The sequence below is a fragment of the Providencia sp. PROV201 genome (assembly GCF_028479545.1).
GTDB classification, from domain to species: Bacteria; Pseudomonadota; Gammaproteobacteria; order Enterobacterales; family Enterobacteriaceae; genus Providencia; species Providencia huaxiensis.
Genome location: NZ_JAMPNW010000016.1, coordinates 1 through 57,671, shown reverse-complemented (window position 1 = coordinate 57,671; position 57,671 = coordinate 1). Strand labels below are relative to the sequence as shown.

The window sequence follows — 57,671 nt, the reverse complement described above, 5'->3', positions numbered from 1 at the left end:
TGTGGTTTGCTGGAAGTCTGCAAATTTAAATTTCACACCTTGGCGAGCAATGCGTAGGTCAGGTTTTACCTTCGCCAAACGCCGTTGGAGTTCATCATATAATTTATCAAGCAGCAGCAAACAATCCCCCCACTGGTCAATATCCACAGCAAACGTACGCTCAACCCCCACCGACTTTCTCAGCCTATCAGGGTTAATAGCTCGCTCATCGATACCATGGCAACGCTCCCAAAGTACCTGTCCAAATTTACCCATGCTTTTAATCAATTCAACAACATCATATTTTTGGACATCCGCACAAGTCATCAACCCCATATCCGCTAATTTTTGGGCTGTTACCTTACCCACCCCAGGAATTTTTTTTAGAGGCAAGTTAAGAACAAATTGATCGATATTTTGCGGTGTGATTACGAATTGACCATTGGGTTTATTCATATCTGAAGCGATTTTCGCCAAAAACTTTATTGGCGCTATCCCCGCTGAAGCGGTTAATTGCAGTTCATCAAAGATTTGCTGGCGAATAGCCTCTGCGATTAACGTTGCAGAGCCGTGCAATTGTGTGCAATCCGTAACATCCAAATAAGCTTCATCAAGAGAAAGGGGCTCTATGAGGTCCGTATAGCGTGCAAATATCTTTTGAATATGCAAAGAGGTTTCTTTATAAAGTGCCATATGCCCAGGAACAACTTTCAAATGCGGGCAAAGCTTAAGTGCAATTGCTGTGGACATAGCACTGTGAACACCGTAGCGACGGGCTTCATAATTTGCAGTACTAATAACGCCTCGACGATTTGCGCTTCCACCCACCGCAATAGGCACATTGCGAAGGCTTGGATCGTCCCGCATTTCTATCGCTGCATAAAAGCAGTCCATATCAATATGAATAATTTTACGCACGAGTTAACCCTGCCAATCAAACACCTGATTAAATATACAGTGTATTTGCTAGCCATGCAATCATTGTTACATCACCATAAAACTGATGAACAGGGTGCTAACTTAATGATAACTAGGTAATTCATCATATTGCAATAATCATCTGCCAAGCTATCCAATTAAAGACTCTACTTAAAGTTAGTCTTAAAAATAAGTGTTAATACTTACTTTTAAACAAAAAAGTAATAGAAAGAGTTGTTTTACCAACGACAATACCTTGAAAACTATCTATGGATTATATCTATGGCAATTATATCAACATCAAAATATGTTAATTTTATGGCAACTCTCATAATACTGTTTGCTAGCCAGACAGCTTTTGCACTATCCCCTAAAATTGTTGCGCATCGAGCAGGAACTGCGGATGCCCCTGAAAATACGCTTTACGCTATTGATTTAGCGATTAAAAATAAGTCAGATGCGATTTGGATAACCGTACAATTAAGTAAAGACAATCAATTAGTTTTATATCGACCAAGCAAACTGAATGAACTAACCGATAAAAAAGGTAAAGTATCCGCATACAACGCTGAGCAACTAAACCAAATCAATGCGGCTTATCAATTTAGCCAAAAACATAATCAACAGTTTCCTTTGCAGAAAACCACGATTAGTACGTTAAAAACTATTTTGCAAGAATATCCGAATACAACTTTCTATGTTGACCTGAAATCACCTGATGCAGACCCTAACATTCAAGCAGAAGCTATTCTTAATCTATTGAAAGAGACAAATAGTGTTAATCGAGTACGTTTTTATTCAACTAATGACGCATTTTTAAATGCACTGAAAACTCTTGAGCCTAAATTACAGTTATTCGAAAGCCGAGATGAAACTCGCACTATACTGGCAAATAGTGTGATAAGTCATCAATGTCCTATGGAAAATCATGAATCTGAAACCCGTTGGTTCGGTTTTGAATTACATCGAAAAATTGAAGTTGTTGAAAAATACACTTTAGGTGAAGCCCGTTCACCTGCGGTTATTTCATGGGACAAAGAAGCTATTGATTGTTTTAGAAAAAATGGTAATGCTTATATCATTGTTTTTGGTGTTAATAATGAAAGTGACTACCAACTCGCAAAAGAAATTGGTGTTGATGCTGTAATGGTTGATTCACCTAAAGCATTTAAAAAATAATATACTTCAATATAAAAACTAAGTTATTTCAATAATAGCTTAGTTTTTAACTTACATAATTTAAAATAATCATTTTATTTTATTACATAATAACAAGTTATATTAAGCCACGTCCGTAAGATTAAATAGTATAATGCTTTTCATAGCGACCTTAGCCAACAATACTGTTAGCTAAGGTATATAAATTAAGAGTTGAATTATATAATTCGGTTTTTATTGAGCAGTTTTTTACGTGCTTCTTCGCGTGCCATGCGTTTCTTACGCGCATCACAAGGTTCGGGACAATCACACACTTTTTCAACACCAATACTGCTTAACCCACCGCAGCTACCTTGAATACTCTTACGTTTAATAATATACCCAAGTGACATGCCTAAAAAGGCCAACAAAAACAGTGCAAAGGCTGCAATGAAAATATTAAGCATTTTTTTGTCCTCCCACAACTACTGTTTTTTGGTTAAAAACGGTTCGAATGCCTTAGTATAACGCTCTTCAAAACCTTTATCTGTCTTAACAATCATGAAAACAGGAATATTCATTTTTTCAGCTAAAGCAAAGCCAGCTTCAGGCCCCAAAACATTTAGCCCTGTAGATAAGCCATCAGCACTCATGCAATTTTCTGCAATCACCGTAATAGAAACTAAATTATGAGTGATTGGTTTTCCTGTTTTCGGGTCAATCGTATGAGAAAAACGAACGCCATCTTGCTCGAAATAATTACGGTAATCTCCTGATGTAGCGATAGAACGGTCACCCGGTTCAATGACCTCTTGTGCTGTTTGGCTTGCCCCATCCGCTGCAGGTTTTTCTATTGCAATACGCCATGGCACTTCTTTACCATTTGTTCCTTTCGTACGCACTTCACCACCGATATCAACCATATAATTATTGATACCCAATGATTCTAAATATTCAGCAACAACGTCGACACCATAACCTTTAGCAATTGAGGAGAGGTCAACGTACAGCTCAGGGATTGTTTTAATTAGGTTATTATCTTGAACAGCAAGTTTTTCGATACCAACCCAAGCGCTACGCTTAGCTAATTCCTCATCCGAAGGTGCTTTAGTCACTCTTCCTTCAGGACCGAAACCCCATAAATTAACTAAAGGGCCAACCGTTACATCTAATGAACCACTTGTCAGCTTATTAATTTCAATCGCTTTTTTAACCACTGTTGCCGTTGCAGCAGATACAGGGAATGGTGTATTCACTTCTTTAAATTGGTTAAAACGACTTAATTCTGAATCTGGGCGATATGTTGACATTTGGTCGTTAACTTCTTCCAGACGTTTATCTATTTCAGCTTGAATAGCTTCAGGCTTTGGCTCCGAAGAGTCTGTAACATATTTAACCGAATAGTACGTGCCCATCGTTTGCCCCTGAAGATTCTGCTGTTCAGGTCCACCACAGGCAGTAAGAAACAGAGCCGCAACAAATAGCAGTATTGGGGTATAGATTCTTTTACTTAGCATAATTTTCTCCGCGTCAATCATGAGCGCATTTTGTTAAGGTCGCCCAGACTATTAACACACTTTACATCGTCACCCATGCAGAGAATGTTCCAGTCAAAATAATTATAAATCTATCGATTAAGCGCTAGCTAATTAGCACTTAATCGATTTACTAAAATCACAAAGAGGGAAAATATTTTCCCTCTTTAAAGTATTACTGTCTACTGACTTTAATAAATCTAATAAAATCAGCTAAGTTGCTTAACCACCGAAGTCATCCAATAAGATATTTTCATCTTCAACACCGAGGTCTTTCAACATTTTAATCACAGCAGCATTCATCATTGGAGGCCCACACATATAGAACTCACAATCTTCTGGCGCCGGATGGTCTTTTAAGTAGTTTTCATATAAAACATTATGAATGAAACCTGTATAACCATTCCAATTATCTTCAGGCATAGGATCAGAAAGCGCTACATTCCATGTAAAGTTTTCATGTTCGGCTGCAAGTTGGTCAAAATCTTCTGTGTAGAACATCTCGCGGACTGAACGCGCACCATACCAGAAACTGATCTTACGTTTAGAATCTAAGCGACGCAGTTGGTCAAATATGTGAGAACGCATTGGTGCCATTCCCGCACCACCACCGATAAACACCATTTCTGCTTCCGTTTCTTTAGCAAAGAATTCACCAAACGGCCCAGAAATCGTCACTTTATCCCCTGGCTTTAATGACCAAATATAAGAGGACATAATTCCTGGTGGAACATCAGGGTTACGAGGTGGAGGTGTAGCAATACGCACGTTTAGCATGATGATGCCATGCTCTTCCGGGTAGTTTGCCATTGAGTAAGCACGAACCGTTGGCTCTTTAACCTCAGACACATAACGGAACAGGTTAAATTTATCCCAATCTTCACGATACTCTTCCGGCACATCAAAATCTTCATATTTGACGACATGTTCCGGGCATTCAATTTGAATAAAGCCACCCGCACGGAAAGGAACAACCTCGCCCTCTGGGATTTTCAATTTTAGCTCTTTAATGAAAGTGGCTTTGTTATCATTAGAAATAACTTCACACTCCCATTTCTTCACACCAAAAATTTCTTCTGGAAGCTCAATTTTTAAATCTTGTTTAACGTTGACCTGACACGCTAATCGGCAACCTTCTTTTGCTTCACGTTTGTTGATGTGTGAAAGCTCAGTTGGCAGAATATCACCACCGCCTTCTTTGATTGTCACACGGCACTGACCACAAGAGCCACCACCACCGCACGCTGATGAAACAAAAATACCTTGGTTTGATAACATGCCTAACAGCTTGTCACCTGCTGGAGCTTCAAAGCTTTTGTCTGGATCGCCATTAACTTCAACTTTGATGTTCCCTGTGTTGACTAGCTTGGATTTTGCAAACAGGATTAAACCTGTCAGCACCAAGACAATCAGGGTAAACATCACGACACCTAAAATAATAATTTCCATGAATTCTTCTCGCCTTTATAGCTGCACACCGGAGAAGGACATAAAGCCCAATGCCATTAAACCGGTTGTCACAAAGGTGATACCTAACCCTTTTAGACCCGATGGAATATCTGAGTACTTCATCTTCTCACGGATAGCCGCCAGCAATACGATTGCGAGCATCCAACCGATCCCCGAACCGAACCCATACACGACCGATTCGCTAAAGTTATAATCACGCTGAGCCATGAAAGAAACACCACCGAAAATGGCACAGTTAACGGTAATCAATGGCAAAAAGATACCTAACGCGTTATACAGTGATGGGAAGTAGCGATCTAAAATCATTTCAAGGATCTGAACTAACGCGGCAATAACCCCGATAAAAGTGATGAAGTTCAAGAAGGATAAGTCGATACCTTCCGCAATCGCACCATCACGTAATATCAAGTTGTATACCAAGTTATTGGCTGGAACAGAGATCCCAAGAACTACCGTTACAGCAATACCCAGTCCAAAAGCGGTTTTTACATTCTTCGACACCGCAAGGAAAGTACACATTCCCAAGAAAAACGCTAATGCCATATTTTCAATAAAAATGGCTTTAACAAACAGGCTAATATAATGTTCCATGTTATTAGTCCTTCTCTATCTGAGCTGGTTTTAGAGTACGTAATCCCCAAATCAGCATACCAATGATAAAGAATGCACTTGGCGCGAGGAGGAACAAGCCATTTGGCATGTACCAACCACCGGTTTGTAGTGATTCAAAAACTGTGATGCCAAACAATTTGCCGGAACCAAATAACTCACGGAAAAAGCCGACTAAAATAAGGATCACACCATAACCTAGACCATTACCAATACCGTCCATGAAGCTTTCAATTGGTGGCGCTTTCATTGCATAAGCTTCAGCACGCCCCATTACGATACAGTTAGTAATAATCAAGCCAACAAATACAGAAAGTTGTTTTGATATTTCATAGGCATATGCACGTAAAATTTGGTCAACCACAATAACTAAAGATGCAATGATCGCCATTTGAACGATAATACGTACACTGCTCGGAATATAGTTCCTGATAAGTGAAATAAAGAAGTTAGAAAATGCCGTCACTAAGGTTACAGCAATCGTCATAACGAGTGCGGTTTCTAACTTCGTTGTCACTGCAAGTGCAGAACAAACCCCTAATACCTGTAAGGCAATCGGGTTGTTATCAAATAGCGGCCCAAGTAGGACGCGTTTTACTTCTTTTGAATCAGCCATTATTCAGCGCTCCTTCACGTACTTTTTTCAGGAACGGACCAAAACCGTTATCCCCTAACCAGAAATCAAACATATGTTGGATCCCGTTTGATGTTAGAGTCGCACCTGAAAGGCCGTCGATACCGAATGGGTTATCTGTAGCACCACCGCGCACGATTTTAATTGCCGGAACCCCCTGTTCATTGAACAGTTTTTTACCAGGCCATTGCGCTTTCCACTGAGGATTATCAACCTCACCACCCAGACCTGGGGTTTCACCATGTGCGTAGTAAGTAATACCACGAGAGGTGACACCATCTACATCAACCGCAATAAAGGCATACATCACAGACCACAAGCCAGAGCCGTAAACAGGTAAAATAATTTGTGATACTTTCCCTGTTTCATCTTTAACCAAATAGATTTCAGCGCTATTGGCACGACGGCGGATTTTTGCAATATCCTCTGCTGGAGATAATGCAATACTCGTTTCTTCACTACGTAGCTCGTTATTTAAGTCATAACGGCTAGTGCTATCAGACAATTCATTAGTTTTAAAATTCAAAAGCTTAGGCTCGATACGTTCCTTATATACACTTTGAATTTCCTCAGCGGTCATTTTAGGTTGTAGCAAACCTGCCACACTTAAAATATTACGTTGAGTATCTAACTGAATCTGCTCTTGCTGCTGTGGTTTTAAACCAACGGCAGCCCCTGCGACGACAATTGAGCACACTAGGCAAAGAATAAAAACGACTAGAAATGTTCTGCCGACGCTATCGTTATTAATTGGTTTTTCATTAGCCACGAGCTTTTCTCCGCTTAATATTTGCTTGAACGACCAGATAGTCAAACAGAGGAGCAAACAGGTTGGCGAATAGGATAGCCAGCATCATCCCTTCGGGATAAGCTGGGTTAACAACCCTGATAAGGACACACATTACGCCGATCAGAATACCGTACGCCCATTTACCTTTGTCTGTGAATGACGCTGATACTGGGTCTGTCGCCATAAAAATCATACCAAATGCGAAGCCGCCGAGTACCATGTGCCACCACCATGGCATGGCAAATAATGGGTTGGTATCAGAGCCAATAGCATTGAATAGGTAAGACATTGCAATCATGCCGACCATCACACCAGCAACAATACGCCATGATGCGATGCGGAAGAACATGATAAGAGCACCACCAATAAACAGCATCAGTGTTGACACTTCACCAATTGAACCTGGCATGTTACCTAAAAAAGCTTGCATCCAAGTAATCGGTTCATGAGTCACCGTGTTCATTAGCGCATGCTCACCACCTGTTGCCCATTGTGATAATGGTGTTGCACCAGAGAAGCCATCTGCAGCTGTCCAAACTAAGTCACCTGATATTTGAGCAGGGTAAGCAAAGAATAAGAAAGCACGACCCGCTAATGCCGGGTTTAAGAAATTACGCCCAGTACCGCCAAAAATTTCTTTCGCGACAACAACCCCGAAAGTAATACCTAATGCAGCCTGCCACAAAGGAATAGTTGGCGGCACAATCAAGGCAAATAGAATCGAGGTAATAAAGAAGCCTTCGTTTATTTCATGGCCGCGGATCATGGCGAATAACACTTCCCAGAAACCACCGACTAAGAAAACGACTGCATAAATAGGCAGGAAATACACTGCACCCAGCAGCATTTTACTTCCCCACCCTGCATCCATCGAAAGTGATGCGCCTAAAAACTGTGCTAAGCTATAATGCCAATCACTTGCGAGAACTTGCTGTAACTCAGCTCCGCTATATAATTGGTGCAAAGCTGGGATAGCTTGGTTACCAACGTTATACATTCCCCAGAACATCGCTGGGAAAACCGCTAGCCATACCAATATCATCATACGTTTCAGGTCGATGGTATCCCTGACATGAGAACGCCCTTTTGTTACCGTACCCGGCGTGTAAAAAACAGTCGAAACTGCTTCAAATAACGCATAGTATTTTTCTAGCTTTCCACCGGGCTCAAAATGGTGCTCATACTTTTCAAATAAATTTTTCAGACCCATGGAATCACCCTTCTAGCTCAATCTTGGTCAGAACATCACGTAGCACCGGACCATATTCATATTTCGCTGGGCAAACATAGGTACATAAACCTAAATCTTCTTCGTCCAACTCTAAACAGCCCAATTCTTGTGATGTGTCAGTGTCTCCAGCAAGGAGATCGCGCAATAAATGAGTGACCATGATGTCGAGAGGCATGACTCGCTCGTAGTTACCAATTGGTACCATCGAACGTTCGCCACCGTTCATTGTCGTTGTAAAATTAAAGCGTTTATTTTTCAGGAAGTGCCCGATTGTGGTACGAGTAATCGTAAATTTATTAACACCTGGCATAATCCAGCCAAATAATTCTTTATCGCGACCCTCGGCTAACACTGAGACTTGATTATGAAAACGACCAAGATAGTGATGGGTATCATCGCATGTCACGCCCCAAAGGACTGAACCCGAAATAATACGGTTTTCACCTGCTTTAAGCTGACCTTGTGTTAGTTCATATAAATCAGCACCTAGGCGAGTACGCAGAAGACGAGGCTTTTCAACTTGTGGCCCTGCTAATGAAATCACGCGGTCTGTGTAAAGGTGACCCGTAACAAATAGCTTACCAATAGCGATTACATCTTGGTAATTAAGGCTCCAAACTTTTTTCTTAATACTGACCGGTTCCAAGAAATGGATATGAGTTCCCGCTAAACCAGCAGGATGCGGCCCTGTAAATTGGGTATAAGAAATTTGGTTATGAGCCGCATTCTTCGGTAAGTCTCCCTCTCCATGACACACATGGATTTTACCTTCCGTTAAGCGACTTAAAACCAAAAGCCCATCGTTAAATGCTTGTTCTTGCTCTTGAATAACTAAAACAGGATCCGCTGCAAGTGGGTTAGTGTCCATTGCAGTGACAAAAATAGCGATAGGTGAAGAACCAGGCTGTGGTGAACGGCTAAATGGACGCGTTCTTAAAGATGTCCACATACCCGATTTTATCAAATTATCTTCAACTTGCTGTTGAGTTAACGTTGATAGCTCATCACGAGTATAAGCTGCAAAAGTTTCTTGTTCGTCACCATCAATTTCGATGACAACGGATTGAAGCACACGACGCTCACCACGATTAATAGCAATAATTTGACCGCAGGCTGGGCTTGTAAACAAAACCCCTGGGTTCTTTTTATCTTCAAAAAGAACCTGTCCTTTAACTACACGCTCACCTTCTTTAACCAGCATCGAAGGACGCATTCCGACATATTCTTCACCTAGCACAGCTACGTGTTGAATTTTCGGGCCGTCTTCTATCACTTGGGCTGGCTCACCTGCGATAGGAAGGTTGAGGCCTTTTTTAATTTTAATCATAAGATCTGCACAAGTTTATCAGTTAAACCCTAAGCTAACGATTCAGCAATGAATGATAGCGACTCATTAAATAAAAAATAGCTCAAGTAATAGTCATCACTTAAGCAGGTATTCTCACATAATTGTTACTAAATTTTATCTTCTGCCAACCATAATTTTATCAGTTCCCACTCTCTATGTCCGGCTATAGAAGTGACATAGTTCAAGCAAATTGCATTAATATTTAAATTTTTCTGTTAACAATTCGTTATTATCGATGCTTAAGCTCATATTTATCGACCAATGTTTAATTTTTAAGCAATAAAGGTTCATTTAAAAACTATTAACAAACTATATTAATTTTCGATTTACTCGTCTAAAATGCATAAAATATGTACTCTTTTTGTTCAATAACATTTTCGTGATATGGCTTAGATATGAAATTAAGTAAATTTTTTAGTGCAATTTTTTTATTTATACTCATATATTCCCCTGCTATTCAGGCGAGTAACTATTCATTTCTACTTAATAATAACGTATCTGATAACCCAAATTCATCTATTTTTATTCAAATATTTAAGCAAGAAGGTTTATTAGAACTCTATCAAAAAACGCCATCAGGAAAATATAAACTGTCGAAAACTTACCCAATTTGTAAATTCTCTGGCGGGCTAGGTCCCAAAAAGATTGAAGGTGACCTAAAAAGCCCAGAAGGATTTTATCAAATTACAACAGAACAGCTCAATCCTAACAGTCGGTATTACCGATCTATCAATATCGGTTTCCCTAATGAGTTTGATAAGGCACAAGGCTATAACGGTAGCTACCTTATGATCCATGGCAGTTGTGTTTCAGTTGGGTGTTATGCCATGACGGATGAATATATGGGTGAAATTTACCAAAGGGTAGAGACAGCCTTACTTAGCGGACAGCCCGTCATTAATGTCAGCATTTACCCATTTAGAATGACAAATGAAAATATGCTGCGCTACCGCAATTCCAGCCACTATGCCTTTTGGAAACAACTCCAACCTGCTTACGAGTATTTCAACCGTACAGGAAGACCCGCTGAGGTGTCCGTCGCGTTAGGTAAATATGCAGTTATTGACCAACCTGAAACCCCAACAAAATTGTTAGGGTCTAAATCACAATATGCGCTCACCAAGATAGAATAAGACGAAATTACCGGGGTCAATTCGCTGCCAATTTTCGTTACCCGTTAATGGTTGCGTTGCGATGACAGAAACAACATCAGTGGGTGTCGTGCACTGCTCAAAATCGATTTCAATATCTTGGTCGAGTAATTTAGCTTTACCAAATGGTGCCTTGCGCGTTAGCCAATGCAAATTCGTTGAACTAAAGGCCATCATATATTGCCCATCAGACAGCAACATATTAAACACGCCTTTATGACGCAATTGGTCAGCTAAGGTCGCAATAAAACGGAACACACTTTTCCAATTCGATGGCCTGCGTGGGTACTTTTCACTGAGTTGATGAAGTATCCAGCAAAATGCCCATTCGCTATCGGTTTCACCTATCGGCCAATAGCGCCCAGTTTTCAGTGTACGATATCCCTTTAACTGCCCATTATGCGCATAAGTCCAATTACGCCCCCATAGCTCGCGAGTAAAGGGGTGAGTGTTTACTAACGACACATCCCCTCGGTTTGCTTGGCGAATATGAGCAACAATACTTTCTGACTTAATCGGGTATTCCTGCACAAAGCGGGCGACAGGTGACAAAAAACTAGGTTGAGGATCTTTAAATGTGCGACACCCGAGCCCCTCATAAAAGGTAATTCCCCAGCCATCTTTATGTGGGCCAGTTTGCCCACCTCGGGAAATTAACCCACTTAAGCTAAACGAAATATCGGTTGGAACATTGGCACTCATGCCAAGTAACTCGCACATTTAAAAACTCCTGAAACAGTAATAACTGTTATTTCACCATCTCTTTTTCGATTAACTGAATTAAGATATGAATAACTTTAATATGAATTTCTTGGATACGGTCGGCATACCCAAAGTGTGGGACTCGAATTTCGATATCCGCGGTGCCAGCCATTTTCCCGCCATCTTTGCCTGTTAGCGTGATGACTTTCATGCCTTTTTCACGTGCTGCCGCAATCGCTTTAATAATGTTCCCTGAATTACCAGAGGTAGAAATTCCGAGTAAAACATCCCCTTTCATACCAACAGCTTCGATGAAACGTGAAAAAACGTATTCATATCCAAAGTCATTACTCACGCAAGATATATGACTCACATCTGAAATTGCAATTGCAGGATAACCCGGGCGGTTTTCACGGTAACGTCCTGTTAATTCTTCAGCAAAATGCATTGCATCACAGTGAGACCCCCCATTACCACAAGATAATACTTTGCCACCCGCTTTAAAAGAGTCAGCGAGCAGTACAGCGGCCTGTTGGATAGCAGCAATATTGGCATCATCGCTAAGAAAATTCGATAACGTCTCGGCCGCTTCTGTCAGCTCACCACGGATTAAGTCTTGATACATGAGATTTCCTCTTAATTAAGAATACGTTATAGAGAGTACGATTAATTCATATCCAAATTATCCTAAAAGAAAAATGGCGCTCCATGGCAAAACTCAGATAGATATCAGTAATTAATCTTTAATAGTCAGATTGTTGCACAGGGATAATTTTGTTTCTACTTTTGATTGTGCTGTCTTGGCCCTATCGACAAAATTCATCGAAACTCATAACCAATAAGACAAATTACTGCAATAACTTCCTTTACATGACGTTTTTGTGAGCTAAGTTGTAATTAAGATGTAAATACATTGCTAATTCTTTATTAATGGGTATAGATTAAAGCAACAAACAGGTCAGACCTCTTACAAGTAGACGGGAGCTTAACTATGATCCTTCTCAGCATTGTGTTATTTCTCGCCTTAATCGGCGTACTTTGTTATCACAAAACCTCTTTAATTTTTAGCTCGATATTGTTATTAGCCTATACCGCGGTGATGGGCGCAATGAACCTTTGGAGCTACTGGATGTTACTACCAGTCGCCTTGGTACTATTTCCTTTTGTATTCAGCCCAGTACGCCAATCTCTTTTTTCCGCTCGTGCGATGAAAATGTTCCAAAAAGTCATGCCACCGATGTCGCGTACAGAAAAAGAGGCGATTGATGCAGGAACAACGTGGTGGGAGGGTGACCTTTTCCGTGGAGCTCCTGATTGGAACAAGCTGCACAACTACCCGAAACCTCAATTAACGGCAGAAGAACAAGCGTTTATTGATGGGCCTGTTGAAACGGTTTGTGGCATGGTCAACGACTTCGAAGTTAGCCATGAACTTGCAGACTTAACACCTGAAGTATGGCAGTACCTACGTGATCACCGCTTCTTCGCTATGATCATCAAAAAAGAATACGGTGGCCTTGAGTTCTCTGCATATGCACAGTCACAGGTTCTACAGAAGCTCGCAGGCGTGTCTGGTATTCTTGCTATCACGGTAGGTGTGCCAAATTCATTAGGCCCGGGCGAATTACTGCAACATTATGGTACTGACGAACAAAAACAACGTTATTTACCTGGCTTAGCTACGGGTGAAGAAATTCCATGCTTTGCGCTAACCAGCCCTGAAGCAGGTTCCGATGCTGGTGCTATCCCAGACTCAGGTGTTGTTTGTATGGGTGAATGGCAAGGCGAGCAAGTATTAGGGATGCGTTTAACATGGAACAAACGCTATATTACCTTAGCGCCGATTGCCACTGTATTAGGCCTCGCATTCAAACTTTCCGACCCTGATAAGTTATTAGGCGGTGAGAAAAATCTTGGTATCACCTGTGCATTAATTCCAACCAACACCCCAGGAGTTGAAATTGGTCATCGCCACTTCCCACTAAATATTCCATTTATGAATGGCCCTACCCGCGGACAAGATATTTTTGTACCTATCGATTACATTATCGGTGGTCCAAAAATGGCAGGCCAAGGCTGGAGAATGTTGGTTGAGTGCCTTTCTGTGGGCCGTGGCATAACATTGCCATCGAACTCAACGGGTAGTTTGAAGAGTATTGCCATCGCAACAGGGGCTTACTCTTATATTCGTCGCCAATTCAAGTTACCCATTGGGAAAATGGAAGGGATTGAAGAGCCATTAGCACGCATTGCTGGTAATACTTATCTTATGGATGCGGCGGCAACTCTCATTACCTCTGGGATTATGTTAGGTGAAAAACCTGCTGTTCTATCTGCTATTGTTAAATACCATTGTACGCACCGGGGCCAGCGCGCCATTATTGATGCCATGGATATTACTGGCGGTAAAGGCATTTGCCTTGGGGATTCAAACTTTGTTGCTAGAGCCTATCAAGGCGCACCGATCGCCATTACGGTTGAAGGGGCAAATATCCTCACCCGCAGTATGATTATCTTTGGCCAAGGGGCTATCCGTTGCCATCCTTTTGTATTAGAAGAAATGGCCGCTGCGCAGGATAACAACTTACATAAATTCGACAAAGCCGTATTTGGCCATATTGGTCATGTAATTAGTAATCAATTCCGTAGCTTCTGGCTTGGTTTGACCAATGGCCGTGGAAGTCATGCTCCGACCAAAGATGAAACTCGTCGTTACTATCAAATGCTAAACCGCCAAAGTGCCAACTTAGCATTGCTATCCGATGTTGCCATGGGCGTGTTAGGTGGCAGTTTAAAACGTCGCGAACGTATCTCAGCACGTTTAGGGGATATTTTAAGTAACTTATATCTCGCATCTGCAACTTTAAAACGCTATGAAGATGAAGGCCGTCAAAAAGCTGATTTGCCACTAGTAAAATGGGCAGTTGAAGATTGTTTATATCAATCAGAAAAAGCGATGGATGACCTTCTGAAAAACTTCCCTAACAAGTTGGTTGCTGGGGTCATGCGCATCACGCTGTTCCCTACTGGCCGTGCGATGTCAACACCATCAGACCGATTAGACCATAAGCTTGCTCAAATCCTGATGGAACCATCAGAAACGCGCGACAGATTGGGCCGTGGTCAGTATTTAACACCTACGGAAAACAACCCTCATGGCTTAGTTAACCAAGCATTACTGGATATCATTGCCGCTGAACCTATTTTCGAACGTATTTGCCGTTTAAAAGAGCGCAAACTCAGCTTTACTCGCTTAGATAAGCTTGCTGACCAATTACTTCCTGAAAATGTGATTACGCAAGAGGAAGCCGATATCTTGCGTAGAGCAGAAGCAAGTCGGTTACGGACGATCAACGTCGATGAGTTTGAATTTGATGATTTGGGTGTACTTCCTACAAAAAAGTCGCCAAATGAGCCATCAAATGAAGAAGCTAGTAAGAAAAAGAAAGCGGCTTGATTGATTTTTACTTGTAAATCAAAGGGAACTCAAGAGTTCCCTTTGACATTCATATTTAAAGTAAATAATCATTGAAATATTCAACCACTTTGTCTTCATCAATACCTAAGTGTCCTTTCCAGCCAGCCCATGGCATCTCCATATCAGAGCGACCTTTAGTATTGTTTAACTGGGACTCAGCACTCACAAGGTCACCAAAATTAACCATCGATGCTAATGATAAAGGGATAAACTGATTTGGTATCACACCGATTAATGCTAAAGATTGTAAAACCCCTCTATGTGTGTATTTATTACCCGGGATTATTTTGGCTTCTGCCAAACGCTTTTCAAAATGACCGGGGGTTTCATCATCCTTAGCAGAACGGAATAAATCCAATAACTGGTTAAATTTAATTTTATCGTCCCCAAATGGCTGTACTGGCTCAACATTAAGTAAATGTTTTAAATTTAAATAAGCATAAGAGGTATTACCTGTATAGGAATTTCCGTAATATAAGCAGTACTGAAAATAACTATCATTAATATAGATTTTTCGGTTGTAGTCACTGCATACCCAGCAACAGGCTAGTTGTGTTTTTTCTATATAGTCATGAGTCTGTATGTTTTGGAGTTTATGGAAAGCACCTAGTACTGAACGTCCTCGTAAATAACTTCCCCCAACACCTGCAATGAAAGCATCAAAACAGCGCTCTTGGCTGAGTTTTTCCTCTTTTTTTAAACTGTTGAACTTGCGCATAATATCAGCATGGTCATTGAAAGACTCAATGTGATTCACTTGCCAATTAATTCGTGTTAGTTCCAATTGTTCTTTGTCTGAAAGTGTACTTTGACTATAAACAGAAACCTCACGCTCAACGTCATACTGGCTATTTTCATACTTATACAGTTTACGAAGAACCCTCATCGCTTTTTGCACCGATTTTTACCTTCTGATTTTTATTGTATTGCGTAGAATTTACATAAGGTAGGTAAAATACATGGAAATATAGATGTGGTGAATCAGAATAACCGCATCTTACAATAATAGCCTATGAGTAAGATGCCGTTATCTATTTATCTATAATGAAAGGAAGGCTTACAACTCCAAAGCCAATAGCTCTTCTATCGTTTGGCGACGGCGAATCAATTGTGGTTTGCCATTCACAAACATCACTTCGGGTAATAATGGGCGGCTATTGTAGTTTGATGACATGGATGCACCATAAGCCCCCGTATCATGAAAAACGAGGAAATCGCCAACTTTTACCTCGGGTAAAGCGCGAGTCACCACTAAACCGCCCTCTAACTGGGTAAATACATCTCCTGATTCACACAGAGGGCCAGCGACAATAGTGTCTTTTAGTTGAGCCCCATCAACGTTACGTCCATCCGTGGGTAACAGTGAAATATGGTGATAGCTGCCATACATCGCTGGGCGCATGAGATCATTAAAACCGCTGTCCACTAACACATAGTGGCGGCTCCCCATATCTTTAACAGCTCGCACTTCAGCTAACAATACGCCTGATTCAGCAACCAAATAACGGCCAGGCTCTATTTCAAGTTCAATTTTGTGCCCTAAGTGTTGTTCGATACGTTGGCGAGCGTTATCCCATAGGCTGTAATAATGTTGCACATCGATTACTTCATCACCTTCACGATAAGGTGTGGATAACCCACCACCCGCTGATATTGCATGAAGATCAACCCCTGCGGTGGTGACAAACGCCACCATCGAATCACACACATCAGCAAGGTGCTGGTAATCAACCCCAGAACCAATATGCATATGAATGCCAACCAACGACAAATTGTAATGGCGAATTTTCTCTAACGCTAAAGGTAAGTCTTCGTGCCAAATACCGTGCTTACTATTTTCACCACCAGTATTAGTTTTTTGACTATGGCCGTGGCCAAAACCCGGATTGATGCGTAACCAAACCGGATGACCTGCTTTTTGTTCGCCAATTTGTTCAAGCATATCAATCGAGCCTGCATTTACAGGGATATCTAGCTCAGTGACTTTCGCTAATGTCGCTCTATCGAGCACATCTGCAGTAAATACGATTTCTGAGTTTTCACGCCCAGGCTGGAACCCTGCCACCAGCGCACGTTCAATCTCCCCTAATGAAACGGAATCGACTTTAACGCCTTGCTGTTTCATTAAGCGCAGGATATGAATATTCGAGCACGCTTTTTGTGCAAAGCGGACGGTATCAAAAACTTGTAATTGCTTGATACGCTCAATGATCACCGCGCTATCATAAACCCAAACAGGGCTACCATACTGCTCAGGTAATACACGTAAATACTCAGGAGTTAAATATTGGCTTGTTGTCGTTGCGAATGAAGTCATTGTCTTTCTCGTTTGCAAGTTTTTATTATATTAAAAGCTATTATTCAAAGAATAATACGGGAAAAAAAATATCTATTTTGCTAAAGTCTATTCATATTTGATATAGACTTTATTTAAGGACTTTCTATGCAAGCCATTTCATGGCGGCACATCGAAATATTCCGTGCAGTGATGACTACCCCCAACCTGACGGAAGCCGCTGCGCTGCTGAACACTTCACAACCCACTATTAGCCGTGAACTTGCACGCTTAGAATACCTTTTGCAGTTTAAGTTATTCGATAGAGTCAAAGGGCGGTTACAACCTACTGCACAAGGATTACGGTTTCTTGAAGAGGTTGAACGCTCTTATTATGGCTTGGAGCGTATTAAAAATTCAGCAGAAACCATCCGCCGCTTCGAACATGCACAAATATCGATAACCTGTCTACCGGCTTTCGCCCAATCTTTATTACCCCAAGTTTGCCAGTCATTTATGGAAAACTACCCAGAGGTCAGCATCACAGTGATCCCGCAAGAATCCCCGGTTCTTGAAGAATGGTTGTCGGCTCAACGTTACGATTTTGGCCTCACTGAACATCTGCAAATGCCACCGGGAACTGAACAACAAACACTGGGAAGTTTAAATGAAGTGTGTGTTTTACCCACAAGCCACCCTTTAACCCAAAAAGACGTGTTAACCCCCAACGATTTCCAAGACCAACGTTTTATTAGCCTGTCATTAACTGACAGCTACCGTCAGTTGATTGACTCAACCTTTGCGGAACACCACGTCGAACGAAAAATGGTCATGGAAACACATTCGGCTTCATCTATTTGCGCTATGGCACTAAAAGGAATTGGAATTTCTATTGTTAACCCTTTAACCGCATTAGATTTTCACCAACAATCCGCTGGCAAGCTAGCGCTGCGCCCACTCAGTTTTTCTATTCCTTTTACTGTTAGCTTGATAAGGCCTATTCACCGCCCCTCATCACAATTGACCAATATTTTTACTCAACATTTAGAGGATAACTTTAATCAAATAAAAACCCAGCTAACTTCCGCGCTGTTGCACCAATAACTGCCAGTGAGGTGAAGTTTTAAACCAGTTAGCGAGATAATCAATCACCACTCTCAGGGCGGTTGGCATTTTTTGCCGACTAGTATACACAGCGTAAATACCTAGTGGCATTGGCGTATATTCAGGTAATAACTGAACTAACTCCCCCGAAGCCAAATGATTAGCGACTGAATAATAAGGTTGCATAGAGATACCCGCGCCTTGCAATGTTGCTTCAGCGAGAAATACGGATTCGTTAGCACTTAAGCGCCCATCAACTAACACACTATGCTGCATGCCTGCTTTTTCAAATACCCATAAGCTACGACCAAAAAAATTATAGGTTAAGCAATCGAGTAAAACTAAATCCTCTGGTTTTTCAGGATGTTTTTTTCCTTTTAAAAAATCAGGTGAAGCGCAAATAACAGAATGGCAAGTTGACAAGGGTTTAGCGATTAAACTCGGTTCCAGCTGATTGGTGATGCGGATCGCTAAATCAATTCGCTCCTCTATTAAATTAACCGATTTATTCGATATTTGCATATCAATAGCCATATTCGGATAGAGTGTCATAAACTCAGCAATAGCCACAGAGAGCGCACTTTGGGCAATAGATTGTGAGCAACTAATGCGCACTAAACCGGATAATGCTTTTGCATCATGCTCTTGTTGCACAGGCACCATTTGGGAAATCGCATTAAGTTGCAAAGATTGTTGATATACACCTTCCCCTGCGGAAGTTAAACTTAATTTCCGCGTGGTGCGATTTAGTAAACGGACCCCCGCCCACTGTTCCATTTCCGACAAATAGCGTGTCACCATCGCTCTCGACATATCCAGTTTTTCAGCTGCGCCACTTAGGCTGCCCTGTTCAACAATAGTAATAAATACTTCTGCCGCTTTTAATCTATCCATGCCACTCTCATTTGACCGAATTATGCAACAAACAACACCTAATTATGGGGTTTTTCATCTTATCATTGCAATTTAGTATACACGACATGCAAAACAAACTTTTCTGTATAACTTCATTTTAGGATACAACATGAAATTGACCTTATTAGCAGCAACCACATTATTCGCCACAACTATGAATCTAGCACAAGCTGAAAAACTGGCATTGGATGTTTATAACCCCGGAAATAACAGCGTGTTCCCTGTTTCCTCTGAAATTATTAGCGGCTCAAGTGAAGTGGTACTGATTGATGCGCAATTTCAAAAAAATGATGCACAACAATTGGTTGATAAAATCAAAAAACTCAATAAGAAATTAACCACGATTTATATTAGCCATTCAGATCCAGATTACTATTTTGGGCTCGATACCCTAACAAACGCTTTCCCAGAGGCAAAGGTGGTCGCGACAGCAAACACAGTTGAAGCCATTAAAGCCACTAAAGATGGCAAACTTGCTTACTGGGGCGGTGTATTAAAAGATGAAGCCCCTACTCATGTTATCGTCCCTGAAGTGATTAAAGGAGATAGCTTTACGGTTGATGGCGAACGACTTGAAATTAAAGGCCTTGATGGCGCTTCGCCAGATAGAACCTATGTCTGGGTTCCATCATTGAAAGCCGTTGTGGGTGGTGTCATTGTTTCTGACAATATTCATGTTTGGGTTGCTGATACACAAACAGAAGAGTCGCGTAAAAATTGGCTACAAACATTAGAAGACATCAAAGCTCTGAACCCAGCAACCGTTGTTCCCGGCCACTTTACGGGGGCGTCTAAACTAGATGTAACGACGGTTTCTTTCACTCAAAAATATTTACAGGACTTTGAAAGTGCATATAAAACAAGTAAAAACTCAGATGAGCTCATCCAAAAAGTTGCAGCGAAGTACCCACAATTAGATGATAAATCAAGCTTAGAACTTAGTGCAAAAGTCATTAAAGGCGAAATGAAATGGCCTCAGTAATTAAGTAATTTTCACTATTTCAGCCAGTTGCGTGGTATGTCTCGTATCTACACACTAAATGACTTACCTAAAACAATTTGGCTGATTTAACTAGATGATAGTGGTATTAATCTTTTGATGGTAATGATACAACTTAATTCAAATTACTTAAAAATAGCAAATAAAGAGAACGATTATGAGCAACATCACCCTACACTATATTTATGACCCTTATTGCGGCTGGTGCTACGCTGCAGCACCTTTAGTCGAAATTGCCAAGCAACACCCAAGTATCAACATTGAAATGCATGGTGGTGGCATGCTAGCAGGTGACGCTCGTCTACATTTAGATGATAATTTTCGCCAATATATTCTGCAATCAGATAAGCGCATTGCATCAATGACAGGGCAAGTGTTTGGCGATGACTATATAAAAATGCTACACGAACCTAATTTGGTTATGGACTCAACACCACCGCAAACCGCTATATTAGCGGCAACCAAGCAAGGCAAAGGCTTTGAAATGCTTAAAGCCATCCAAAAAGCGCACTATATTTCAGGGCGCCATATTAAAGATGTTGACGTGCTTCTCGACCTTGCAAAAGATATTGGCCTTGATGTACCTCAGTATCTGTCCGACTACAGCGAATGTGAACAACATGAAACCCCAGCCCACATCGAAAGCAGTAAGGCTCTGTTAGCGCAGTCAGGGGCTTCTGGTTTTCCAACTCTGTTGATACAACAGCAAGATAAATGGTTACGTGTTCCATTACAAAATTACCTTGGTGAACCGAGTAAATGGCAGCAGTTTTTAGATTCTTTAGTCACTGTCGCATCTTAATAAATCCCCTTCCCTGAATGCGCGTATGGTTGTCATTTTATTCAATTATTGATAGATACAACCATACGCTAGCACTAATAATTAACGCGGGTCCAAATGGGATTTTCTTCGTTTTCTTAGCTATTTTCGCCCGAGGTGATCTCTCCAAATAAGCTAGACTTGTTTGCTGCTTTTTTGGATATATTTTAGGCAATACCCCATAGGTTACCCAGTACTGTAATAACCCCACGCCTGCGGCGGCTCCCAAAAAGTAAGGTAACTGCCAAAGCCCAAGCCAGGCCGAACAAGCAGCAACGAGTTTAAAATCCCCTCTTCCCATTTGCGGTTGATGCGTTTTTTTCTCAACCAATGTCACCACCATTAGCATCACTAAGTAACCGAGCAACACCGCATAAATAGCGGAAACAACATTCCCATTAGGCAAATGGATTTGATATAACAGCCCCAACCATAATAATGGGTATGTAAGGATATCAGGGAGATAACCTATTTTATTATCAATGATAAATAATGGAATTATTAAATTAATATATAACACTAAAAATAAAACCATACGAAAACTGTTAGATGAGCAATATATTATAAAAATTAATGCACTATATATTAGAAGCAGAATAGTATTTTTTATAATAATTTTCGATTCACCGAAACAGATAACAGGCAAATAGATTAGCAGTTTTTTAGTTGAGAAAACCGATATTAACAGTATAGAAAAATAAATAAAAACAACAGTAAAATCAATCAAATAAATGTTAGTTTCATTTTGACACGATAATGTAAGTTGATCCGACGGCGAAATAATAGATATGACCGATGACATTAAAATACAGATTAACTCTTTCATATTAACTCCTTATTCCTTTATGGAGATAAAAATAAATATACTGTGAATTTTCTCTACTCCAAACACTTTAATTCCGTAGGGTATAATCGGTTTATTCGAATATCATTATCACCTAGCTCACTTTCATTGCGGTTTAAGATGTCGCTTATGGCACAGACATACTATAAAAGGCCAGTATTTCGTTATAAACTAGGTAGCAGTGCTTGAGTTTAACAATTCAACCCCCATATTCATCAAAGCTATATTATTTATTAACCCTGTCTGTACTAAGGAAAAACTATGCGCGTTCCACGCATTTATCACCCAGAGCCTCTTCAAATAAATACAACGATTTCTCTTGGTGATGATGCTGCAAACCATGTAGGTCGGGTACTACGCATGACTGCGGGCCAAAAACTCGAACTTTTTGATGGCAGCAATCAAATCTTTAGCGCTGAAATTACTGAAGCTACTAAAAAAAATGTATTCGTGCACATTGAAAATAGCCAGATTGACGATAGAGAATCTCCTCTCGATTTACACCTAGGACAGGTCATGTCTCGTGGGGAAAAAATGGAATTTACCATACAGAAATCTGTTGAACTCGGGGTTAACACCATAACACCTTTATTATCAGAGCGTTGTGGTGTTCGTTTAGACGGTGAACGACTGGAAAAAAAATTACTGCAATGGCAAAAAATTGCGATTGCAGCCTGCGAACAATGTGGCCGTAACCGAATTCCAGAAATTCGCCCAGTGCAGACACTGGAAGCCTGGTGCGCGGAAAATGACGATGCGTTTAAAGTTAATTTGCACCCACGAGCAACAGAAAGTATTAATACGTTACCCACTGAACTGAAGAAAGTACGATTGTTGATTGGCCCAGAAGGTGGCTTATCAGCAGACGAAATTGCCATGACAGCAAATTATCAATTTACCGATATACTGTTAGGGCCTCGAGTATTACGAACAGAAACGACTGCGCTAACCGCTATCACAGCACTGCAAGTGCGCTTAGGTGATCTGGGGTAAGGAGAAAAAATGATCAAGCTCGGTATAGTGATGGACCCTATTTCGTCCATCAAAATCAAGAAAGACACCAGTTTTGCAATGATGTTGGAAGCTCAGCGTCGTGGTTACGAAATCCATTATATGGAAATGAATGACCTGTATTTACACCAAGGTGAAGCTCGCGCACAAACTAAAATCGTGACGGTCGAAGAAAACCCAGAAAAATGGTATGAATTTCAGGGAGAACAAGATATTGCCCTGAGCTCTCTTGATGCCATTTTAATGCGTAAAGACCCACCTTTTGATACTGAATTTATCTATGCGACTTATATTCTAGAAAGAGCGGAACAAGCTGGCACCTTAATTGTGAATAAACCGCAAAGCCTACGTGACTGTAATGAAAAACTCTTCACGGCTTGGTTTGCTGAATTAACACCAGACACATTAGTCACTCGCAGCCCACAAAAGTTGAGAGAATTCCACCAAAAACATGGCGATGTTATTTTTAAACCACTAGATGGTATGGGTGGCGCTTCGATTTTCCGCCTCAAGCAAGATGACCCAAATGTGGGTGTGATTATTGAAACGCTAACAGAACATAGCTCCCGCTACTGCATGGCACAAAACTTCCTGCCAGCAATTAAAGATGGTGATAAGCGTGTCTTAGTTGTTGATGGTGAACCCGTTCCGTATTGTTTAGCACGAATTCCAGCTCAAGGCGAAACCCGAGGTAACCTTGCTGCGGGTGGCCGTGGTGAAGCGCGTCCATTAACTGAAAGTGACTGGGCCATCGCACGTGCTGTTGCGCCAACATTGAAAGAAAAAGGCTTAATATTTGTTGGCCTTGATATCATCGGTGACCGTTTAACTGAAATTAACGTGACCAGCCCAACGTGTGCACGGGAAATTGAAGCCGCATTTGATATCTCCATTACCGGTATGTTAATGGATGCCATTGAACGCCGTCTCAATAAATAATTTATAGCGGTGATTTATCTTTACTGATGATTTTTATTGTTTTTACACGGTAAACGTCATCAGTTTGTTCTACCACCGATTATTTAGCCTTTTATTGTATTCTATTAATTGTGATTAAATTTGCTGGAGTCTAAGTTTGAATCTGCAAAACCATTTTCTTATCGCCATGCCATCCTTAACAGACCCTTATTTTGAACAATCGGTCGTTTATGTGTGTGAGCACAACGAAAAAGGGGCGATGGGGATTGTGATTAACAAACCTATTGATGACTTTTCCGTCGATACGATGCTCAAAAAACTCGAAATCACGATTTCAGATAAAATTGATGATCGTAATTTAAAAAAGCCTGTTATCGCAGGTGGCCCTGTTGCAGAAGAGCATGGGTTTATCTTACACACTCCAGTTAAAGGCTTTTTATCTAGCCTGCATTTAAATGATGAAGTGATGGTGACGACATCAAAAGATATCTTAGAGATGTTAGGAAGTGAACATTCCCCCGCAAACTCATTAGTTGCACTAGGTTATGCAAGTTGGGAACCTGGCCAACTTGAACGGGAAATTATGGAAAATAGCTGGCTAACTGTCGAAGCGTCTCCTCAGCTTATTTTTGACACACCAATTCATGAACGCTGGACCGCAGCAGCTAAATTAATTGGTATTGATATTCATACAATTTCAATGCAAGCGGGGCATGCTTAATGTCTGGAAGAACATTGTTAGCCTTTGATTTTGGAACCAAAAGTATCGGTGTAGCGGTTGGGCAAGAAATTACAGGTACTGCACGGCCATTAACCTCACTAAAAGCCAGTGACGGCCGTCCTGATTGGCAACAAATCGAAAAGTTACTTAAAGAATGGCAACCTCAGTTGGTTATTGTCGGCCTTCCCCTTAATATGGATGGTACCGAGCAACTTGTTACAAGCCAAGCCCGTAATTTTGCAAATCGGATTCATGGCCGTTTTGGTGTTAAAGTCGAATTACACGATGAACGTCTTTCCACTGTTGAAGCAAAAGCTGGCCTTTTTGAACAAGGTGGTTATCGAGCACTAAGTAAAGGCAAAGTGGATTCAGCCTCTGCTGTGGTGATCCTTGAAAGCTGGTTTGAGCAACAGATATAAGTATTGCGCCTTTTGCGTGGTTATTTTTAGCTTAACCTCATGCAATGGTGCCGTTCTGATGTAATTTGCTTTACACTATGGTCAACAGTCGCTATTCATGTATGACATGAATAAAATAGTATTGAATAAACCATATTGAATAAAATAATGACCATTCAAAATAATATCTCTGATGTCACCGCGCGTATTGAGCATGCTGCCGCAGAGTGTCAGCGCTCACCACAAGACATTACGCTACTCGCGGTAAGTAAAACAAAACCTTGTGAAGCTATTTTAGAAGCCATTGAGGCAGGTCAGCGCCAATTTGGTGAAAATTATGTTCAAGAAGGTGTTGAAAAAATTCAATATTTTTCGAACAAAAATGACCTTATTTGGCATTTTATTGGCCCGTTACAGTCAAATAAAAGCCGCCTTGTCGCTGAACATTTTGATTGGTTCCATACCTTAGACAGAGCGAAAATTGCCCAGCGCTTAAATGACCAACGCCCTAGTGAAAAAGCTCCTCTCAATGTGCTAATTCAAATTAATATCAGCGATGAAAACAGTAAATCGGGTATAACGCTAGAAGAAGTGGCAGAGCTCGCTGCACAAGTCGCGACTATGCCCAACCTTGTGTTACGTGGGCTAATGACAATTCCTGCACCTGAAACGGATTATGAGCGCCAATGTGCTGTGTTTCATCAAATGAATGACGCATTTAAGCAATTACAAGCCACTTATCCCACGGTTGACACGCTTTCAATGGGGATGACTGACGACATGCGCGCAGCAATCCATTGCGGTTCAACACTTGTTCGCATAGGAACCGCTATTTTTGGCGCGCGCCAATATCACCAATAAATAGGAGAACAGAATGCAACATCGTAAAATTGCCTTCATCGGCGCCGGAAATATGGCTCACGCCATCATTGCTGGGCTGGTTAACCATGGCTACCCTGCATCGATGATCACAGTGTGTTCTCCTACGCCTGTACGTCGAGAAAAACTGGCTGAACAATATGGCATCATTAGCAGTGATGATAACTTAGCTGCTGTAAAAGCTGCGGATGTGATTGTCCTCGCCGTTAAGCCGCAAATGATGAAAGACGTGTGTGAACCACTGCAAAATGCGGCTAATTTTGATCAAAAATTAATCCTCACCATTGCTGCTGGGATCCCCGCTGAACGCTATAACGATTATTTCGCTCATCCGTTGAATTTAGTACGCATCATGCCAAATACGCCATCATTGGTGGGGAAAGGCGTTAGTGGGCTATTTGCTCAAGGGAAGGTTTCAGAGCAAGACAAACAATTTGCACAAGAACTGATGCAGAGTGTCGGCTCCACGATTTGGTGCCAACAAGAGCAAGAAATCAATAGCATTATTGCCATTACTGGTAGCTCCCCTGCTTATTTCTTTCTATTTATGGAAGCGATGCAACAAAAAGCAGAACAACTCGGTTATGATAAACAGCAAGCTCGAGAGCTCGTTCTTCATGCGATTGAAGGGGCTGTAGAGCTTGCTAAGTCGCAAAACGACACGGCTTTTTCGACTCTACGTGAACAAGTCACCTCTAAAGGCGGTACCACCGCGATGGCTTTAGAGCAATTTTATAATGGAAATCTTCCGCAGATTGTTGCCGATGCAATGCAAAGCGCAATAAATAGAGCTGAAGAAATGGAAAAACTTTTTTAAATTAATCGCGGAATTCACCATGCAGACCTTAGTATTTGTCGTTACGACCCTGATCCAACTGTATATTTTTGTATTACTACTGCGCGTATGGATGCAGTGGGTACGTGCAGATTTTTATAACCCTTTTTCGAAATTTGTCGTTAAAGCAACACAACCTATCGTCGCACCATTGCGCCGAGTCATTCCTTCTTTTGGCGCGATAGATACCGCATCTGTCGTTGTTGCGTTCATTTTAGCTATTGCAGCCATTATCTTTGGTATGTGGGCGACTAACTTGCTCCCAATTTTAGGTGTAAGCATTCTACCTATGGGGCTGATTTTATTATTAACCTATACTGGTAAATTAATTTTTTGGATGATTTTAATCCGTGCAATTTTAAGCTGGGTCAGCCAAGGCCGTAACCCTGTAGACTATTTATTGTACCAATTAACAGAGCCTTTAATGGCGCCAATTCGCCGTATCATCCCTGCGATGGGCGGGTTAGATTTCTCCGCAATGATTGTTATGTTTATTTTAATTGCTCTGAATTATTTGCGTGTTGATATCTCACTGATGATTGACCCATCATTAACTGCAATGATGTATTCCATTGGTATTATGTAAAAACGAGTTTTAAATAATGCAAAAAGTTGTTTTAGCCACCGGTAACCCCGGAAAAGTGAATGAGTTAGCTGACCTACTACGTGATTTTGGGATGGATATCGTCGCACAAACCTCATTAGGTGTTGAATCTGCAGAAGAAACGGGCTTAACCTTTATTGAGAATGCGATCCTAAAAGCGCGCCATGCAGCAGCGCAAACCGGGTTACCCGCAATTGCTGATGATTCAGGAATTTCCGTTGATGCACTTGGTGGCGCGCCGGGGATTTACTCCGCACGTTATGCGGGGGCAGATGCGACCGATGAGCAAAACCTGATAAAATTACTCGAAGCTATGAAAAATGTGCCTGACGACCAACGCCAGGCTCAATTCAACTGCGTTCTAGTCTATTTACGCCATGCAGAAGACCCGACACCATTGGTTTTTCATGGTCGTTGGCACGGTGTCATCACTCATGAACGCAAAGGCCAAGGCGGCTTCGGTTATGACCCAATATTTTATGTTCCTGAATTAGGTTGCACCTCAGCAGAGTTAACTAAAGCAGAAAAACAAGCCGTTTCACATCGTGGAAGAGCACTCACAATGATGTTGGATGCGCTAAAGAATGCTTAAATTACCCCCGCTGAGCCTATATATCCATATCCCTTGGTGTGTGCAAAAGTGCCCTTATTGTGACTTCAACTCACACACACTTAAAGGGGAAATCCCTCAGCAAGAATATGTGGCGCACTTATTGGCCGATTTAGACATCGATGCAAAATTAGTTGCTGGGCGTTCGGTAAAAACCATTTTTATTGGGGGTGGAACGCCCAGTTTATTAAGTGCTGAGTCAATGCAGGCTTTAATGGATGGCGTACGTCAGCGAGTTGATTTAGACCCTCACGCAGAAGTCACCATGGAAGCAAACCCCGGCACTGTTGAAGCTGAGCGTTTCGCAGGTTACCAAGCGGCAGGAATCAACCGTATTTCTATTGGTGTACAAAGTTTCGGTAATGACAAGTTAATCACTTTAGGTCGTATTCATGGTGCTGAGGAAGCGAAACGAGCGGCTCAGTTGGCCACTAATCTTAATTTAAGAAGCTTTAACCTCGATTTAATGCACGGGTTACCTGCGCAAACTCAAGTTGAAGGTTTATCTGACCTGCGCCAAGCCATTGAACTTGCACCTCCGCACCTGTCTTGGTACCAATTAACCATTGAACCCAACACCCAATTTGGCTCACGTCCTCCAGTATTACCCGATGACGATACGCTGTGGGATATTTACACCGAAGGCCATAAATTATTAAGTGCGGCAGGTTATCAGCAATATGAAACATCCGCCTATGCTAAACCTGGTTACCAATGCCAACACAACCTCAATTACTGGCGCTTTGGTGACTATTTAGGCATCGGTTGCGGTGCTCATGGAAAAATTTCTTTTGAAGATGGCCAAATTTTACGAACCGTAAAAACAAAACATCCTCGGGGTTATATGGAAGGCCGATACATGCATCAATCTTATGATGTTGACGCCTCCGATAGGCCATTTGAATATTTCATGAACCGTTTTCGTTTACTTGAAGCCATGCCTCGAAGTGAATTTACCCAATATACAGGGTTACCAGAATCAACAGTTAGAGCGGCTATTGATGAAGCCTTAGCTAAAGGTTATATCATAGAAACTGTGGATGAATGGCAGATCACAGAGCATGGAAAATTGTTTCTCAATTCCCTATTAGAGTTATTTTTAGGTGAAGAATAGCAATTATTCCGTTCATTTATAAATCATTTCGCTTGTAAATTAGATGAAAGCCCACTTCAAATTAAAGTGGGCTTTTTATTTAGAGGTAAAAATGAAATAGACAAGAATAACAATTGAGGTAATACATATTGCCACCATCAATAAGACAGCGGCAGATATCAGTTACAGTGCATTAACTACCGCATTAACTTGTTCAGTTAAGCTGACTAAACCACCACCTGACAAATACCATAAGTCAGATTGCAGGTAAGTAATTTTGCCATCTTTATAAGCTTTGGTTTCTTGAATATTGCTATCTTCAAATACCGTTTTATCCAATTTACCTGCTCCAATCGCTTCGCTACGGTCAACAATCAGGATCACGTCAGGATCCGCTTGAGCAATAGTTTTGGTATCCACTACACGGCGTTTTGCTTTATCTGCACTTTCATCAACAGGTAGTTCAGAACGTTGCGCTTTCACAACGTTGTAAACAACGGCTTGGCTGTTTGGAATTAATTTACCGTCGTTATGCATCAGCACTAATACTTTCTTATTAGAATCAGCCGCTTTTTTCTGAGCGTCTGCAATGACTTTATCTAATTGTACCAACTGCTCATCAACCGCTTTTTGGTTACCATAAAGTTCGCCAATCACACCAATATTGGCTTTCACAGAATCAATATAGTGTTTGCTATCAGAACCTAAATTAATGGTTGGTGCAATTTTTGATAACTCATCATAAGACTTACCTTGACGACCTGTGATCACAATCAGGTCAGGTTTTAATTGCGCGATTTTGGCTAAATCAGGTTGTTTCATTCCACCTGCATTTTCCATTGATGCAGGAATGCTGCCTTTTATATAAGCGGGAGCATTGCCTGTTGGTAGTGCAACAACCTTGTCACCTAAGCCGAGTTTTTGCATTGAGTCATAAACACCGAAATCAAACAGAACCACTTTTTGTGGTTTTTTCATGACTTCAGTTTCACCTGACAGGTGTTTGATCGTCACTTTTTCAACACCTTGTGCTGTCACGGCATTTGGCGTGAAAGTGGTAGATTCAGCGCTGAGAGCGAAAGGCGCAGAGAATGACAACACAGAAACAAGCAGAGCAGGTATGAATTTTTTCATTTAAATGATCCCAATTTAAGTCATTAAGCCAAACCCGCATTGTAAAGTGAGCAGCTTAGATGTCAATCAAATAAGAATCAATTTCATTTTCATTCCCATTAATGGAATTAATATCACACAAATTGATGATGACGATAATATTGATAAATAAAAAAACAGTAATGTACAAAAAATACATTACTGCTCATAAGGTTATTTGATTGAATTAAGTAATGAGACGCGTTGTTGTTCGATTGAGGTCACTTTAGAACAAACTTGTTGGCCAAATTGCTGGAAGCTTTTCTCTTGTTTTTTCCATTCAGATTCAAGCTCTTGTTGTAACCCACCTAAGTTCCCTAACACACCTTGTAGCGCTTTACTGGCGTCACCACCCGATAATAATTGCTTGCGCCCCATTTCGTTGATGCTGTCTTGTAAAATGCCGCCTAAACTTTCATTAACTAGCTCGCGCCCTTTCGTTTCAACGGTTTTCATGGCTTCATGGTGAAAAACATAACCACTAGGGCGAGTCTCAATAATTTGATTGATTTGCCCATTAAGCTCTTTTTCTAATTTTGTTAACCGGTTACGGATATTGCTATCGCTACCAACCACTTTAACGACAACTTTGTCTATCGTTTCCCTTGAGGTTGATAATTTTTTTTCTGATTCTTGTTTTATCCAAGGTAAGTCCTGACGAATAGCGGCTTGGTAACGAATAGCTTGCTGCTTTTGGGCCTCTGTTGCAGCAATATTTTTACCGTTAAGTGTGATATCACCATTTGGCGTAATTTTTAAATCGCCACTCGCACCAATAACTTGCACACTTTCAGGAGTCATAACGATGTCATCCTTTGGTGTTACAGAACAGTTATAATCTGCAGCTTGGCTCGTCGCACAAGCAAGGAGTGAAAATGCAATTAATGTACGGCGTAACATAAAATCTCCTAGTAGAGCATGAATTAAAAAACAGAACGCCCAATTCGTTTCGATAGCAACTCTAAAGCCGCACAGCCGACTAAAGAGTTCCCCGCTGAGTCTAGCTCAGGTGACCAAACCGCGACAGTAAATTGGTTTGGTACTACGCAGACAATCCCCCCGCCAACGCCTGACTTTCCGGGCATTCCTATCCGAAATGCAAACTCACCAGAGCCGTCATACATGCCACAAGTCATCATTAATGCATTGATTTGCCTTGATTGTAGCGGTGTGATGATAGGGTCAATGGAGCAAGATGACATTCCTTGCGATGTTAAATAGGAAAAACATCTCGCTAATTCAACACAGTTCATACTTAGAGAACAATAATGAAAATAAGTTTCGAGAACCGTTAAAACATCATTTTCAAAATTCCCAAAAGATTTCATAAGATAAGCAATGGCTGCATTACGACTGGCGTGTTCCAATTCTGAGCGAGCAACAACCGTGTCATAGCTGATATCAGGTTCGCAAGATAGCTTTCGGACAAACTCCAACATACGCTGTTTAGGTGCGCTTAGGCGTGATTGCAGCATATCCGCAATAACAATGGCTCCCGCATTGATAAACGGGTTTCGTGGGATCCCCTTTTCCATTTCAATTTGAATTAACGAATTAAAGGGTAGCCCTGAGGGTTCTTTGCCTACGCGGCTCCAAATTTCCTCTTCCTCATAACGTGTCATTGCAAGTGTAAGGCTTAATACTTTTGAAATAGATTGGACTGAAAAGCGTTGGTACGCATCCCCTGCGGTAAAAATATCGCCATCGATTGTGGATACCGCAATGCCTAAATGATGGGAAGGCACACAACCTAAAGCAGGAATATAATTTGCAACACAACCTTGCCCAATCAGTGGGCGAACTTGGTCTAGGATATCGTTGAGTAGCTGGTTAGAAAACATGGCGCTCAAAACGTTGACTCCAGATAGTATTTGCAACAGAAAATAAAGGCACCCAATTTTTGGATGCCTCTTCAAGCGACTGAAAAATCAGTTTATTTATTGAGATTTACTCAATAAAATTATTATTCCCACCAAACATCAAAAAGCTCAGAAACGACGACGTCATTCATCCCTTTTGATTTTAGCCAATTTTCAACAATTTGGCGGTGCTCTTCGGTACATTTGCCAATTTTTTGCAGACAAACGATCCCTTCCCAGCTCATATAGCCACTAGCTTCAAACGCTAAACCATTCGGTTCAATCGCTTCTGCAATCAGTTGGTCAACGGTGCTGTCAACTTCCTCAATCGGCGTGCCTTCTTTAAAGCTCCACTTAACGGTAAAGCCTAACTCTTGGAACTCATCCAAGCGTAATTTTTTACGTAAACGACGACTACGTGGTTGTTTAGCCATTATTTGATCCTCTCAAACATTAAATCCCATACACCGTGCCCTAACCGCTGGCCGCGCTTTTCAAATTTTGTTTCTGGTCTTGTTTCCGGACGAGGAACGTAATCACCTGATGGTGATAAGTTTTTATACCCTTCGACACTCGTCATCACTTCAAGCATGTGCTCTGCATAAGGCTCCCAATCCGTTGCCATATGGAAAACACCACCAATAGCTAGTTTGCTGCGAATTTTTTCTGCAAATGGAACTTGCACAATACGACGCTTATTGTGTTTCGCTTTATGCCATGGATCAGGGAAAAATAACTGAACCATTTCAAGGCTACCATTTGGGATCATGCAGTCTAAAACTTCTATTGCATCATGGCACATCACCCGTAAATTAGTGATATTTTCTTCTTTTGCCGATGCTAAACATGCGCCAACACCAGGTGCATGAACTTCAATGCCTAAAAAGTTTTTATCTGCATTTTGAGATGCCATGGTCACCAATGAGGCGCCCATCCCAAAGCCAATTTCCAAAGTCACTGGATTTGAGTTATTGAATACTTTGGCAAAATCAAAAGGCTCATTGATAAAATCGATGCCTTTTTCTGCCCATTCTTTTTCTAATGCGTCTTCCTGACGTTTTGTCAGACGCCCTTGACGGCGGACAAAACTACGGACTCGGCGCATAACCCGCCCATCTTCATTATATTCGGGGGAGATAACATTATTGATCATAATAAAGGTTCTAAAATGAGTGCCCAATTAAGTTAATGTGCCAACAATCAAGTGGATAAGATGATGAATTACCAAACCCATCAAACTATAGCCCTATATGCCCAAGTTGTAGTAACTAACCTTACCCTTGAAACATGGTGGATACCGGAGTTTAGCAAAACTTCCACAAGGATGCAGTTGATAATTCGCTAACTTTACACTAAACAACACAATAGCGGTTTACAGCCCCCTTCGTCTATGTTGCAATTCCTATCATGACTGGAAATATCAATAAAAAATAAAATTATTAATGGAAGCTCAACAATTTTCATCTGCAGTGCTCAACTGGTATCACAAATACGGTCGTAAAACGTTGCCATGGCAACAGGAAAAATCGTCCTACCATGTGTGGTTATCAGAAGTTATGCTGCAACAAACCCAAGTGAGTACTGTAATCCCCTATTTTGAGAAGTTTATTTCTCGCTTTGAGGATGTTACCGCTCTTGCCAACGCACCTCTTGATGAAGTTTTACACTTATGGACAGGGCTCGGCTATTACGCTCGGGCTCGAAACCTCCATAAAGCCGCTCAAGTGGTCGCAACTCAATATGGTGGCTCGTTTCCCACTACATTTGATGAGGTTTTAGCGCTGCCCGGTGTTGGTCGCTCCACTGCTGGGGCAATTTTATCATTATCGCAAAAACAGCATTACCCTATTCTCGATGGTAATGTTAAACGCGTATTAGCTCGCGCTTATGCGGTTGATGGCTGGCCGGGTAAAAAAGAAGTCGAAAACCGTTTGTGGGAAATCAGCACTGATGTCACCCCACAAGTGGGAGTTGAATTTTTTAACCAAGCGATGATGGATTTAGGCGCTATGGTCTGTACTCGCAGTAAACCAAAATGCGAACTATGCCCCCTCAATTTTGGCTGCGTAGCCTATGCCAATCATTCATGGCAAAACTACCCAGGCAAAAAACCTAAGCAGAAAATCCCTGAGAGAAGTGCTTGGTTTTTGATTATGCAGCATGACGATAATGTGTGGCTAGAACAGCGTCCACCATCTGGCATTTGGGGTGGCTTATTTGCCTTCCCACAGTTTGACTCTTTAGAGCAACTTAATGATTATCTGGCCGAATCAGGCTTAGAATATTCTCAATTAGAGCAATTAATTTCTTTCCGCCACACATTTAGCCATTTTCATTTAGATATTATCCCTGTAAAAGTTAACATTCAGGCATTTAATTCTGCCATGGATGAAGGCAAAGGACTCTGGTATAACTTACACCTAGGCGCAACTATCGGCCTTGCAGCCCCAGTTGAAAGTTTACTAAAACAGCTCGCCTTACTACCTGATATTTGAGGAAAAATTAATGAGTAGAACCATTTTTTGTACATTTTTACAACGTGATGCAGATGGGCAAGATTTTCAGCTTTACCCAGGTGAGTTAGGAAAACGTATTTTTAACGAGATTTCAAAAGAGGCGTGGAGTCAGTGGATGACAAAGCAGACCATGCTCATTAATGAAAAGAAGCTCAATACGATGAACCCTGATGATCGTAAAATGTTAGAACAAGAAATGATTAAGTTCTTGTTTGAAGGCCATGACATCCATATTGATGGCTATACACCTGAAAAATAATCTGTTTGTCTACCTACTCAGTAGGTAGACTTTTGCCCCAAGACTGTGAATCGTATGAAAAAACTATTTGCGCTGAGTTTATTGATCCCTCTAATTGTCTCTTGTTCTAGCAAGCAAAAACCTGACTTTAACCCGGATTATGTCAAAGATACTAATGGGTTCAATATCTTAATGGGCCAATTTGCCCACAATATTGAAAATATTTGGGGCATTAAAGAAGTGTTAATTGCTGGTCCAAAAGACTATGTAAAATATACCGATGAGTACCGAACTCGTAGCCATATTAATTTTGATGCAGGGACCATTACTGTAGAGACTATTTCAGCGGTAGAACCTTCACAGTACTTAAAAAAAGCTATTGTCACCACTTTATTAATGGGAGACGACCCCAATTCCATTGACCTCTATTCTGATATCAATGATATTCCCCATAGCAAAGAACCCTTTTTATTTGGTCAAGTGCTCGATAACACTGGTGAAGCTATTCGTTGGGAATGGCGAGCCACAAAGTTTGCTGATTATCTGATAGAAAATAAAATGCAGCGCCGCCAATCTGGTATGAATATTGTTTGGTCCGTAACTATGCAACTAGTACCAAACCATTTAGATAAACGGGCTCATAAATATTTACCTTATATTAAGAAATCCTCGGCCAAATATGGCGTAGATGAGTCCTTAATCCTTGCGATTATGCAAATTGAGTCGAGTTTCAACCCTTATGCGGTTAGCCGTTCTGATGCGCTTGGCTTAATGCAAATTATGCCAAACACAGCTGGTAAAGATGTTTTCCGCTCACAAGGAAAATCCGGTGTTCCTAGCCGTAACTATTTATTTGACCCAGAGAAAAACATTGATACGGGTACGGCTTACTTAGCTATATTGCAAAACAGCTACTTAGGCGATATTCGTAACCAAACCTCACGCCGCTATGCTGTTATTACCGCATATAATGGCGGGGCTGGTAGCGTACTACGCGTCTTCCACAGCGATAAAAAACAAGCCGCACAGCGCATTAACAATTTAGAACCGGGTGAAGTGTATGAAACCTTGTCCACTAAGCACCCAGCTGCTGAGTCACGTAATTACCTCATTAAAGTGAACAAAGCACAGAAAAATTATTTACGTTAAAATTTTTCCAATATTGGATGCCAGCCAAAATCGGATTTAAGGCTGGCATCAGTTATTAACCTTAATGATTTTATGTTTTTTCGATTAAAAACTAGCTAACATGTTGAAAAAAAGCGCATACAGTCAAAAGTTTATTGAAAGCGCCTTGACTCAACCAATGAAATCAGGTTTAATACGCTCCGTTGCCCGGATAGCTCAGTCGGTAGAGCAGGGGATTGAAAATCCCCGTGTCCTTGGTTCGATTCCGAGTCCGGGCACCACTTATTCAAAGAACCCGCCCAAAAGGCGGGTTTTTGCTTTGTATCTCTCTGAAGTCAACACTCGCCCAATTTCAACTAAATTCAACTCGCCCCCCCATATGAACCCCATTGTGCGAGTATAGTTACGGGTAGGATCACCCCGAGTGGTTACAGCCTACTATAAATTAAGTAGGTTTCGATATTGTTTAAAGAAAGCTTTCAAGCCCACCTATTGATAGCGCCTGTGGAGGCTAATTAGTATAAAGCTTTCTCTATCGGAAAATAAAAATACGGTAACGAAGACTAAACATGAAATAATTTATAATTTTAAATATTTAATAATGTTAACTCTCATGAATTTTACCTTTATAAACTTAGGTGTTATTGCGTCAAGAACCGGGCCAAAGCTATGATAAAAATCATGCTCCCAAAAATAGGATTTAAATTGATATCTTCTATTCCAATTTTTGTCTGATTGTATAGTTACCCTTAATATATTCCCTAATTCATTCAATGATGAAATAGTTACTTTTATTTCCGACTTATTTTTAGCAATTGCATATACAATCCCTATCTTAGGATATAAGTCATAGTTGATACACTCATAGAAATTACTTTCATTTAAAACCCTGATCACTCTACTAATTGGCAAAATCATAATAATCCTAAAATGATGCTATATCATATAGCATCACATATTATATATTTATATGACTAATGATTGTGTGAATAATTTTTGTATCTATATCCTTGAGACCTCATGCACTCAGCAATAAGTTCAGGCCTATCAGTATAGCTCACGAGTGCAATACCGATATCGTATTTACATTTTGACAATACATTTTGAGTGTCATCATAATTAACACCTTCTTTATACCTCCCAGGACCTATTGCACACCCATATAGTATAAATATAGAAAGCGTCACAATGATTTTTAGATTATTTTTTATCATGTTATTTAAAATGAATAAGTTATTCCAATCATATTTATTAATCCATACTTCTGTTTAACTATTGGGCTATTTACTGAATCACCTAATAGATAATACCCACCAGATTTCAGGTTCAAATATAAATCATCAAACAATTTGTAGTTAACTCCAAACAGTACACCTACATCCTTAAACCCACTATTAGGCGTATAAGGTAAATAGCTTGTTTTCATTGATTGCTCTTCGGTAACACCAAAGTAAGCTTGATTATAATTTTTATTCACATATCTAATAGAAACATTTGAATCAATCGACCACTCATTATTTAATTCAAAATTAGAATTAATACCGAATTCATATCGTGTTGCATTATCGATTTTTTTCCCGCCATAATTTCTATGCCCAATAGCCGTTAAAGAGTTTATATAGAGAGAATGCTCGTTTATAGCATAGCTAATCTCTAAGCCTGCTGCAACAGCTCCTTTTAGATCCCCCATGCCTTTTAGATCAGTATTTTTATTTCCAGAAAACCCTATTTCCTCTTTTCTACCTTGCAAGTAAGTTCCAATAACCCCAACATTAATACTGTCATATATATTATATTGCCATTTAGCCCCCTCTGTTCCAATACTGAATATCCCATAGTCATCAGTTAATTCAGTGTATTGAATCATAGCATCTGGAGTTAGTATATATTTTTTAGCCCCCTCATAAGGAGTTACCACTCCAGCACCTACTCCTATTTTTAATTCACTAGCAGATATGCAAGCACAGAAAAACATCCCAGTAATAGGAAATATATAATTACGGTTCATTAATATCCTTTTTTTAATGCTTATTGAAGTTGACTAATTAAAGACATTCTTGATTTTTCAACATATAAACCCAAACCATCTTTATCGTAAAATGCTTTTTCATTTCCATTCCTGAGAGATTCAAGTTTATCTTTAAGACCAAATCGCTCACCTTTACTGGCTACAAATATATCGACTTCTTGGTTAGCCAACACATAATAACTATATTGTAAATCTTCTATTATTTCAGGGTAATTTAGATTGTTGACCAAGTAATACCCCGGGGTAGCTAAACTATCTGCATATATCAATTTATCTCCATTATTTAATTTAACGCGCCAAGAGTTAGAACCAGGTAAGTGGCCTGGTGTAAATAAAGAAGTGAATACAACACCACCTAACTCAATTTCTTCTCTGTCATTTATGTAAATATCAACATCAACAGGAGGAAATAATAATTTATCACCTAATGCAAAATCCTCAGCGCCACCCAATATTAATTGAGCTGCATTGATTCTATTAGAAACAACCTTGGCCCCACTAACTTTTTTTAAATATGCAATTCCACCAGCTTGATCAAGTCTTGCGTGGCTATTCAAAATATACTTAATATCCTTGAATTTAAAACCAAGTTTCTCAATATTATTTTTAATCAATTCCGCACTTTCGTTTAATCCAGCATCTATTAATACATGACCTTTATTTGTTGTTATCAGTATTGAAGTCAGATTATTAGTTCCTACGTACCATACCTGTGGAGCCATCTGAAAAGACTCTATTGGTTTTGCCCATTCTAAAAAAATACTCTTTGGCGGTACTTCAGAGAGCGGCTGTTCAGGATGCAATGCAGCACTCATAGATGCAGGAAAAAGCAAGCCGTGTAAGCCAATCAATGCTATAAATTTTATTTTTTTCATAAAACTCAGGTTCGTTTGTAATTGAGGGTAAATGATAGTATAAACAAAATGAATACTGCTCAATTTAATACAAAGAAAATGAACCTTAATCAATTTGACTTTAATCTTCTAAAAGTTTTATATGCTCTTCTTTTAACATCTAGTACAAAGGAAGCCGCAGCTAAACTCCATATTTCTCCTTCAGCAGTTAGTCATGCACTCAGCAGGTTAAGAGCATCACTTGGCGATCCCCTATTCAAAAGAGAAAATAATAAACAAATTCCAACACCTTTTGCTTTGAGTTTAAAAGAGAAACTTGTTCCATTATTTATATCCCTTAATGATGACCTTTTCACTGAGGCTATAGACGGCTCTAGAACATTTAAGGTTGTTTGTCCCCCAGCTTTAATAGACATTATTACCCCAATACTATCTGAGCAGAGTGAATTAGCTGGTTGTTATATTGAATGCGTAACTTACCAAAGGCGTTCGTGGCGAGATGAAGTTCTAGATGGTTCTATTGATTTGGTGTTCGCTGTTGGAAGTGAACAAAAACCAGTGTCATCCTTAAAATATGAAACAATCGGTGAAAGTAAATTGCTTGTAATATATGGGAAAGATGCAAAACTGGAGTTCAATAATTCCACAGAAATTAGTTTAGAGGAATTAGTTAAATACAAACACGTATATTGTTTACCTTGGTTGCAAGATGAAAATGAATTAGATAGACAACTAAATAGAAGGGGAATGTCTCGTAATATAGGATTTAAATGCCCTGAATACTCACAAGTGATCCCTGCATTGAATAATAGCTCAATGCTTGCAATTGTTCCTGAGCCCTGGCTTCGTAACAGTGGTCTCAAAAATACAGTAAATATTCGAAACCTGCCTGACGATTTGGCATTGGGTCGGTTGTTCATAATGTATCGAAAATCAATGCAACCCTGGAAAAAAAAGATAGTGGCAATACTTAAATCAAAAGCTGGTCAGTATTATGAATAAAACAAGTGGCCTAGCCATGATTTTTCTTATCATCAATCTCCCACAACCATAAAAGTGAATAAAAATGACTGAGCGAAACGCTCTTCATCACAAATTACTTGTGCGAAGAAGATAGCTTGTGCGGATAAAATTAAAAAGTAATGACGCCTTATCATCTGTTTATCCGCTGATTTAAAATACCAATTAACCCGCTATTTACCTCTCACCTTGAGTATCAACCAATAAGCGCTGGTTAATATATTCAATCGTCTCATCTATAGTCATGATTTTATTCACAATGTTAGTAATTCCTTGCCCGATAATGACCTCAGCTTGGCGCAAGTTAAACAACTTACCGTTTGGAATTGAAGATTCACGGATCCCTCGGTTTATTTCTTGGTAAGCAAGGGGCATCCATGGGTAACGATAGCAAACCTCTTGATTATGGCTGAAATCTTGATGATTACTGTTGCCCCCCAATAAAATGAGGTGATCCATTACTATTGGTGAATAAAGCCAACGATAAAATTGTTCTGCATAATGGTTTTTTTGGCTGTAGCGAGAAACACCTAATGCCCCACCGCCCAATTGAGGAATACCCCCAGGCACAGAAGCAAAACCAATTTTAGGGAAAATATCACTATGAGCGACATCGTTAAACAGGTTCATATAAGCAATCAACATAGCAAGTTTTCCTTGCTCAAATTGCTCAACGGATTCACTCCACCATTTATTATGAATATTTTCTGTAATAGAAACTTGATGAAGATATTCACTTAATACCTGACCTGCTAATGGCATTTCTAATCTAGGAATATGGCCATGACTTATTAACCGTCCACCTGCTGCGTAATATCTTAATAAATACTCAGTGGCAATTAACCCAGCGCTGCCTAACGTCGTTGATGCACCAAAAGGCCGTAAAAACTCCCCTTCTTCATGTAGCTCTGTGAAAAATTGAGTTACCTGGTCGTATTCAGTAAAAGAAATGGGAACGGTTAGCTCTTGTCCCGTTTTTTCGTAATACATTCTTCTTAAAATAGGATCTTCGAAGAGATCTTTACGATAAAATAACATTTGTGCACTGGCATCGAATGGCATGGCATATGCTGTATCATTCACCAAACTAAATTTTTGCTGTGTCGGTAAAGAAAAGTTACTTAATAAATCCGTTACTCCATTTCCTATTTTATCCAATGGTTGTAGGATGCGTTCCGCAAACCAAGGAAAACAGGCCATATCAATACGTAGTAAATCATAATAAGGGTGTAAATGGAGCTGCCCTAATATTTGGTAAACTTCATCATAAGGATAAACAGCTAAATTAACCTTAATTCCTGTTTGCCGATAAAAATGTGGTAGTAGTTTTTTAAGTGCGTTTGTTGAAGGGCTGGGTAAAGTGAGTAAATTTAAGGTTTGATCGGATTCATTGTCAGTAATTATTGCTGGTGTTGCCGTATAAAGGTTGCCACTTTGATTACGAACGTAGACAGTATTCTTCCCCGAAGTTTTCTTTTCGAGATCTTCTCTCATCAGTTCATCGACCACTTCCAATCCTAATTGTGCATAGTTCATAGGAAAACAATGCAACCCTTTTAGTATCGGAGGAATGTTGCCACTTAAAGCAAAAATTGCAGGGCAATCGCCTTCACTTCCAAAAAAACTTGCCTGGGTTAAAAAACTGGCTTTTTCAATATCTTCAGCAACAAATAAATCAGGTATTTGCTCCTCAGAGAAAAAACCAAAAGCCGCCTTATAAGATTCATCATTAGAAGCACGAATAATAATAAATTTTTTATTCGGGGCCTTCTGTTTAAGGTTATTTTGTAACTCACTGACAAAGGTGGCGTGCTCTAAATCGCCATGATCATCACTAAAAATACCCACTAACTGGCTTCGACTTGCCGCAATTTGTTGGCAAATGGCATCAGCTGCCTGAGAGTAATCCAATGTGAAAAAGTGGTAAGCATTTGCAGGCTGACGATAAATAAAAATAATTTGAGAAGCGGTTAATTTTAAGGTGTCAAAATAGATGGTAGCATCCTGCAAACAACTGACTGCCACAACTTGCTTATAACCGCCAGCTGCAATTTTTTGTAATGCATCAAGTTCTGTCGTTTCCAGATCATCCGTCAAAAATAGATCATAAGTTATCTCAGGATACTGGGCCATCGATTGCCTAAATGAATTAAAAAATATTGCATACTTATCAGACACTAATTGCGGTAAAAGTATTGCTACCTTCTGGCTCTTATTGGTTCTCAATAATTGAGCTTGTGTATTTAACTGATATCCCATTTGCTTGGCAGCTTTATAGACTGCTTCAATTTTCTCAACACTCACATTTCCCCGCTTATTCAATACATTAGAAACGGTCCCATGAGAAACACCTGCTAATTTTGCGATATCTTTGATTGTTGCCATTTGTCTTTTTCACCTTGATTGTTGCTACCAATAGCATACCTGAATTATTCATCGCGACTACCTATAATTGTTTTGAACGTTCCATAGAAAATTAGTTTACAAAACAATCTAACAACATAGATATTGCAGTTTTTACCCATTTCTTAGCCCATCAAAACAAAAATCAATTAAATCAATAATATGAAAAATATTTTTTGAATGAGATCACTGAACAAAGTAACAACTATTGGCAAAGCAAACCCTCGATATTATTATTGGAACGTTCAAATTAGCTTGTTTTTTGTTTGAACATCAACATCAGGGATCAAAAAACCCAAAATAAAACAATAAAATACAGGTAATTATTATGAAACTTCACTTTTTAGGCACCGCGGCTTCTGAAGGTATACCAAATCCTTTTTGCCGTTGTGAGCACTGCCAGAAAGCAAGAGAACTTGGGGGAAAAGATATTAGAACCCATTCTTCCGCGATTGTGGATGATCTTATGCTGATCGATGTTTCCCCGACATTTAGCTATCAGCTAATGCGTGATGGAATGGACGCAACTAAGTTTGAAAGTTTACTATTTACCCATACCCACCCTGACCATTTTAATGTCGGCGATTTATTCAGCCGCATGGAAGGTTATGGTTTTGAAATTCACCATCCATTACATATTTTCGGTAATGACCGAGCAATTAATGGCTGCCTTGATGTTCTGCCTGGCTACAGCAAAGAGCGTTTCGATTTCCACTGCTTAATCCCTTTTGTCACCGTCGAAAGAAATGGTTATAAAATTACGCCATTACTCGCAAATCATGCTAAATGGGAATTGTGCTACGTCTATCACATTGAAAAGGATGGGAAAACTATTTTTTATGGACATGATTCAGGTTGGTTCCCTGAATTAACATGGAAATGGCTAGAAAATAAACAGCTTGATATTGTCGTATTTGAATGCACTTACGGACTCAATGGGAAAAATCGTACAGATAACCACATGAGCCTAGAAACCGTATTTGCCGCTAAAGAAAAACTACAACAACAAGGTTGCCTGCATTCAGAAACTCAAATTGCTGTTTCACATATTTCCCATAGTGGCAAATTACTTCATAGTGAATTAGAAGCGGTTTGTGCGCCTTATAATATCCGCGTTGCTTATGACGGATTAACGCTAGAAGCACATTAAGAGGAAAACTAATCATGGATATGAAAATAACCTCTCGCTTACTGATTATGATGTTTGTGCAATATTTCATGCAAGGCGCATGGAATATGACCATGGGACTTGTGTTAAGTACTTATGGGATGGCAAATATTATTGGTAATGCTTACGCTTTATTAGGCGTGGCAACCATTATTTCTCCTTTATTTATTGGTATGGTTGCAGACCGCTTCTTTGCCTCACAAAAGGTAATGGGAACACTGCATTTAATTAATGCGGTCGTTATTCTATGTGTTCCTCAATTTATTGAGGCACAAAATAGCGGTATGACCCTGTTTATGATTTTTATTATTGGACTACTGTTTTATCCAACAACTGCACTCTCTAATAGCATCAGCTTCTCTCATATCAATGGCGTGAAATATTTCCCTATTATTCGTGTATTCGGTACATTTGGTTTTATGGCTATCGGATTTATATTAGGGGAAATGGGCTTCTCGGGTAGTACCATGACTTGGTATATTGCATCCGCTGTTGCTGTATTACTGGGTTTCTACTGCTTTACTTTGCCAAATACACCACCAAGAGCGAAAGGTAAGCCTTTCTCCGCTAGAGATATTTTATGCTTAGATGCACTTTCATTATTTAAAGACCGCTATTTCGTTATCTTAATGTTTAGCATCTTTGTATTAATGATACCCAAAACAGCTTACTCCGCTTATATTCCTGTATTTATTAAAACACTTGGATTCGATAATGCGGCATCTATCATGCAAATTGGTATTGCATGTGAAGTCCTGTTTATGTTCGTTCTGTCCTTCTTCTTAATGAAGTTCGGTTTCAAAATTACCTTACTTCTTGGCGCGGTGAGTTGGATTATTCGCTCAATATTATTCTCCTATGCTGCGGTAGATTCCGGTTTTTACTTCATTATTATCGGATTGATGCTTCAAGGATTATGCTGGGACTTCTTCTTTACTGCCGGTGATATCTATGTTGACCGTAAAGCAAAACCAGAGATACGAGCACAAGCTCAAGGTTTACGCTTTATTGTTTCAAATGGCTTCGGTTTGCTATTTGCTTCAACAATTTGTGGTGAAATCTTTAATTCAACTGTCACAGAGACGGGTAGCGCGGCATTACCACAATGGGAAACATTCTGGCATTACCCAGCTATCGTCGCCGCTGTTGTCACTGTTTTCTTTATCTTCTTCTTTAAAGATGATGTGTCTAAAAAGAAAAATAACGAAGGTGAAAAAGCAGTAAGTAACGTTGCTATACCCAAATAATTCGAGTTGCAGGTAGGCGACAAGCGAAGATAGACGGGGAATAGAGATAAACTATGTGGCTCGGCTAGCTGAGTGTAGTCAACACCGCTGCAACTTGAGGGGTTACGAGTATACACAGTAAAAACCAAGGAAAGAGTAAGCCTACGTCAGGAGCAAGCCATGGATTTATTTATACAGTTTGTTGACACCATTGGCCCTTTATCACTATCAAGTATCGCTAAACTACTGGCCGCCTTTGTTTTAGGCGGCTTAATTGGATTAGAACGTGAATCAAAGGGAAAACCTGTTGGTTTTAAAACTTGTGTCATTATCGCCGTTGCCAGCTGTTTATTAACTATCGTTTCTATTCAGTCAGCGGAGTATTACGCCAATATCTCTGACAATATACGTAGCGACCCGATGAGATTAGCTGCACAAATAATTAGTGGAGTGGGATTTCTAGGCGCTGGAGTTATATTACATCGTCGCGATGATGCAATCTCAGGTTTAACAACAGCAGCCATAGTTTGGGCATCAGCCGGTGTTGGAATAGCCTGTGGCTCAGGGTTTTACTGGCATGCTGTCATCGTTACAGTTCTTTTTTTCTTAGCAATACAGCTCAGCCCGCAAGTTGCGTTATTTCAGATGAAAAATCAAAAATTAGGAAAAATAAAAGTTCGTATGTTATTTACTCATGAAAAGGGGGTTCCCTTACTTATTGAGTACCTAAAAAGTCACAAAGACTTAATTGAGAATCTCACCATCAGAGATATCAAGAAAGAGCGCGTCGAGGTAAATTTAAAGTTATTAGTACGCCAAAAAATCACTTTACCTGAATTTTACTGTTCCTTAAAACAGTTAGATTATGTGCATTCTGTTTCTCTAGATCACTAACCCTCTTCTTTTCAAGGTGCTATCTTTTCATATGAGCTTAAATAACCTGCTTACATTCGCAGGTTATTTACCTATAAATTACCTTTCCCACTATAAATTCCGTAAATCCTCTGGAATATTCTTTTTCAAAATGCGCCAGAAGTCCTCTGCGGTTTTATTTAGTCGTGTATCCATGCGATAGATGTACGCTTGGATAGGTATTGTTAATTCAGGCGTATCCAAACAAACCAGTTTTTTTTCTTTCAATTCATTCACTACGGAATAAATGGGTAACCATGCAATGCCATGGCCATCCAAAGCCATATTTTTTAGTAACTCACTCATTGATGACATAAAAAGTGTTTTCGAATTGATCGCACCAAACTCACTTAACCGACGATTAACTAACCTTCCCATATATGAAGCACTGGTGTAATTCAGCAACGGCACTTGAGGTTGATAGATATCAAATAGCGGCTTACCATGCTCATCCGCTGCACAAATTGGATATAATTCAGATTCAAATACATTCAATGAGGAAAATGGAGATTGCATTAAATCCTCATCATAAAATGAGATAATAAAATCACTTTTTCCTTCTCTCAATGCGTTCACAACTTGTACCACATCAATGGCTTCAACATGGTAAACAAACTCCTCACCGTAACCAGACAGCCCATGAACCAATTTAGGCAGTAATGTCAGTGACAACGAATGAGCGGCGGCAATTTTAATATTCGGTAGGCTCAATACATTGTGACCGGATAGTTCATTTAAGTTACATTCCAGTTGTTGTAATAAACTACGCGCTTGAGAATGAAAAATTTTGCCCTCTTCAGACAACTGTAAAGGGGAAGTCGTTCTATCAAATAATTCAACGCCAATGGCTTCCTCTAAAGCTTTAATACGACGGCTAAATGCGGGCTGAGAAATACTCCGCTGTTCTGCTGCATGAGAAAAATGTCGACATGATTCTAGAGTTAAAAAATCATATAGCCATTTTGTTTCTATATTTTTCATCTTATTAAGCCTTAAATTGACTTGCTGTTAAAATATAAAAAACTAAAAGTATTTTTATTGATATTTTGAGTTAATGACTAGTTAAATAACAAAGCTAAATTTGTAATAGCGTTATTTGTATTATGCATAGCCCTACCATTTAAAACATTAACAAAAATCAAAAATAATTTTCATTTAATTTATTTAATTCATAAAACCTAGTCTATTCAGGCCTTCAGAGCAATTTATAAAAATATTTTTATTTTGAATAAAAGTTCTTAATGCGTATCTTGCATCAAACCATACTTACTTGCATTTCTCATCCAAGACAAACATTGATAAATATTAACCACAAGTTAAGCAGCAATAAGTAAGTTAATAATCACTTGAATATTAACCAATATGTTAAATAAATGAAGAAAGATAAGCATTTATTGATTTTTATTTTATAAAAAGGCTAATGAAATGCAGGGGTATTAAAATGAAAGGTTTAATTGGTGTATTAGGTGGTATGGGGCCTGCCGCTACTGTTGATTTATTTAATAAATTTGTAAGCTATACCGTAGCAAATAGAGACCAAGAGCATATCCCTTTAATTATATCATCTATTCCTGATATACCAGATCGAACAGAAGCGCTATTAAACCATGGTGAATCACCTTTACCTTTAATGACTGACTATTTAAAGAAACTAGAAAGTGCCGGGGCCGAATGTATTGTTATACCTTGTAATACAGCACATTTTTGGTTTAGTGAACTAAAAAAAGCTTGCCATGTCGACATGCTAAGCATTGTTGAAACGACAATGAAAGAAGTACTAGCAACCAAGAAAAAAAATATCGGATTACTTGCAACAAATGCCACTATGTATATGGGACTATATCAAAAAAACATAGAGAATAAACATTTAAACTGCATTACTCCTGATAAAAAAAGCCAAGAAAATGTAATGGAAAGCATTTATTTATTAAAATCAGGAAATAAAAAAATTGCTGAATCCATTATGAAACAGCAAGCTGAAATTTTATTTTCCCGAGGTGCCGAAATTATTGTACTTGGCTGCACCGAGGTTCCCGTCATTCTTGAAAATGAAATTAATAGTTATCCAGATAAATATATTGACTCAACCAGCTCATTAGTCAGAGCAAGTATTCACTGGTATGAAAACAGAGTCGGAAAACAAAATTTAATGATAAATAAAAATATTTAACTTATATCAACTATCAAAAATTAATTTTTTAATATTACTAATGACAATATATTGTCTATTGGAGACGATTATGGTTTGGCTAGAAATCATTGTTGTATTAGGTGCAATATTCTTTGGTATACGCATGGGCGGAATAGGTATAGGACTCTGCGGTGGGTTAGGATTAGCGGTATTAACTATCGGATTTGGTTTACCTATAGGTTCACCACCTGTTGATGTTATTCTGATTATTATGACGGTTGTGGTAGCAGCATCTGCATTACAAGCTGCGGGCGGGATGGATTATCTAGTCCGCCTAGCCAGTAAATTTATGCGTAAAAATCCTAAGTATCTAAACATTATAGCGCCAATCACCACTTGGGTGATGACTATCATGGCTGGTACAGGTTTCATTGTGTTTTCTATGCTGCCTGTGATAGCAGAAATTGCGAAAGATTCGGGTATCCGACCATCTAGAACATTAGCAGGCTCAGTGGTTGCCTCACAAATTGCTATTTCGGGCTCTCCAATCAGTGCAGCAATGGCAGCGATGTTGACAATCATGGAAGGTAATGGCATCACTTTTATCGTTGTCATGTCAGTATGTTTACCCGCCTCTTTTGTTGCTGCCATGGTTGCCGCTTTTATTGCATCACGTCAAGGCTGCGAACTTGAAAACGATGAGGTCTATTTAGAACGTTTACAAAAAGGCTTAGTTCATAAATACGAAGAGAAAAAAGGCGAGAGCACAACGAGAGAAAAATTCTCTGTTGTTCTATTCATTATTGCCACGATTGCTATCGTGATCCTCGCTGCATTCCCACAATTACGTCCTGGTTTTGATATCGGTAAGCCGATGGGAACACGAGATATCATCATCATTTGTATGCTAAGTGCAGCATGTTTGATGGTGGTTTTCTGTAAAACATCACCTGATTCTATTGTATTAGCACCAACATTCCGCTCAGGAATGAGTTCTCTTGCAGTGATCCTCGGAATTGTGACATTAGGTACCACTTTTGTTGATGCCCATATGGACCAAATCAAGGCCATCGCGGGAGATGTATTATCTGCATATCCTATTTTATTGGCTTTAGTTCTGTTTTTGACCTGTGCCTTGTTATATTCACAAGGTGCCACAACACCGTTAATAATTCCATTAGCCATTGCCTTAGATGTCCCGACATGGGCAATTTTGGCCTCTTTTGTCGCCGTCACCGGGGTATTTGTCTTACCCACTTACCCAACATCATTAGCTGCCATTGAATTCGACTCTACAGGGTCTACTCGAGTCGGAAAATATATTTTAAATCATCCCTTTATGTTACCAGGGCTAGGTGGAATTATTGCCGGTGTCGCCTTCGGCTTTATCATTGCACCAATGATTGTCTAGCACTAGGGTGTGAATCTCCCTCACACCCTTTACGCTGTAATAAAATGATTTTATTGACAAAATGAAGTTAAACTTTGGCTCTATTTAGCTTTATACTTTGTTTAATTGGTAAAATACAATTACGAGGTATAAAGCTATTTTTTTTCATACCTATAGGTATATCTGCAAAAAATATTATGACAGCGTATCAAAATGACTCATTACTCTATTTAATTTTTTAAATTAAATTTTATAAATTAAAAATAATGGCCTATTAGCCATTCAATATCTCTTTATTAAATGTAGTTTAAATTTGTTTTCATTCAAAAGTGTGAGCTGAAATGTTTTTGCATGAATTATCCGCTTCTGAAAATAGTTAAAATAATTATACTCGGCTTCATATTCATTTCTAAAAAAACAAAATAAGGAATGAATTAAGATTTTTATCATGATTTTCATCATGTTACAGAGTCAGTTTCGGCAGTCTCATTTCCCAATGAAAGTACTCAATTAAGTGACTAAAATTAGGGCTTGAATCACAAATTTTAGTTTTTAAGATACTTACTTTCAAAAATGACGACGTCGTCATATTAAAAAAAATTTATTTTATCTATAACATTAAATAACCATTTTTCTTACATACATACATTGTTCATAGTTAAGCGTTAAAAAACTAAAGCAAATGCGTTATAAAAAAACGCTTAATGTTGACGTCAACATTAGGGTTAACAACTAGAAAGAGGTCTTAGAACATGAGTAACCTACCTGAAAAAATGAAAGCGGTTGTTTGTCATGGTCCACATGATTATCGCTTTGAAAACATTAAAAGGCCGGCACCAGGATTTAGAGAAGTTGTCATTAAAGTTGATGGATGTGGGATCTGTGCTGGCGACTGCAAAGCCAATGATGGCGCTCAGATGTTCTGGGGAGATGATCCATGGATAAAAGCCCCCGTTGTTCCTGGCCATGAATTTTACGGACGTGTTGCTGAACTTGGTGAAGGTTCTGCTGAAAAATTTAAATTAAAAATAGGCGACCGGATCTTAGCTGAACAAATTGTCCCATGTTGGGAATGCCGTTTCTGTAAATCAGGCAAATACTGGATGTGTGAAACTCATGATATTTACGGTTTCCAAAAAGAAGTTGCCGACGGTGGTATGGCTGAATATATGCGTTTTTCAGAACGCGCCATTATCCATAAAATCCCTGATGAACTGTCTGATAAAGATGCCGCATTAATTGAACCAATGGCTTGTGCTATCCACACTGTACGCCGTGGTGATATCGATTTAAATGACGTCGTCGTCATTGCTGGTGCAGGCCCACTAGGGCTGTGTATGATCCAAGTCGCCAAATTAAAAACACCGAAAAAACTGGTTGTCATTGATGCGATTGATGAACGCCTTGAATTAGCAAAAAAATTTGGTGCAGATGTCGTTATCAACCCACTGAAAGAAGATGCCATTAAGCTAGTCAAAGATATAACGGAAGGCTATGGCTGTGACGTTTATATTGAAGCAACGGGCGCGCCTATTGGTGTCACTCAAGGGCTAGAAATGATCCGCAAACTTGGCCGTTTCGTGGAATTCAGCGTATTTGGTAAAGAAACAACGGTTGACTGGTCAATCATAGGTGACCGCAAAGAACTCGATATCCGCGGAGCTCACTTAGGGCCATATAGTTATGAAGTCGCTATTGACCTATTTAGCCGTGGCTTAGTTAGCGCTGATGATATCGTTACTCACTTCTATTCCATTGATGATTGGGAAGAAGCCTTTGTCATGGCGAAATCGGCAGACTCAATTAAAGTCGTCATCAAGCCATAAGCATGTTTTAACTGGTAGTAATAATTGATAATTCAAATAAACACTAAATAAGTAAAAACCCTACATATAATTAAACGCTCTTTTAGGAGAACATCTTATGCTGAGTAAATTTAAAAAGTTAGCTGTAGTTGCAAGTGTACTGACTTTAGGTATGACATTTAACGCTACCGCTAAGCCAGTTTCAGTGGGCATGTCATTTCAAGAATTAAACAATGAATATTTTGTCACCATGAAAGAAGCCTTAGAGAGCGCAACGGGTGATATGGGCGCACAACTATACATTTCTGATGCGGCTCATGATGTATCAAAACAGACCAGTGATATCGAAGATATGTTACAGAAAAAAATCGATATTCTGTTAATTAACCCGGCAGATAGCGTGGGTGCTGAAACGGCTGTACTGGCAGCGAAAAAAGCGGGAGTTGTAGTTATCGCCATTGATGCCCAAGCAAATGGCCCAATTGACTCTTTCGTTGGTTCTAAAAACTATGATGCTGGCTTAATGGCTGGTAAACGTTTAGGTGAAGCATTAGGCGGCAAAGGCGAAGTGGCAATTTTAGATGGTATCCCTGTTGTGCCAATTCTTGAGCGCGTTCGCGGCTTTGAAGCGGCGATGAAAGAATACCCGAATATTAAAATCGTAACTAAATTGAACGGTAAACAAGAACGCGATACCGCAATGAACGTGACAGAAAACATGTTGCAAGCAAACCCAACGCTCAATGGGATTTTCAGTGTTAACGATGTCGGTTCTTTAGGTGCGTTAGCTGCGATTGAGTCCTCTGGTCGTGATGTCAAATTGGTGAGTGTTGACGGTTCTCCTGAAGCGGTTGCTGAAATTGCCAAAGGTAACTCGCCATTTATTGCTACTTCGGCGCAATTCCCTCGTGACCAAGTTCGTATTGGTTTAGCTATGGGCTTAGCAAAATACTGGGGTGCCAATGTCCCTAAAGAAGTCCCAATTGATGTTAAATTGATCGACAAAACCAATGCTAAAGACTTTCACTGGTAATCGTTAGTTATCAATAACCAATGTATTGCACCTGTATTTCTGATGTTCGGTGCAATACATTTTCATAAATATTAATTATTAAATGCATATTGGAATAAAAATTCCAAATGGCTTTGTTACCCATTTTTAAGCAGTTGAGAAATATAGGGAAGCAATATGATGCAATTATTAGCATTAAAAGATGTCAGTAAAACTTTCCCTGGGGTTAAGGCGTTAGATAATATTAATCTCTCCCTAGAAAAAGGGGAGGTTCACGCATTATTAGGTGAAAACGGCGCAGGTAAATCAACGCTAATGAAAGTGTTATGTGGAATACATAAACCTGATAGCGGACAAATTCTGATTGAAGGCAAAGAACACACCTTTCATAACTACAGAGATGCAATAAAAGCAGGCGTAGGTATTATTTTCCAAGAATTTTCTCTTATTCCTTATTTAAATGCTTTTGAAAATATATTTTTAAATAGAGAGTTGAAAAATAAGTTTGGTTTATTAGATAGAAAATTAATGCGAAAAAAATCGCAGGAAATCCTAGCTGAACTGGGTGTAAACATTAATATTGATGAGCCCATTAGTCATTTAAGTATTGCAGAACAACAGTTTGTTGAAATCGCAAAAGCACTGTCTTTGGATGCTAAGATTTTAGTGTTAGATGAGCCAACTGCGACATTAACACCCAATGAAGCAAACCATTTATTCGATGTAATGCGCGATTTAAAAGCTAAAGGGGTTGGAATGTTTTTTATTTCCCACCATTTAGAAGAGATTTATGAAATCTGTGACACCATCAGTGTACTACGCGATGGACAATATATAGGGTCGCGTAAGGTCGATGAAACAGATTTAGACGTTATTATCGAAATGATGGTTGGCCGTGAAGTTGAAAATATTTACCCTCATAAACGCCAATTCAACGAGCAAGAAGTCATCTTAGATGCGGAAGTTCAGCGTTTTTCATATAGCCCAACTAACCACCTTCAATTAAAAAAAGGTGAAATTTTAGGGCTTGCTGGATTAGTCGGTTCAGGTCGCACAGAAACTATTCTTGCCATGATTGGTGCTGATAAGGCTTACAAGAAAAAAGTTGTTTTAGAAGGCAAAGAAGTTAAAGTTAAATCAGCTGCGACTGCACTGCAATTAGGTATCGGTTTATTACCAGAAAGCCGAAAAACTCAAGGACTTGTATTGCCGTTTTCCGTTAAAGAAAATATATGGCTAAACAATCACGCTCAAAAATTATTTTTAATTCAAAACAAAAAAGAACTCACTTTATCTATTGATTTAATTTCCCAAGTAAAAGTTAAAACACCAGAGCCTCACACTGCAGTTTCTACTTTAAGCGGTGGAAACCAGCAAAAAGTTGTTATTGCTCGCTGGCTAAATAAACAAGCCAAAATTCTTATTTTCGACGAACCCACTCGAGGTATTGATGTTGGGGCAAAATCAGAAATTTATCAATTAATGCGCTCTCTAACTGAAAAAGGAATTTCCATTATTATGATTTCATCGGAGCTACCAGAAGTTATTGGTGTCAGTGATAGAGTTTTGGTTTTTCGAGATGGTGAAATTGCCGCTGAGTTAACTGGAGACGAAATAAACTCAACTCAGATCATGGTGCATGCGGCCGGCAATATTATATAGGATAACGACTATGTCTAATCAAAGTGCAATTCCATTAACTAAAAATAAATTTAGTTTTTCTAAGCTAACAAAAATACCTGCATTTTTACCACTTGTTGGTTTAATTCTTTTATTTGTCTGCATGTCCATTTTTAATGAACATTTTTTAACTGTAAATAACCTTTCGACAATTGCTCGTCAGGTTTCTATTAATGCCATTATCGCCATAGGTATGACATTTGCTATCTTAACAGGTGGAATTGACTTGTCCGTTGGTGCTGTTATGGCGCTTTCTGGAACCTTGATGGCAGGCTTAATGAAGTATTATGGAATGGACCCTTACGCCGCAATTGCTTTGGGTTTATTATCCGGTGTTGCTTTTGGCTTCATTAATGGAATTTTAGCCGCTTATGGTAAAATGCCACCAATTATTGTCACCTTAGGCGCCATGATTATTGCTAAAGGGCTAGCCTTAATTTATACCGGTGGCTACCCAGTGTCAGGATTACCTCAAGAGTTTGCTTTTTGGGGACGCGAAGAGTTAATGGGAATTCAAGTTCCTATTTTATTAATGCTTGGCCTTTATCTTATTTTCTATGTTGTACTAAATCATGTCTCTTTTGGCCGTTATATTTACGCCATTGGTGGTAATGAAGAAGCTGCACGCCTCAGTGGTATCCGCGTTGAACGTTATAAAATGTTAGTTTACGTCATTAGCGGTTTTACTGCTGCATTCGCTGGGTTAATATTTACCTCTCGAGTAATGAGTGGGCAACCCAATGCAGGGGTAGGCTTTGAGTTAGATGCGATTGCTGCGGTCGTACTCGGTGGCGCCTCAATAGCAGGAGGCCGTGGTATGATCATTGGCACACTCATAGGCGCAATGATCTTAGGTGTACTTAATAACGGTTTAAATTTATTAGGTATTTCACCTTATGTTCAATATATTGTAAAAGGCCTAATTATTTGGGGTGCGACATTAATTAGCTCAATGAAACGCTAAATTAATAGTCCTTCATCGCCATTAAAATAGGCAGGTATCGCTACCTGCCTATTTACATTTTTCATGCTTCAAATTGTATGGATGTCGATTGCACTTACATACAACTCGAATTCTTTAGAGTATATAAAAATCATAACCTACTTTAATTCTAAATATTATTAATAAACAACAAGTTTTCCATCAACAAATATTTGTTTTGTTTTATGATCTTTATGTGAATCTCGCTCTATCTCAGAAAATAATAACTCTGTTGTTAATTCACCAAGATATACCGAATCATGATGTACACCAGAAATAGATAAATGGTAAGTATCTGCATAGGGTGGTAAATCTACAGAGAAATAACGGCAAGAAAGTCCTAGTTCTAAAATAATTTTATACATCCCTGCCGTAATAATTCCATTCAGCCCAACAATATACATATTAGGTGTATAAAGCTCTTGAACTTTCCTTCTTAGATAATCTTCATCATTCTTATTAAACATATAACTGCTGTATAAGACATTAATATTTTTTCTATTTGGAAAGTTTTCATATATACCCGCTAAACGAGACAAACTAATTTCAGAACCTTCTGGCCCTGAAACAATAAGTGTATTTTCACTATTTTGCTGGTTAAGAAACTTTCCTGTTAAAGCGCCAATTTCAAAGTTTTTCAAAAATAATCCTGAATACTTATTCTGATAACCATAAATTGAACGGTCAACAAAAACTAAAGGCACATTATGTTGGTCAATTAATGATAAGTAACTTGGTTGATAGTCTTTATCATCACGAACTGGCGACAGTAGGATCCCACTCGCTTTGTAGCTGACTAACGTTTCGATTGCTGTTTTTTCTGCTTTTTCATCGCTATCTGAATCGAAAATCATGACTTGATAGCCTTTTTCTTTCGCTAAACGTGAGACCGTTTGAATCAGTACGACATAAAAAGGGTTAAATGTACTATCAGTAACCACACCTATTATGCGGCTATTTTTATTTTTCAGATTACGTGCAAAAAGATTTGGCACATAATTGAGTTCTTGCGCTATAGCTAATATTTTATCCCGAGTTTCCTTCTTTACCATCTCAGGATGATTAAATGCCCTAGAGACAGTAATATCCGTTACATTAGCACGTTTAGCTATATCAATTATCGTTGTTGAGCTATCTTGTTTTGTCATAATTATACTAGTCAACCTTTAATGATTACCCAGAAGAATATATTAGTAATCCATTGCACTATTATCAGGGTAGAAAAATGCGATGGTTCATTATACCTTTTTGAGCTTGAAGATAAATCAATTTCACTTTCTTTAAGAAGAATAAGTGACTGATAATTCAAAATAGTGACATACAGCATAAATTATAAAAATTTAATTAATAATCTGATATTTGAAATTTATTTCAAATGACATTTAACTCAATTAATACTGATGAGATCAATCCTAAAGCGACAAAGATGACAACACTTGAAAATAGCATTTGAATGGTTTTATTAGAAATATAATGTGTTATTAACCGACCAATTAATAATCCAATGACACATGAAACAATAAAAACAACACTAATTTCTCTAGGATATTGGAACCCATTCCAGACATTAATGAAAATACTAATACTACCAATACAGAAAATAACCATTAACGATGTTGCAATAATGCTCTTCATATTCAAATTAGTGAACTTTCGCAATGCAGGAACAATAATAAAACCACCACCGACACCTAGCATACCAGTAAGTAACCCTGTAATGACACCAATCCCCCCAAAGATTAACGCTGTTTTAGTGTTCCAAATAAATTTCCCAGTTTCAGTATTAATTAAACAATGTGCATCATTTTGCTCATCAACCCTATTGAAAAATATACGCCCCCCGACATAAAGCATAACAAGGCTAAAAATAAGCGTTAACCAAACTGGAGGAACAATATGGGCAAGATAAATACCATACTTGGCAGAAGGAATACTCAGTAGTGCTATCCAAATAGCCGCTTTATAGCGAATATTCTTTTTTATAAGCCCTTGAATAACACTAATAAAAGCCGCTATTGTAATAGCTAAAAGCCCGACAGGTGCAGCTAATGCTACACTCCAATCTTGGCTTGCCATTAAAGCAGGAACAGCAAGAATTCCCCCGCCAGCTCCCGTCAAACCTAGTAGACAGCCTATCAATAACCCTTCTAATATCAGTATTAACATTATGAATGTCTTATCATTATTATTAAATATATTCGCTGAATATTAACGCTTACTGAGCGTTTTTTCCAATTCCATTAGTACCTTATTAAATGGCATTTCTCCTGCAATAATATCGATTAACCGAGTATCTTGAAAAACCGCAATTGTCGGCACTGATTTTATACCATATTGAGGTGCCAAAGTAGGAGATTGAGCAATATCAACAATGCCAAAAATGATGTTATTTTCTTGAAAATATTCAGAAAGTTTAGTAAAAATAGGTTTCATATTTTTACAAGGCAAGCACCAAGATGCCGAAAAATAAACGACAACCGTCTGATGGCCTTGCGACCCTAAAGGGTAAAGTATATTTGAGAAATTATCACTATCTAGTGATAAGATATTGTGCATTATATGCTGCCTTTTTATCAATTTATCCTGAACTAACATACAGAAACAATATACTAGATAATATACCACTTCTTATCCATTAGTTGATCAATATTAATTAAATATTTCATTATTCTTATTTAAGATAAATAAATTGTTAAAATAGTTTTCAAGCACCATCAACACTTATATTAATCTATATTTTAAACGTTATAGCAATCATATTATTTAGAAAAATATAAATATTTTTATAATTAAGCCATACTCTTCACACTTATTAAAACCTTTAGTTTTTTTATTTAGATTATGGCAGAAAGGCATCTGACGGATCTCAACGAAATCCAACTGCATGAGTATGGCAAGTTCAACTCTTTAGCTCCTTAACATAACATTTTCCAAATGGCTGATCACGGTGCGTAAAGCACGTGGTTTTCCCTTTGTTATTCACATTGGTCAACAAGGAGCCTGCGGCATTACTCGCGAGCTGGTCTGCAAATGGAGAACCCCCTGTGCTAAAGCCGCCACTTTGGCTATCCACCTTGTACTCAGCTTTATTTTTGATATCCCCAAAGCCCAGCGTGCCCGTATCCAACTTGTTCTTTTCAGCGTCCGCAGTGCTGCT

Annotated in this window: 56 protein-coding genes, 1 tRNA gene and 1 pseudogene (1 of these 58 running past the window's edge); 29 read left to right on the top strand and 29 right to left on the bottom strand. The window is 39.3% G+C overall.

The window, feature by feature from the left end; all coding sequences use genetic code 11:
- Positions 1–897 carry the 5' portion of a DNA polymerase IV gene (gene dinB, locus PR809_RS13810; RefSeq protein WP_166267731.1) on the bottom strand. The gene continues 159 nt to the left of window position 1, outside the view, so the window shows 897 of its 1,056 coding nt (coding positions 1–897); the start codon lies at positions 895–897; its stop codon lies beyond the left edge, outside the window.
- Between the two features lie 282 nt (positions 898–1,179).
- Here dinB and PR809_RS13805 point away from each other — a divergent pair, with 282 nt between their 5' ends.
- Positions 1,180–2,076 (top strand): glycerophosphodiester phosphodiesterase family protein, encoded by an 897-nt coding sequence (locus PR809_RS13805; RefSeq protein WP_102139746.1) that lies wholly within the window; start codon positions 1,180–1,182, stop codon positions 2,074–2,076.
- Between the two features lie 197 nt (positions 2,077–2,273).
- Here the strand turns inward: PR809_RS13805 and nqrM are convergent, their stop codons facing one another.
- The 8 genes from nqrM to PR809_RS13765 all read right to left on the bottom strand — a co-directional run bounded on the left by nqrM (position 2,274) and on the right by PR809_RS13765 (position 9,630).
- The gene (gene nqrM / locus PR809_RS13800) at positions 2,274–2,501 is read right to left on the bottom strand and encodes a (Na+)-NQR maturation NqrM (RefSeq protein ID WP_102139747.1); all 228 of its coding nucleotides are present in this window, start codon (positions 2,499–2,501) and stop codon (positions 2,274–2,276) included.
- 18 nt (positions 2,502–2,519) lie between these two features.
- Positions 2,520–3,551 carry an FAD:protein FMN transferase gene (locus tag PR809_RS13795; protein WP_102139784.1) on the bottom strand — a complete coding sequence of 344 codons (1,032 nt, stop codon included), beginning with the start codon at positions 3,549–3,551 and terminating at the stop codon, positions 2,520–2,522.
- 240 nt (positions 3,552–3,791) lie between these two features.
- Positions 3,792–5,018, bottom strand: a complete 1,227-nt coding sequence (nqrF, locus tag PR809_RS13790) for an NADH:ubiquinone reductase (Na(+)-transporting) subunit F (RefSeq protein WP_166267735.1) — start codon at positions 5,016–5,018, stop codon at positions 3,792–3,794.
- 15 nt (positions 5,019–5,033) lie between these two features.
- Positions 5,034–5,630, bottom strand: a complete 597-nt coding sequence (gene nqrE, locus PR809_RS13785; RefSeq protein WP_102139749.1) for an NADH:ubiquinone reductase (Na(+)-transporting) subunit E — start codon at positions 5,628–5,630, stop codon at positions 5,034–5,036.
- A 4-nt stretch (positions 5,631–5,634) separates the two neighbouring features.
- Positions 5,635–6,264 (bottom strand): NADH:ubiquinone reductase (Na(+)-transporting) subunit D, encoded by a 630-nt coding sequence (locus PR809_RS13780; RefSeq protein WP_102139750.1) that lies wholly within the window; start codon positions 6,262–6,264, stop codon positions 5,635–5,637.
- The gene (locus PR809_RS13775; RefSeq protein WP_102139751.1) at positions 6,257–7,051 is read right to left on the bottom strand and encodes a Na(+)-translocating NADH-quinone reductase subunit C; all 795 of its coding nucleotides are present in this window, start codon (positions 7,049–7,051) and stop codon (positions 6,257–6,259) included. Before PR809_RS13775 ends, PR809_RS13780 begins: the two co-directional genes overlap by 8 nt.
- Positions 7,044–8,282, bottom strand: coding sequence for an NADH:ubiquinone reductase (Na(+)-transporting) subunit B (locus PR809_RS13770; RefSeq protein ID WP_004914105.1), 1,239 nt, complete (start codon positions 8,280–8,282; stop codon positions 7,044–7,046). The genes PR809_RS13775 and PR809_RS13770 overlap by 8 nt, the downstream gene beginning before the upstream one ends.
- A 4-nt stretch (positions 8,283–8,286) precedes the next feature.
- On the bottom strand, positions 8,287–9,630 hold the full coding sequence (locus PR809_RS13765; RefSeq protein ID WP_166267737.1) for a Na(+)-translocating NADH-quinone reductase subunit A: 1,344 nt from the start codon (positions 9,628–9,630) through the stop codon (positions 8,287–8,289).
- Positions 9,631–10,046: 416 nt separating this feature from the next.
- On the opposite strand from PR809_RS13765, the gene PR809_RS13760 reads away from it, so the two are divergent.
- Complete coding sequence (locus PR809_RS13760) at positions 10,047–10,784, top strand: L,D-transpeptidase family protein (RefSeq protein WP_102139754.1); 738 nt, start codon at positions 10,047–10,049, stop codon at positions 10,782–10,784.
- Here the strand turns inward: PR809_RS13760 and PR809_RS13755 are convergent.
- Both PR809_RS13755 and lpcA read right to left on the bottom strand, forming a co-directional pair.
- Positions 10,755–11,522, bottom strand: a complete 768-nt coding sequence (locus PR809_RS13755) for a class II glutamine amidotransferase (RefSeq protein ID WP_102139755.1) — start codon at positions 11,520–11,522, stop codon at positions 10,755–10,757. The two genes, PR809_RS13760 and PR809_RS13755, sit on opposite strands and share 30 nt — an antisense overlap.
- A gap of 28 nt (positions 11,523–11,550) precedes the next feature.
- The gene (lpcA, locus tag PR809_RS13750) at positions 11,551–12,129 is read right to left on the bottom strand and encodes a D-sedoheptulose 7-phosphate isomerase (RefSeq protein WP_102139756.1); all 579 of its coding nucleotides are present in this window, start codon (positions 12,127–12,129) and stop codon (positions 11,551–11,553) included.
- A 366-nt stretch (positions 12,130–12,495) separates the two neighbouring features.
- Between lpcA and fadE the strand changes: the two genes are divergently transcribed.
- Positions 12,496–14,961, top strand: a complete 2,466-nt coding sequence (gene fadE / locus PR809_RS13745) for an acyl-CoA dehydrogenase FadE (RefSeq protein WP_166267739.1) — start codon at positions 12,496–12,498, stop codon at positions 14,959–14,961.
- Between the two features lie 55 nt (positions 14,962–15,016).
- Here the strand turns inward: fadE and PR809_RS13740 are convergent, their stop codons facing one another.
- Both PR809_RS13740 and lysA read right to left on the bottom strand, forming a co-directional pair.
- On the bottom strand, positions 15,017–15,880 hold the full coding sequence (locus PR809_RS13740) for a hypothetical protein (RefSeq protein ID WP_272524548.1): 864 nt from the start codon (positions 15,878–15,880) through the stop codon (positions 15,017–15,019).
- A 159-nt stretch (positions 15,881–16,039) separates the two neighbouring features.
- Positions 16,040–17,299, bottom strand: a complete 1,260-nt coding sequence (gene lysA, locus PR809_RS13735; RefSeq protein WP_206276694.1) for a diaminopimelate decarboxylase — start codon at positions 17,297–17,299, stop codon at positions 16,040–16,042.
- A 126-nt stretch (positions 17,300–17,425) separates the two neighbouring features.
- Here lysA and PR809_RS13730 point away from each other — a divergent pair, with 126 nt between their 5' ends.
- Positions 17,426–18,361 (top strand): LysR family transcriptional regulator, encoded by a 936-nt coding sequence (locus PR809_RS13730; RefSeq protein WP_206276695.1) that lies wholly within the window; start codon positions 17,426–17,428, stop codon positions 18,359–18,361.
- On the opposite strand, the gene PR809_RS13725 is transcribed toward PR809_RS13730, so the two are convergent.
- Positions 18,335–19,255 carry a LysR family transcriptional regulator gene (locus PR809_RS13725; RefSeq protein WP_206276696.1) on the bottom strand — a complete coding sequence of 307 codons (921 nt, stop codon included), beginning with the start codon at positions 19,253–19,255 and terminating at the stop codon, positions 18,335–18,337. The genes PR809_RS13730 and PR809_RS13725 overlap by 27 nt on opposite strands.
- A 130-nt stretch (positions 19,256–19,385) precedes the next feature.
- Between PR809_RS13725 and PR809_RS13720 the strand changes: the two genes are divergently transcribed.
- Both PR809_RS13720 and PR809_RS13715 read left to right on the top strand, forming a co-directional pair.
- A complete protein-coding gene (locus tag PR809_RS13720; RefSeq protein ID WP_166267747.1) occupies positions 19,386–20,258 on the top strand; it encodes an MBL fold metallo-hydrolase in 873 nt (290 codons plus the stop codon).
- 175 nt (positions 20,259–20,433) lie between these two features.
- Positions 20,434–21,078: a DsbA family protein gene (locus tag PR809_RS13715; RefSeq protein WP_206276697.1), complete on the top strand. Its 645-nt coding sequence runs from the start codon at positions 20,434–20,436 to the stop codon at positions 21,076–21,078.
- A gap of 37 nt (positions 21,079–21,115) precedes the next feature.
- Here the strand turns inward: PR809_RS13715 and PR809_RS13710 are convergent, their stop codons facing one another.
- Complete coding sequence (locus PR809_RS13710; protein ID WP_241098739.1) at positions 21,116–21,922, bottom strand: prepilin peptidase; 807 nt, start codon at positions 21,920–21,922, stop codon at positions 21,116–21,118.
- A gap of 279 nt (positions 21,923–22,201) precedes the next feature.
- Between PR809_RS13710 and rsmE the strand changes: the two genes are divergently transcribed.
- The 9 genes from rsmE to hemW all read left to right on the top strand — a co-directional run bounded on the left by rsmE (position 22,202) and on the right by hemW (position 29,030).
- Positions 22,202–22,933, top strand: a complete 732-nt coding sequence (gene rsmE / locus PR809_RS13705; protein ID WP_206276698.1) for a 16S rRNA (uracil(1498)-N(3))-methyltransferase — start codon at positions 22,202–22,204, stop codon at positions 22,931–22,933.
- Between the two features lie 9 nt (positions 22,934–22,942).
- Positions 22,943–23,890, top strand: coding sequence for a glutathione synthase (gene gshB / locus PR809_RS13700; protein ID WP_102139764.1), 948 nt, complete (start codon positions 22,943–22,945; stop codon positions 23,888–23,890).
- A 136-nt stretch (positions 23,891–24,026) separates the two neighbouring features.
- A complete protein-coding gene (locus tag PR809_RS13695) occupies positions 24,027–24,590 on the top strand; it encodes a YqgE/AlgH family protein (RefSeq protein ID WP_102139765.1) in 564 nt (187 codons plus the stop codon).
- On the top strand, positions 24,590–25,009 hold the full coding sequence (gene ruvX, locus PR809_RS13690; RefSeq protein ID WP_102139766.1) for a Holliday junction resolvase RuvX: 420 nt from the start codon (positions 24,590–24,592) through the stop codon (positions 25,007–25,009). The genes PR809_RS13695 and ruvX overlap by 1 nt, the downstream gene beginning before the upstream one ends.
- 147 nt (positions 25,010–25,156) lie before the next feature.
- A complete protein-coding gene (locus PR809_RS13685) occupies positions 25,157–25,849 on the top strand; it encodes a YggS family pyridoxal phosphate-dependent enzyme (protein ID WP_241098740.1) in 693 nt (230 codons plus the stop codon).
- 13 nt (positions 25,850–25,862) lie between these two features.
- Positions 25,863–26,684, top strand: coding sequence for a pyrroline-5-carboxylate reductase (proC, locus tag PR809_RS13680; RefSeq protein WP_102139768.1), 822 nt, complete (start codon positions 25,863–25,865; stop codon positions 26,682–26,684).
- Positions 26,685–26,703: 19 nt separating this feature from the next.
- The gene (locus tag PR809_RS13675) at positions 26,704–27,288 is read left to right on the top strand and encodes a YggT family protein (protein ID WP_102139769.1); all 585 of its coding nucleotides are present in this window, start codon (positions 26,704–26,706) and stop codon (positions 27,286–27,288) included.
- 16 nt (positions 27,289–27,304) lie between these two features.
- Positions 27,305–27,898 carry an RdgB/HAM1 family non-canonical purine NTP pyrophosphatase gene (gene rdgB, locus PR809_RS13670; protein ID WP_102139770.1) on the top strand — a complete coding sequence of 198 codons (594 nt, stop codon included), beginning with the start codon at positions 27,305–27,307 and terminating at the stop codon, positions 27,896–27,898.
- The gene (gene hemW, locus PR809_RS13665) at positions 27,891–29,030 is read left to right on the top strand and encodes a radical SAM family heme chaperone HemW (RefSeq protein ID WP_206276699.1); all 1,140 of its coding nucleotides are present in this window, start codon (positions 27,891–27,893) and stop codon (positions 29,028–29,030) included. The genes rdgB and hemW overlap by 8 nt, the downstream gene beginning before the upstream one ends.
- 162 nt (positions 29,031–29,192) lie before the next feature.
- Here the strand turns inward: hemW and PR809_RS13660 are convergent, their stop codons facing one another.
- The 5 genes from PR809_RS13660 to trmB form a co-directional block, all read right to left on the bottom strand.
- A complete protein-coding gene (locus tag PR809_RS13660) occupies positions 29,193–30,143 on the bottom strand; it encodes a siderophore ABC transporter substrate-binding protein (protein WP_102139772.1) in 951 nt (316 codons plus the stop codon).
- A gap of 192 nt (positions 30,144–30,335) precedes the next feature.
- On the bottom strand, positions 30,336–31,061 hold the full coding sequence (locus PR809_RS13655) for a DUF2884 domain-containing protein (RefSeq protein ID WP_102139773.1): 726 nt from the start codon (positions 31,059–31,061) through the stop codon (positions 30,336–30,338).
- A gap of 23 nt (positions 31,062–31,084) precedes the next feature.
- Positions 31,085–32,011: a glutaminase B gene (gene glsB / locus PR809_RS13650; RefSeq protein ID WP_102139774.1), complete on the bottom strand. Its 927-nt coding sequence runs from the start codon at positions 32,009–32,011 to the stop codon at positions 31,085–31,087.
- Positions 32,012–32,124: 113 nt separating this feature from the next.
- Positions 32,125–32,454, bottom strand: coding sequence for a YggL family protein (locus PR809_RS13645; RefSeq protein WP_004914167.1), 330 nt, complete (start codon positions 32,452–32,454; stop codon positions 32,125–32,127).
- Positions 32,454–33,173, bottom strand: a complete 720-nt coding sequence (gene trmB, locus PR809_RS13640; protein ID WP_166267759.1) for a tRNA (guanosine(46)-N7)-methyltransferase TrmB — start codon at positions 33,171–33,173, stop codon at positions 32,454–32,456. The genes PR809_RS13645 and trmB overlap by 1 nt, the downstream gene beginning before the upstream one ends.
- A gap of 289 nt (positions 33,174–33,462) precedes the next feature.
- Between trmB and mutY the strand changes: the two genes are divergently transcribed.
- The 4 genes from mutY (at position 33,463) to PR809_RS13620 (ending at position 36,183) form a co-directional block, all read left to right on the top strand.
- Positions 33,463–34,515, top strand: a complete 1,053-nt coding sequence (gene mutY, locus PR809_RS13635) for an A/G-specific adenine glycosylase (RefSeq protein WP_102139776.1) — start codon at positions 33,463–33,465, stop codon at positions 34,513–34,515.
- Between the two features lie 10 nt (positions 34,516–34,525).
- Positions 34,526–34,795, top strand: a complete 270-nt coding sequence (locus PR809_RS13630) for an oxidative damage protection protein (RefSeq protein WP_004264665.1) — start codon at positions 34,526–34,528, stop codon at positions 34,793–34,795.
- A gap of 54 nt (positions 34,796–34,849) precedes the next feature.
- Positions 34,850–35,923 carry a membrane-bound lytic murein transglycosylase MltC gene (gene mltC / locus PR809_RS13625; protein WP_102139777.1) on the top strand — a complete coding sequence of 358 codons (1,074 nt, stop codon included), beginning with the start codon at positions 34,850–34,852 and terminating at the stop codon, positions 35,921–35,923.
- Between the two features lie 184 nt (positions 35,924–36,107).
- Positions 36,108–36,183 (top strand) — tRNA-Phe (locus PR809_RS13620).
- A gap of 298 nt (positions 36,184–36,481) precedes the next feature.
- On the opposite strand, the gene PR809_RS13615 is transcribed toward PR809_RS13620, so the two are convergent.
- From PR809_RS13615 to PR809_RS13605, 3 genes are all read right to left on the bottom strand, one after another.
- Positions 36,482–36,820, bottom strand: coding sequence for a hypothetical protein (locus PR809_RS13615; RefSeq protein WP_231068250.1), 339 nt, complete (start codon positions 36,818–36,820; stop codon positions 36,482–36,484).
- Positions 36,821–37,121: 301 nt separating this feature from the next.
- Positions 37,122–37,910: a MipA/OmpV family protein gene (locus PR809_RS13610; RefSeq protein WP_206276997.1), complete on the bottom strand. Its 789-nt coding sequence runs from the start codon at positions 37,908–37,910 to the stop codon at positions 37,122–37,124.
- Between the two features lie 20 nt (positions 37,911–37,930).
- A complete protein-coding gene (locus tag PR809_RS13605; protein WP_206277000.1) occupies positions 37,931–38,746 on the bottom strand; it encodes an HARLDQ motif MBL-fold protein in 816 nt (271 codons plus the stop codon).
- Between the two features lie 108 nt (positions 38,747–38,854).
- On the opposite strand from PR809_RS13605, the gene PR809_RS13600 reads away from it, so the two are divergent.
- Positions 38,855–39,787 carry a LysR family transcriptional regulator gene (locus PR809_RS13600; protein ID WP_241098800.1) on the top strand — a complete coding sequence of 311 codons (933 nt, stop codon included), beginning with the start codon at positions 38,855–38,857 and terminating at the stop codon, positions 39,785–39,787.
- Positions 39,788–39,982: 195 nt separating this feature from the next.
- Here the strand turns inward: PR809_RS13600 and PR809_RS13595 are convergent, their stop codons facing one another.
- Positions 39,983–42,190, bottom strand: a complete 2,208-nt coding sequence (locus tag PR809_RS13595) for an extracellular solute-binding protein (protein ID WP_206276998.1) — start codon at positions 42,188–42,190, stop codon at positions 39,983–39,985.
- Positions 42,191–42,536: 346 nt separating this feature from the next.
- Here PR809_RS13595 and PR809_RS13590 point away from each other — a divergent pair, with 346 nt between their 5' ends.
- The 3 genes from PR809_RS13590 (at position 42,537) to PR809_RS13580 (ending at position 45,496) form a co-directional block, all read left to right on the top strand.
- Positions 42,537–43,358: an MBL fold metallo-hydrolase gene (locus PR809_RS13590; protein WP_102139467.1), complete on the top strand. Its 822-nt coding sequence runs from the start codon at positions 42,537–42,539 to the stop codon at positions 43,356–43,358.
- Between the two features lie 14 nt (positions 43,359–43,372).
- Positions 43,373–44,623, top strand: a complete 1,251-nt coding sequence (locus PR809_RS13585; RefSeq protein ID WP_206276999.1) for an MFS transporter — start codon at positions 43,373–43,375, stop codon at positions 44,621–44,623.
- 159 nt (positions 44,624–44,782) lie between these two features.
- Positions 44,783–45,496, top strand: a complete 714-nt coding sequence (locus PR809_RS13580; RefSeq protein WP_102139469.1) for an MgtC/SapB family protein — start codon at positions 44,783–44,785, stop codon at positions 45,494–45,496.
- Positions 45,497–45,586: 90 nt separating this feature from the next.
- On the opposite strand, the gene hypT is transcribed toward PR809_RS13580, so the two are convergent.
- A complete protein-coding gene (gene hypT, locus PR809_RS13575) occupies positions 45,587–46,495 on the bottom strand; it encodes a hypochlorite stress DNA-binding transcriptional regulator HypT (protein WP_102139470.1) in 909 nt (302 codons plus the stop codon).
- A 460-nt stretch (positions 46,496–46,955) separates the two neighbouring features.
- On the opposite strand from hypT, the gene PR809_RS13570 reads away from it, so the two are divergent.
- From PR809_RS13570 to PR809_RS13545, 6 genes are all read left to right on the top strand, one after another.
- The gene (locus tag PR809_RS13570) at positions 46,956–47,684 is read left to right on the top strand and encodes an aspartate/glutamate racemase family protein (protein WP_166267777.1); all 729 of its coding nucleotides are present in this window, start codon (positions 46,956–46,958) and stop codon (positions 47,682–47,684) included.
- Positions 47,685–47,754: 70 nt separating this feature from the next.
- A complete protein-coding gene (locus PR809_RS13565; RefSeq protein WP_094963063.1) occupies positions 47,755–49,056 on the top strand; it encodes an anaerobic C4-dicarboxylate transporter in 1,302 nt (433 codons plus the stop codon).
- A gap of 731 nt (positions 49,057–49,787) precedes the next feature.
- On the top strand, positions 49,788–50,861 hold the full coding sequence (locus PR809_RS13560) for a zinc-binding dehydrogenase (protein ID WP_206277097.1): 1,074 nt from the start codon (positions 49,788–49,790) through the stop codon (positions 50,859–50,861).
- Positions 50,862–51,012: 151 nt separating this feature from the next.
- On the top strand, positions 51,013–51,873 hold the full coding sequence (locus tag PR809_RS13555) for an ABC transporter substrate-binding protein (protein ID WP_375373115.1): 861 nt from the start codon (positions 51,013–51,015) through the stop codon (positions 51,871–51,873).
- Positions 51,874–52,029: 156 nt separating this feature from the next.
- A complete protein-coding gene (locus tag PR809_RS13550) occupies positions 52,030–53,514 on the top strand; it encodes a sugar ABC transporter ATP-binding protein (protein WP_102139474.1) in 1,485 nt (494 codons plus the stop codon).
- Between the two features lie 10 nt (positions 53,515–53,524).
- Complete coding sequence (locus PR809_RS13545) at positions 53,525–54,496, top strand: ABC transporter permease (RefSeq protein ID WP_004905244.1); 972 nt, start codon at positions 53,525–53,527, stop codon at positions 54,494–54,496.
- Between the two features lie 158 nt (positions 54,497–54,654).
- Here PR809_RS13545 and PR809_RS13540 read toward each other — a convergent pair whose 3' ends face one another.
- The 4 genes and pseudogenes from PR809_RS13540 to PR809_RS13525 form a co-directional block, all read right to left on the bottom strand.
- The gene (locus PR809_RS13540) at positions 54,655–55,662 is read right to left on the bottom strand and encodes a LacI family DNA-binding transcriptional regulator (RefSeq protein ID WP_272524546.1); all 1,008 of its coding nucleotides are present in this window, start codon (positions 55,660–55,662) and stop codon (positions 54,655–54,657) included.
- 223 nt (positions 55,663–55,885) lie between these two features.
- Positions 55,886–56,680, bottom strand: coding sequence for a sulfite exporter TauE/SafE family protein (locus tag PR809_RS13535; RefSeq protein ID WP_102139476.1), 795 nt, complete (start codon positions 56,678–56,680; stop codon positions 55,886–55,888).
- Between the two features lie 42 nt (positions 56,681–56,722).
- Entirely contained in the window at positions 56,723–57,109 is a 387-nt protein-coding gene (locus tag PR809_RS13530; protein WP_102139477.1) for a thioredoxin family protein, read from the bottom strand.
- Between the two features lie 304 nt (positions 57,110–57,413).
- Positions 57,414–57,671: pseudogene (locus PR809_RS13525) on the bottom strand (VENN motif pre-toxin domain-containing protein); the annotation flags it as partial.

Excerpts from the sequence above, each read along its gene's own strand:
- PR809_RS13805 (WP_102139746.1), top strand. The coding sequence starts at position 1,180 with ATGGCAATTATATCAACATCAAAATATGTTAATTTTATGGCAACTCTC.
- nqrM (WP_102139747.1), bottom strand. The coding sequence starts at position 2,501 with ATGCTTAATATTTTCATTGCAGCCTTTGCACTGTTTTTGTTGGCCTTT.
- PR809_RS13795 (WP_102139784.1), bottom strand. The coding sequence starts at position 3,551 with ATGCTAAGTAAAAGAATCTATACCCCAATACTGCTATTTGTTGCGGCT.
- nqrF (WP_166267735.1), bottom strand. The coding sequence starts at position 5,018 with ATGGAAATTATTATTTTAGGTGTCGTGATGTTTACCCTGATTGTCTTG.
- nqrE (WP_102139749.1), bottom strand. The coding sequence starts at position 5,630 with ATGGAACATTATATTAGCCTGTTTGTTAAAGCCATTTTTATTGAAAAT.
- PR809_RS13780 (WP_102139750.1), bottom strand. The coding sequence starts at position 6,264 with ATGGCTGATTCAAAAGAAGTAAAACGCGTCCTACTTGGGCCGCTATTT.
- PR809_RS13770 (WP_004914105.1), bottom strand. The coding sequence starts at position 8,282 with ATGGGTCTGAAAAATTTATTTGAAAAGTATGAGCACCATTTTGAGCCC.
- PR809_RS13765 (WP_166267737.1), bottom strand. The coding sequence starts at position 9,630 with ATGATTAAAATTAAAAAAGGCCTCAACCTTCCTATCGCAGGTGAGCCA.
- PR809_RS13760 (WP_102139754.1), top strand. The coding sequence starts at position 10,047 with ATGAAATTAAGTAAATTTTTTAGTGCAATTTTTTTATTTATACTCATA.
- PR809_RS13755 (WP_102139755.1), bottom strand. The coding sequence starts at position 11,522 with ATGTGCGAGTTACTTGGCATGAGTGCCAATGTTCCAACCGATATTTCG.
- lpcA (WP_102139756.1), bottom strand. The coding sequence starts at position 12,129 with ATGTATCAAGACTTAATCCGTGGTGAGCTGACAGAAGCGGCCGAGACG.
- fadE (WP_166267739.1), top strand. The coding sequence starts at position 12,496 with ATGATCCTTCTCAGCATTGTGTTATTTCTCGCCTTAATCGGCGTACTT.
- lysA (WP_206276694.1), bottom strand. The coding sequence starts at position 17,299 with ATGACTTCATTCGCAACGACAACAAGCCAATATTTAACTCCTGAGTAT.
- PR809_RS13730 (WP_206276695.1), top strand. The coding sequence starts at position 17,426 with ATGCAAGCCATTTCATGGCGGCACATCGAAATATTCCGTGCAGTGATG.
- PR809_RS13725 (WP_206276696.1), bottom strand. The coding sequence starts at position 19,255 with ATGGATAGATTAAAAGCGGCAGAAGTATTTATTACTATTGTTGAACAG.
- PR809_RS13720 (WP_166267747.1), top strand. The coding sequence starts at position 19,386 with ATGAAATTGACCTTATTAGCAGCAACCACATTATTCGCCACAACTATG.
- PR809_RS13715 (WP_206276697.1), top strand. The coding sequence starts at position 20,434 with ATGAGCAACATCACCCTACACTATATTTATGACCCTTATTGCGGCTGG.
- PR809_RS13710 (WP_241098739.1), bottom strand. The coding sequence starts at position 21,922 with ATGAAAGAGTTAATCTGTATTTTAATGTCATCGGTCATATCTATTATT.
- rsmE (WP_206276698.1), top strand. The coding sequence starts at position 22,202 with ATGCGCGTTCCACGCATTTATCACCCAGAGCCTCTTCAAATAAATACA.
- gshB (WP_102139764.1), top strand. The coding sequence starts at position 22,943 with ATGATCAAGCTCGGTATAGTGATGGACCCTATTTCGTCCATCAAAATC.
- ruvX (WP_102139766.1), top strand. The coding sequence starts at position 24,590 with ATGTCTGGAAGAACATTGTTAGCCTTTGATTTTGGAACCAAAAGTATC.
- PR809_RS13685 (WP_241098740.1), top strand. The coding sequence starts at position 25,157 with ATGACCATTCAAAATAATATCTCTGATGTCACCGCGCGTATTGAGCAT.
- proC (WP_102139768.1), top strand. The coding sequence starts at position 25,863 with ATGCAACATCGTAAAATTGCCTTCATCGGCGCCGGAAATATGGCTCAC.
- PR809_RS13675 (WP_102139769.1), top strand. The coding sequence starts at position 26,704 with ATGCAGACCTTAGTATTTGTCGTTACGACCCTGATCCAACTGTATATT.
- rdgB (WP_102139770.1), top strand. The coding sequence starts at position 27,305 with ATGCAAAAAGTTGTTTTAGCCACCGGTAACCCCGGAAAAGTGAATGAG.
- hemW (WP_206276699.1), top strand. The coding sequence starts at position 27,891 with ATGCTTAAATTACCCCCGCTGAGCCTATATATCCATATCCCTTGGTGT.
- PR809_RS13660 (WP_102139772.1), bottom strand. The coding sequence starts at position 30,143 with ATGAAAAAATTCATACCTGCTCTGCTTGTTTCTGTGTTGTCATTCTCT.
- PR809_RS13655 (WP_102139773.1), bottom strand. The coding sequence starts at position 31,061 with ATGTTACGCCGTACATTAATTGCATTTTCACTCCTTGCTTGTGCGACG.
- PR809_RS13645 (WP_004914167.1), bottom strand. The coding sequence starts at position 32,454 with ATGGCTAAACAACCACGTAGTCGTCGTTTACGTAAAAAATTACGCTTG.
- trmB (WP_166267759.1), bottom strand. The coding sequence starts at position 33,173 with ATGATCAATAATGTTATCTCCCCCGAATATAATGAAGATGGGCGGGTT.
- mutY (WP_102139776.1), top strand. The coding sequence starts at position 33,463 with ATGGAAGCTCAACAATTTTCATCTGCAGTGCTCAACTGGTATCACAAA.
- PR809_RS13630 (WP_004264665.1), top strand. The coding sequence starts at position 34,526 with ATGAGTAGAACCATTTTTTGTACATTTTTACAACGTGATGCAGATGGG.
- mltC (WP_102139777.1), top strand. The coding sequence starts at position 34,850 with ATGAAAAAACTATTTGCGCTGAGTTTATTGATCCCTCTAATTGTCTCT.
- PR809_RS13615 (WP_231068250.1), bottom strand. The coding sequence starts at position 36,820 with ATGATTTTGCCAATTAGTAGAGTGATCAGGGTTTTAAATGAAAGTAAT.
- PR809_RS13610 (WP_206276997.1), bottom strand. The coding sequence starts at position 37,910 with ATGAACCGTAATTATATATTTCCTATTACTGGGATGTTTTTCTGTGCT.
- PR809_RS13605 (WP_206277000.1), bottom strand. The coding sequence starts at position 38,746 with ATGAGTGCTGCATTGCATCCTGAACAGCCGCTCTCTGAAGTACCGCCA.
- PR809_RS13600 (WP_241098800.1), top strand. The coding sequence starts at position 38,855 with ATGAATACTGCTCAATTTAATACAAAGAAAATGAACCTTAATCAATTT.
- PR809_RS13595 (WP_206276998.1), bottom strand. The coding sequence starts at position 42,190 with ATGGCAACAATCAAAGATATCGCAAAATTAGCAGGTGTTTCTCATGGG.
- PR809_RS13590 (WP_102139467.1), top strand. The coding sequence starts at position 42,537 with ATGAAACTTCACTTTTTAGGCACCGCGGCTTCTGAAGGTATACCAAAT.
- PR809_RS13585 (WP_206276999.1), top strand. The coding sequence starts at position 43,373 with ATGGATATGAAAATAACCTCTCGCTTACTGATTATGATGTTTGTGCAA.
- PR809_RS13580 (WP_102139469.1), top strand. The coding sequence starts at position 44,783 with ATGGATTTATTTATACAGTTTGTTGACACCATTGGCCCTTTATCACTA.
- hypT (WP_102139470.1), bottom strand. The coding sequence starts at position 46,495 with ATGAAAAATATAGAAACAAAATGGCTATATGATTTTTTAACTCTAGAA.
- PR809_RS13570 (WP_166267777.1), top strand. The coding sequence starts at position 46,956 with ATGAAAGGTTTAATTGGTGTATTAGGTGGTATGGGGCCTGCCGCTACT.
- PR809_RS13565 (WP_094963063.1), top strand. The coding sequence starts at position 47,755 with ATGGTTTGGCTAGAAATCATTGTTGTATTAGGTGCAATATTCTTTGGT.
- PR809_RS13560 (WP_206277097.1), top strand. The coding sequence starts at position 49,788 with ATGAGTAACCTACCTGAAAAAATGAAAGCGGTTGTTTGTCATGGTCCA.
- PR809_RS13555 (WP_375373115.1), top strand. The coding sequence starts at position 51,013 with ATGACATTTAACGCTACCGCTAAGCCAGTTTCAGTGGGCATGTCATTT.
- PR809_RS13550 (WP_102139474.1), top strand. The coding sequence starts at position 52,030 with ATGATGCAATTATTAGCATTAAAAGATGTCAGTAAAACTTTCCCTGGG.
- PR809_RS13545 (WP_004905244.1), top strand. The coding sequence starts at position 53,525 with ATGTCTAATCAAAGTGCAATTCCATTAACTAAAAATAAATTTAGTTTT.
- PR809_RS13540 (WP_272524546.1), bottom strand. The coding sequence starts at position 55,662 with ATGACAAAACAAGATAGCTCAACAACGATAATTGATATAGCTAAACGT.
- PR809_RS13535 (WP_102139476.1), bottom strand. The coding sequence starts at position 56,680 with ATGTTAATACTGATATTAGAAGGGTTATTGATAGGCTGTCTACTAGGT.
- PR809_RS13530 (WP_102139477.1), bottom strand. The coding sequence starts at position 57,109 with ATGTTAGTTCAGGATAAATTGATAAAAAGGCAGCATATAATGCACAAT.